The 41,800-nt window shown below is 71.1% G+C and carries 35 protein-coding genes; 17 read left to right on the top strand and 18 right to left on the bottom strand.

Features of this window, described 5'->3' with window-relative positions; translation table 11 throughout:
- Nucleotides 1–381: DUF952 domain-containing protein (locus MXD61_RS15495; RefSeq protein WP_248813919.1), on the bottom strand; the 381-nt coding region annotated here is incomplete at its 3' end.
- 147 nt (nt 382–528) lie between these two features.
- Between MXD61_RS15495 and MXD61_RS15490 the strand changes: the two genes are divergently transcribed.
- Nucleotides 529–1,221 (top strand): SDR family NAD(P)-dependent oxidoreductase, encoded by a 693-nt coding sequence (locus MXD61_RS15490; RefSeq protein WP_248813917.1) that lies wholly within the window; start codon nt 529–531, stop codon nt 1,219–1,221.
- Nucleotides 1,222–1,284: 63 nt separating this feature from the next.
- Here the strand turns inward: MXD61_RS15490 and ychF are convergent, their stop codons facing one another.
- Nucleotides 1,285–2,361: a redox-regulated ATPase YchF gene (gene ychF, locus MXD61_RS15485; RefSeq protein WP_248813915.1), complete on the bottom strand. Its 1,077-nt coding sequence runs from the start codon at nt 2,359–2,361 to the stop codon at nt 1,285–1,287.
- A 151-nt stretch (nt 2,362–2,512) separates the two neighbouring features.
- On the opposite strand from ychF, the gene MXD61_RS15480 reads away from it, so the two are divergent.
- The 3 genes from MXD61_RS15480 (at nt 2,513) to MXD61_RS15470 (ending at nt 6,190) form a co-directional block, all read left to right on the top strand.
- A complete protein-coding gene (locus tag MXD61_RS15480) occupies nt 2,513–3,967 on the top strand; it encodes a DNA recombination protein RmuC (protein WP_248813913.1) in 1,455 nt (484 codons plus the stop codon).
- Between the two features lie 93 nt (nt 3,968–4,060).
- On the top strand, nt 4,061–4,639 hold the full coding sequence (locus MXD61_RS15475; RefSeq protein ID WP_248813911.1) for a DUF6542 domain-containing protein: 579 nt from the start codon (nt 4,061–4,063) through the stop codon (nt 4,637–4,639).
- A 531-nt stretch (nt 4,640–5,170) separates the two neighbouring features.
- Entirely contained in the window at nt 5,171–6,190 is a 1,020-nt protein-coding gene (locus tag MXD61_RS15470; protein ID WP_248813910.1) for a polysaccharide deacetylase family protein, read from the top strand.
- Here the strand turns inward: MXD61_RS15470 and MXD61_RS15465 are convergent.
- Both MXD61_RS15465 and glpX read right to left on the bottom strand, forming a co-directional pair.
- Nucleotides 6,173–6,880: a sterol desaturase family protein gene (locus tag MXD61_RS15465; RefSeq protein ID WP_308222759.1), complete on the bottom strand. Its 708-nt coding sequence runs from the start codon at nt 6,878–6,880 to the stop codon at nt 6,173–6,175. The two genes, MXD61_RS15470 and MXD61_RS15465, sit on opposite strands and share 18 nt — an antisense overlap.
- A gap of 28 nt (nt 6,881–6,908) precedes the next feature.
- Nucleotides 6,909–7,895 carry a class II fructose-bisphosphatase gene (gene glpX / locus MXD61_RS15460; RefSeq protein WP_163548952.1) on the bottom strand — a complete coding sequence of 329 codons (987 nt, stop codon included), beginning with the start codon at nt 7,893–7,895 and terminating at the stop codon, nt 6,909–6,911.
- A 544-nt stretch (nt 7,896–8,439) separates the two neighbouring features.
- On the opposite strand from glpX, the gene MXD61_RS15455 reads away from it, so the two are divergent.
- Complete coding sequence (locus MXD61_RS15455) at nt 8,440–9,024, top strand: DUF4245 domain-containing protein (RefSeq protein ID WP_308222758.1); 585 nt, start codon at nt 8,440–8,442, stop codon at nt 9,022–9,024.
- 1,052 nt (nt 9,025–10,076) lie between these two features.
- Complete coding sequence (locus tag MXD61_RS28505; RefSeq protein ID WP_308222760.1) at nt 10,077–10,460, top strand: exodeoxyribonuclease VII small subunit; 384 nt, start codon at nt 10,077–10,079, stop codon at nt 10,458–10,460.
- Here MXD61_RS28505 and xseA read toward each other — a convergent pair.
- Nucleotides 10,434–11,648: an exodeoxyribonuclease VII large subunit gene (xseA, locus tag MXD61_RS15445; RefSeq protein WP_248813909.1), complete on the bottom strand. Its 1,215-nt coding sequence runs from the start codon at nt 11,646–11,648 to the stop codon at nt 10,434–10,436. The genes MXD61_RS28505 and xseA overlap by 27 nt on opposite strands.
- 166 nt (nt 11,649–11,814) lie before the next feature.
- Between xseA and MXD61_RS15440 the strand changes: the two genes are divergently transcribed.
- Nucleotides 11,815–12,786 (top strand): 4-hydroxy-3-methylbut-2-enyl diphosphate reductase, encoded by a 972-nt coding sequence (locus MXD61_RS15440; protein WP_163548945.1) that lies wholly within the window; start codon nt 11,815–11,817, stop codon nt 12,784–12,786.
- Nucleotides 12,787–12,977: 191 nt separating this feature from the next.
- Here the strand turns inward: MXD61_RS15440 and MXD61_RS15435 are convergent, their stop codons facing one another.
- Nucleotides 12,978–14,126 (bottom strand): Fic family protein, encoded by a 1,149-nt coding sequence (locus MXD61_RS15435; protein ID WP_248813908.1) that lies wholly within the window; start codon nt 14,124–14,126, stop codon nt 12,978–12,980.
- Nucleotides 14,127–14,233: 107 nt separating this feature from the next.
- On the opposite strand from MXD61_RS15435, the gene MXD61_RS15430 reads away from it, so the two are divergent.
- The 3 genes from MXD61_RS15430 to sthA all read left to right on the top strand — a co-directional run bounded on the left by MXD61_RS15430 (nt 14,234) and on the right by sthA (nt 20,390).
- Nucleotides 14,234–16,678 (top strand): TIR domain-containing protein, encoded by a 2,445-nt coding sequence (locus tag MXD61_RS15430; RefSeq protein WP_251080021.1) that lies wholly within the window; start codon nt 14,234–14,236, stop codon nt 16,676–16,678.
- A 338-nt stretch (nt 16,679–17,016) separates the two neighbouring features.
- Entirely contained in the window at nt 17,017–18,408 is a 1,392-nt protein-coding gene (locus MXD61_RS15425) for an aspartate ammonia-lyase (RefSeq protein WP_248813906.1), read from the top strand.
- 572 nt (nt 18,409–18,980) lie between these two features.
- Nucleotides 18,981–20,390 (top strand): Si-specific NAD(P)(+) transhydrogenase, encoded by a 1,410-nt coding sequence (gene sthA / locus MXD61_RS15420; RefSeq protein WP_248813921.1) that lies wholly within the window; start codon nt 18,981–18,983, stop codon nt 20,388–20,390.
- Between the two features lie 73 nt (nt 20,391–20,463).
- Here sthA and MXD61_RS15415 read toward each other — a convergent pair whose 3' ends face one another.
- Nucleotides 20,464–21,558, bottom strand: a complete 1,095-nt coding sequence (locus tag MXD61_RS15415; protein ID WP_374629004.1) for a serine hydrolase — start codon at nt 21,556–21,558, stop codon at nt 20,464–20,466.
- Between the two features lie 348 nt (nt 21,559–21,906).
- Here MXD61_RS15415 and MXD61_RS15410 point away from each other — a divergent pair, with 348 nt between their 5' ends.
- Entirely contained in the window at nt 21,907–22,929 is a 1,023-nt protein-coding gene (locus MXD61_RS15410; protein WP_248813901.1) for a PfkB family carbohydrate kinase, read from the top strand.
- Nucleotides 22,930–22,973: 44 nt separating this feature from the next.
- Here the strand turns inward: MXD61_RS15410 and MXD61_RS15405 are convergent, their stop codons facing one another.
- Nucleotides 22,974–23,531 carry an NUDIX hydrolase gene (locus tag MXD61_RS15405; RefSeq protein ID WP_248813899.1) on the bottom strand — a complete coding sequence of 186 codons (558 nt, stop codon included), beginning with the start codon at nt 23,529–23,531 and terminating at the stop codon, nt 22,974–22,976.
- 511 nt (nt 23,532–24,042) lie between these two features.
- Between MXD61_RS15405 and MXD61_RS15400 the strand changes: the two genes are divergently transcribed.
- Nucleotides 24,043–24,630 (top strand): hypothetical protein, encoded by a 588-nt coding sequence (locus MXD61_RS15400; protein ID WP_248813898.1) that lies wholly within the window; start codon nt 24,043–24,045, stop codon nt 24,628–24,630.
- 13 nt (nt 24,631–24,643) lie between these two features.
- Here MXD61_RS15400 and MXD61_RS15395 read toward each other — a convergent pair whose 3' ends face one another.
- Nucleotides 24,644–25,300: a nucleoside monophosphate kinase gene (locus MXD61_RS15395; RefSeq protein ID WP_163550031.1), complete on the bottom strand. Its 657-nt coding sequence runs from the start codon at nt 25,298–25,300 to the stop codon at nt 24,644–24,646.
- A gap of 431 nt (nt 25,301–25,731) precedes the next feature.
- On the opposite strand from MXD61_RS15395, the gene MXD61_RS15390 reads away from it, so the two are divergent.
- Entirely contained in the window at nt 25,732–27,240 is a 1,509-nt protein-coding gene (locus MXD61_RS15390) for a hypothetical protein (RefSeq protein ID WP_248813897.1), read from the top strand.
- A gap of 151 nt (nt 27,241–27,391) precedes the next feature.
- On the opposite strand, the gene MXD61_RS15385 is transcribed toward MXD61_RS15390, so the two are convergent.
- Nucleotides 27,392–28,114 carry a maleylpyruvate isomerase N-terminal domain-containing protein gene (locus MXD61_RS15385; protein ID WP_248813896.1) on the bottom strand — a complete coding sequence of 241 codons (723 nt, stop codon included), beginning with the start codon at nt 28,112–28,114 and terminating at the stop codon, nt 27,392–27,394.
- A gap of 40 nt (nt 28,115–28,154) precedes the next feature.
- Nucleotides 28,155–28,817, bottom strand: coding sequence for a hypothetical protein (locus tag MXD61_RS15380; RefSeq protein WP_248813895.1), 663 nt, complete (start codon nt 28,815–28,817; stop codon nt 28,155–28,157).
- A gap of 331 nt (nt 28,818–29,148) precedes the next feature.
- On the opposite strand from MXD61_RS15380, the gene MXD61_RS15375 reads away from it, so the two are divergent.
- Together MXD61_RS15375 and MXD61_RS15370 are read left to right on the top strand one after the other, a co-directional pair.
- On the top strand, nt 29,149–29,406 hold the full coding sequence (locus tag MXD61_RS15375; RefSeq protein ID WP_163550028.1) for a hypothetical protein: 258 nt from the start codon (nt 29,149–29,151) through the stop codon (nt 29,404–29,406).
- Between the two features lie 65 nt (nt 29,407–29,471).
- Nucleotides 29,472–30,293, top strand: coding sequence for an HAD-IIA family hydrolase (locus tag MXD61_RS15370; RefSeq protein WP_248813894.1), 822 nt, complete (start codon nt 29,472–29,474; stop codon nt 30,291–30,293).
- Here the strand turns inward: MXD61_RS15370 and msrA are convergent, their stop codons facing one another.
- The 3 genes from msrA to MXD61_RS15355 all read right to left on the bottom strand — a co-directional run bounded on the left by msrA (nt 30,294) and on the right by MXD61_RS15355 (nt 35,346).
- Nucleotides 30,294–30,959 carry a peptide-methionine (S)-S-oxide reductase MsrA gene (msrA, locus tag MXD61_RS15365; RefSeq protein WP_163550026.1) on the bottom strand — a complete coding sequence of 222 codons (666 nt, stop codon included), beginning with the start codon at nt 30,957–30,959 and terminating at the stop codon, nt 30,294–30,296.
- Between the two features lie 146 nt (nt 30,960–31,105).
- The gene (locus tag MXD61_RS28500) at nt 31,106–32,398 is read right to left on the bottom strand and encodes a PhoH family protein (RefSeq protein WP_248813892.1); all 1,293 of its coding nucleotides are present in this window, start codon (nt 32,396–32,398) and stop codon (nt 31,106–31,108) included.
- A gap of 1,124 nt (nt 32,399–33,522) precedes the next feature.
- Nucleotides 33,523–35,346, bottom strand: a complete 1,824-nt coding sequence (locus MXD61_RS15355) for a phosphoenolpyruvate carboxykinase (GTP) (RefSeq protein WP_248813890.1) — start codon at nt 35,344–35,346, stop codon at nt 33,523–33,525.
- A 363-nt stretch (nt 35,347–35,709) separates the two neighbouring features.
- Here MXD61_RS15355 and MXD61_RS15350 point away from each other — a divergent pair, with 363 nt between their 5' ends.
- Nucleotides 35,710–36,324 (top strand): hemolysin III family protein, encoded by a 615-nt coding sequence (locus tag MXD61_RS15350; RefSeq protein WP_251080025.1) that lies wholly within the window; start codon nt 35,710–35,712, stop codon nt 36,322–36,324.
- Here MXD61_RS15350 and MXD61_RS15345 read toward each other — a convergent pair.
- The 4 genes from MXD61_RS15345 to mca form a co-directional block, all read right to left on the bottom strand.
- Nucleotides 36,321–36,914: a hypothetical protein gene (locus MXD61_RS15345; RefSeq protein WP_248813888.1), complete on the bottom strand. Its 594-nt coding sequence runs from the start codon at nt 36,912–36,914 to the stop codon at nt 36,321–36,323. The two genes, MXD61_RS15350 and MXD61_RS15345, sit on opposite strands and share 4 nt — an antisense overlap.
- 99 nt (nt 36,915–37,013) lie before the next feature.
- Complete coding sequence (locus tag MXD61_RS15340) at nt 37,014–39,077, bottom strand: thioredoxin domain-containing protein (RefSeq protein WP_248813887.1); 2,064 nt, start codon at nt 39,075–39,077, stop codon at nt 37,014–37,016.
- 140 nt (nt 39,078–39,217) lie between these two features.
- Nucleotides 39,218–39,556, bottom strand: coding sequence for a hypothetical protein (locus MXD61_RS15335; protein ID WP_248813886.1), 339 nt, complete (start codon nt 39,554–39,556; stop codon nt 39,218–39,220).
- 121 nt (nt 39,557–39,677) lie between these two features.
- Nucleotides 39,678–40,571 (bottom strand): mycothiol conjugate amidase Mca, encoded by an 894-nt coding sequence (mca, locus tag MXD61_RS15330; protein WP_248813885.1) that lies wholly within the window; start codon nt 40,569–40,571, stop codon nt 39,678–39,680.
- 523 nt (nt 40,572–41,094) lie between these two features.
- Between mca and greA the strand changes: the two genes are divergently transcribed.
- Nucleotides 41,095–41,577: a transcription elongation factor GreA gene (greA, locus tag MXD61_RS15325; RefSeq protein WP_163547568.1), complete on the top strand. Its 483-nt coding sequence runs from the start codon at nt 41,095–41,097 to the stop codon at nt 41,575–41,577.
- The last annotated feature ends 223 nt before the right edge of the window (nt 41,578–41,800 follow it).

Raw genomic sequence — 41,800 nt, 5'->3', positions numbered from 1 at the left:
CGACGCACGACATGGCGCCGGGGAAGTGGACAGGGCCGTACCGGCGTACCGATCCGACCGGGACGCAAACGGCGCCCCCCCCGGGGCCCCGGCCGGCGCCGCGGCGGGCCCGGCGACGCTGGACGGCGGCGGCGCGGGCGGCTCCCAGCGCAACGGGGCGCTCAGCCGCCGCGGGTCGACCACGACGAGCAGCAGGTCGTCCCGTCCCCGGTAGTACCGGTTGGCGGTGGCGAGCACCTGCGCCGGGGTGGAGAAGTGGATGAACCCCTCGGCCCCGAGGCTCGCCGGCCGGTAGCCCGCCGCCCCCACCGACCAGGCCGAACGTTCGACCAGATGGCAGATCACCTGCTCGTCCGGTGCCGGTTTCTCGTCGACGGTCACCTGCACCAGCCTCCTGCCCGACTCCGCGCTCCTGCCTCGGGTTGTACCCCGCGCGGACCCCGCGCCCGACCGGTTCGCACCCAGGGGTGGAAAGGACGGTCGTGACGCCGGTGAGCATGGCGAGGCGAAGCGGGTGACGATGGACACATGACCATCACATTCATCACCGGAGCGAACAAGGGTCTTGGCCGCGAGACCACCCGCCGGCTCGTCGAGGCCGGGCACACCGTGGTGCTCGGGGCCCGCGACCAGGAGCGGGGCGCGGCGGCGGCGGCCGACCTCGGGGTGCGCTTCGTGCCCATCGACATCACCGACGACACGTCCGTCGCGACCGCCGCCGCCGACATCGAGCGGCACGAGGGCACCCTTGACGTTCTGATCAACAACGCCGGCATGCTCAGCCCGCAGGAGGACCCGAACAGCATCACCAGTGCCGACGCCCAGCGGCTCTTCGACGTCAACCTGTTCGGTGCGATCCGCACGACCTCGGCGTTCCTGCCGCTGCTGCGCCGCTCCCCGGACCCCGTGATCATCAACGTCACCAGCGGGCTGGGTTCACTCGCCCTCACCCATGATCCGTCGCGGGTGGAGTCGACGGTGAACGCCCCGCTCTACTGCGCGTCCAAGGCGGCGCTGACCATGCTCACCACCCAGTACGCGAAGGCCCTGCCCGGCGTGCGGATCAACGCCGTCGACCCCGGTTACACCGCGACCGATCTCAACGGCCACAACGGCACCCAGACGGTCACCGAGGGCACGGACGCCATCGTCGCCCTTGCCACCGAGGCGCCCGGCTCGCCCTCCGGCCGAGTCATCGACCGCGCCGGCGACCTGCCCTGATCCTGACGGGTCGGACGGGCCTGACAGGCCTGGTCCGGACGGTCGCAACCGGCCGGTGCCCGGTCAGACGTTGAAGCGGAACTCCACGACGTCGCCGTCGGCCATGACGTAGTCCTTGCCCTCCATGCGGACCTTGCCGGCGGCCCGGGCCGCGACCATGGAGCCGGCGGCCATCAGGTCGCCGTAGGAGACGATCTCGGCCTTGATGAAGCCACGCTGGAAGTCGGTGTGGATGACGCCGGCGGCCTCGGGGGCGGTGGAGCCGGCGGTGATCGTCCAGGCGCGGGCTTCCTTCGGGCCTGCGGTCAGGTAGGTCTGCAGGCCGAGGGTGTGAAAGCCGATCCGGGCCAGCTGGGCCAGGCCGCTCTCGCTCTGGCCGAGGGATTCCAGCAGCTCGACGGCGTCGGCGTCGTCCAGTTCGGCGAGCTCGGCCTCGACCTTGGCGCACAGCACGATCGCGTCGGCCGGAGCGACCGAATCCACGAGCTCCTTGTGCTTACCGGGGTCGGCGAGGACGTCCTCATCGACGTTGAACACGTAGAGGAACGGCTTGGCCGTCAGCAGGAACAGCTCCCGCAGCGCCTCCCGGTCGATCTTCGGTTCGGACGAGATCGTCCGCCCCGCGTCGAGGACCTCCCGGGCGGCCTGCACCGCGGCGAGCAGCGGCTGCTTGGACCTGTCGACGCGGGCTTCCTTCTCGAGCCTGGGCAGCCGTGTGTCGAGAGTCTGCAGATCGGCGAGGATGAGCTCGGTGTTGATCGTCTCGATGTCGCTGGGCGGGTCCACCTTGCCCTCGACGTGGACCACGTCGGGGTCGGAGAACACCCGCACGACCTGGCAGATCGCATCGGACTCGCGGATGTTCGCCAGGAACCGGTTGCCCAGGCCCTGCCCCTCGGACGCGCCCCGGACGAGACCGGCGATGTCGACGAAGCTCACCGTCGCCGCCACCACGCGGGCGCTGTTGTACAGCGTGGCGAGCTGGCTCAGCCGCGGATCGGGCACACCGACCACACCGACGTTCGGCTCGATCGTCGCGAACGGGTAGTTCGCCGCGAGCACGTCGTTGTGGGTCAGGGCATTGAACAACGTGGACTTGCCGACGTTGGGCAACCCCACGATTCCGATCGACAGACCCATGGCGGATCAGTCTACGGGCCGTCCAACCCGCTGGCCGCGCCGCCGTCACCGGCACCACCGCCACCGTCCGGCCGCCGCCCCCGGAGTCACCGCCGCCGCCACCGCCTGGACCGGAGGCGGACCTGTCGGACGCACGTGATTGCCTTGCGGTGTGGACACGACCAGCGCGCTGCTGACTCTCGTCGGGCTGGTGCTCGGTGCCGTCGGCGGCTTCCTCGCCGCCCGGGCGCTGGCCGATCCGCGCCACGCCGCTCTCTCCGGCGCCCACGCGACGGTGCTGCGTGAGCGGGACGAGGCCCGCGCGGCGAACGCCGCCGCCCTGGAGCGCGCACAGCTCGCCGAGGCCGACGTGTCGGGTCTGCGCACGGCGCTGGCGTACGAGAAACGGTCGGCGGGCGAGCGGGTCGCCCTGGTCGAACAGAGCCAGCAGCGGCTCGCGGAGAGCTTTCAGGCGCTGTCCGCCCAGGCCCTGGCCGGGGCGAGCCAGCAGCTCGTCGAACTCGCCACCGCCCGGTTCGACGAGGCCGGTGCCCGCGCCCGCGGCGATCTCGACGCCCGCCGCGCCGCCGTGGAGAGCATGGTGAGCCCGCTGGCCGACGCCCTCGGCCGGATGGAGGGGCGGCTGCGCGAGCTGGAGACCGCCCGCACCGAGGCGTACGCGTCGCTGGTGGAGCAGGTCCGGTTCGCCCGGGAGGCGTCGGAGAACCTGCGTACGCAGACCGCCGCGCTCGTCACCGTCCTGCGCCGCCCGCAGGCCCGGGGGGCGTGGGGGGAGATGCAGCTACGCCGGGTCGCCGAGGTCGCCGGGATGCTCAACCGCTGTGACTTCACCGAGCAGCTCACCGTCCAGGGTGATGACGGGCCGTTGCGGCCCGACATGGTGGTGCACCTGGCCGGTGGGCGCAATGTCGTCGTCGACGCGAAGGTTCCGCTGGCGGCCTTCCTCGACGCCGCCGAAAGCACCGACGAGCGGTTCCGTACCGAGCGGATGGCCGCGCACGCCCGCCACCTGCGCACTCATGTCGACGGGCTCTCCGCCAAGTCGTACTGGCGGGCGCTGGCGTCCTCACCGGAGTTCGTCGTGCTGTTCGTGCCGGCGGAGGCGTTCCTCGCCCCCGCGCTCGACCACGACCCCGGGCTGCTGGAGCACGCCGCCGCCCGCAAGGTGATCATCGCGACGCCGACCACGCTGATCGCGATGCTGCGCACGATCGCGTACGCCTGGACCCAGGAGGCGCTCACCGCTCGCACCCGGGAGATCTTCGAGCTCGGCCGCGATCTCTATACCCGACTCGGCACGCTCGGTGAGCACCTCGACCGGCTCGGCCGCTCCCTGGGCCGCGCGGTCGGGGAGTTCAACGCCACCGTCGGCTCGCTGGAAAGCCGCGTCCTGACCCCCGCCCGCCGGCTGGCCGCGATGAACGTGGTCGAGGGCGCACTGCCCAGCCCCGGTCCGGTCGAGACGGGGGTACGCCCGCTGTCAGCCGCCGAGCTGCTTCCCGACGGCCAGCGGATACCAGAGACCGGCCGGCTGGCGGATACCCGACAGGCGAACATCGAGGACAAAAGCTCAGAAAAGCTACCCAATCATAACACAAAGCAGTGATTCGAACACGGATTGCTCCAACGCGGGCGGGGGGAACGCCGTCGGATCCATCGTCCTGACGCACAGGAAATCCGCGGGCGGTACCTTGCGTTCGTGAGTGTGCCGCCACATCGGCAGTCAGCCAGGCCGCCGGGCAGATCCCCGCGCGCCGACCGGTTCGACGATCCGTATGTCCGCGGTTCGCGCGGCCGCCCGGGCGGAGCGCCGTCCACCCTGGTCACGGGGAGCCGGCGCGGTCTGACGGCGCTGGGCACCGCACTGGTGGTTCTGGTCCTCGGCGGGATCGGCGCCGCGATCGACACCGCGATCTTCGGCTCGTTGAAGTACGCCTTCGGCCTCCTGTTCATCGGCGCCTGCGTCCTGGTCGCCCTGCGGGTCCACACCGACGACCTGCTCGGCGTGGTGATCATGCCGCCGCTGGTGTTCGCGCTCATCACCATCGGGGTGGGCTACCTGCACCCCTCGACCGGTAGCGGCAGTTCGGGCCTTCGGGACAAAGTGATCGACATCGCCTCGGAGCTGATCCTGCACGCGCCGATCCTGCTGGCGGCGTTCCTCCTGGTCCTGCTGATCGCCCTGTTTCGCGGCCGCCGGGCGCAGATCGCTCGCCGGGAACGCCTCCGGGCGTCCGCCACCCACCCGAACGAGCGCCGAGGCCGTCCGCAGCACTGATGGAGGGACATCCATCCATGCGCTCATCCTGGTGGGACAGGTGTCGCTGCGGCCACAGCCGCACCGATCACCAGCACTACCGCAAGGGCAATGACTGCGCGCTGTGCGCCTGCCCGGGCTTCTCCCACCTTCGGCCGCGCCACCGGCACTCCGAGCCGCCCGCCCCGCCCGCCCCGTCCGGAGAGGCCCCCGCGCCTCGCTGACGGCGCGATGCCAGCCCCACGCTCGGCCACCCAGCACCCTATGGAAGTGGCACAAAGATAGCCAGAAAAAATCGTAATACGTTTAAATGACACCCGGACGGCGGGGTGGCGACGGTCGGCCGGATGCCCGCCGCTGGCACATCACTCGCCTTTGCAGCCGCCCGTGCTACATTCCATCCCCACCACGGTATGACCATCTCGGATCCACCCCTCGGACGCACTTCGGTGTCGTTCACCCGTGCCGCACCCACAGCCGCGGCACCCGCAGGGAGGTCTCCTTGTCGTTCGCACCGAGGACATCCGCCGGGGCGATAGCGGCCGGTCTGCGATGTCGTGTCACCCGTCCATGGTGACGGCCGGGCAGTATCCGTCCGACCATCGGCAGCTGGTACCTATTCTGCGGTACCGCTCCTTTGATCCGCAGCCGTCCCGTGGTTCCCGGCGTCGTCCGATGATGCTGACCGCCTTCGCCCGGCACTGCCAGCTGATCGCGGCGTCCGGTCGGCAGACGATGAGCCTCTCGGGCTACATGAGCACGGCCGGTTCGTCCGCGGCTCCACCTCGGCCGCTCGTCATCACGATTGATGACGGCGGCGGGATGACAATGACCGCGCTGCGCCTGCTCGTCGAGTTCGGACTGACCGCGACCGTGTTCGTCACCAGTTCCCGGGTGGACGATCCGGGCTATTTCCACCGGACGGACCTGCACCGCATCCGCGGCCTGGGAATCGAGATCGGCGGTTCCGGACATACCGGCCGGCCACTCAATGAACTGGCCCGCACCGATGTCATCACCGAGCTGACCCTTTCCCGGCGGCGACTCGCCGGTTCGGTCGGTGACGAGCCACGGACCTTCGCCTACCCAGGCGGCGGATACGACCTTTCCGTCCGAAAACTGGTGATCTCCGCCGGTTACAGTTCGGCCTGCGCGGTCCGCGAGGTCCTGTCCCATCCGCACGACGACCGGTTCGCCCTGGCTCGGCTGACGGTCGACGCCACCACCGCCGACAGCCGGCTGGTGGCCTGGCTCGGCGGTTTCGGACGCTGCGAGCCACATCCCGTGCCCGGCACCGACCGGCTGCCGCGCCTGCGCCGCATCGGCCGGACCGTCGGCCCGTTCCGCCCCCGCCTGGGTCGCACGGACCTGCGCCCCGGCGGCCTCGCTCCGGCTCGGCTCGACCCGGTCGACCTCGCGGCCGCGTGCCCTGGCCCGGTGGACGACGGCGACCCGGCCGGTCTCGACCCAGCCAGCCTCGAGACGGCCGGCCTCGAGACAGTGGGTTGTGGCCTCACAGCGCTGTCGTCCTCGGTCGAGGCCGCGCAGGCCGGATCAGCCGCTGGCGGGTGACCGGGCCACGGCGTCCCGGTGGGGGGCTGTCCGCAGGACGAGATCCCCGAGTGGGCTGGTGACGCCGAGCCAGTACCGCTCGTTGCGGTAGTGGTGCAGTCGGTGCCCGCGCCACAGGGCGTGGTGGTAGCGCGAGCGCGGCGGGACGCGGGTGTGCAGCAGGAAGTGCGTCCAGTCGTAGGCGAGGACGCCGACGGCGGCGCACAACGTGCCGGTGGACAGCCAGACCGGGCCGAAGGCGGCCGGGGCGAGCCCCAGCGCGGTGCCGGTCAGCACCTCGCGGGGGCGCAGGAACATCGTGTCCAGGTTCGTCGGGTCCTGATGATGCTGTTCGTGGCCATGCCCGGCCAGCTGGTAACCGACCGAACCGAACCTGGTCCCGGGGCTCGCGTGCAACAGCAGGCGGTGCACACCCCACTCGACGAACGGCTGGGCGAGCACGGCACCGCAGACGATGGCGCCGTCACGCCGCAGCCGCCAGGACCCGCGGCTGAACCGGACCGCGGCGAGCGTGCCGACACAGCCAAGCAGCACCGGTGGCCGGGGATGACGCAGAAACCGGCGGGCGGCCGCCCCCAGGGTGCGGACCTCCGCCGCGCTGCCATGCGGACCCGGCCGATCCAGCCGATCCAACAGACGGGGGCGGTGGCGCGGGCCGGCGCCGGGAGAACTGGGTGAGGGTACCGTCACGCTTCGTATGCCTCCCCGCCGCTGCCGCCTAGAACGGGACGGTGGAGTACGCCTGCAGCTTGGTGAGCTGGTGCTGGCTGTCCACCCGCCGGATGGTGCCCGAGCGCGACCGCATGACCAGCGAGGACGTGCTGGCGCCACCTGGCCGGTACCGTACCCCGGCGAGCAGCTCGCCATCGGTGATTCCGGTGGCGACGAAGAAGACGTTGTCGCTGGCCACGAGATCCCGGGTGGACAGCACCCGGCTGGGGTCCTGTCCGGTCTCGAGGAGCCTCTGACGCTCGGCGTCGTCGCGCGGCCACAGCCGTCCCTGGATCACACCACCGAGGCAGGTCACCGCGCAGGCCGTGATGATCCCCTCGGGGGTGCCACCGATACCCAGCAGCAGGTCGACGCCAGTGCCGGCGCTGGCGGCCATCACGGCGCCGGCGACGTCACCATCCGAGATCAGTTTGACCCGGGCGCCGGAGGCGCGGATCTCGGCGACCAGTTCGGTGTGCCGCGGCCGGTCGAGCACGACGACCGTGACATCGCGCGGATGGATCGCCTTCGCCTTGGCCACGGCCCGCACGTTGTCCTCGACGGAGGCGGTGATGTCCACCACGTCGGCCGCTTCCGGACCGGTGACCAGCTTCTCCATGTAGAAGCAGGCGGTCGCGTCGTACATCGAGCCACGTTCACTGACGGCCATGACCGACACCGCGTTGTTCATGCCCTTGGCGGTCAGGGTCGTGCCGTCCACCGGGTCGACGGCGACATCGCAGTCGGGGCCCTCGCCCGAGCCGACCTGCTCGCCGTTGAACAGCATGGGGGCTTCGTCCTTCTCCCCCTCGCCGATGACGACCACGCCGCGCATCGACACGGTGCCCACGAGCCGGCGCATCGCGTCGACCGCGGCGCCGTCGGCCCCGTTCTTGTCGCCCCGGCCGACCCAGCGTGCGGCGGCGAGCGCCGCGGCCTCGGTGACCCGGACGAGTTCGAGCGCGAGGTTACGGTCCGGTGCCTGCCCCTGCACGGCCAGCGTGTCGGGAACGGCGTTGGGATCGGACCCGGCCGCGGCAGCCGACCCCGCGTCGGGGCCGGCGGTGGGGCTGGCGGCGGTGGCGTGAGCGTCGGAAGGCACGGCGCTGAGCCTAGTTCGACTACCCCTTGGACGCCCGAGATAGCCGTCCGCGGGGCGGAGCTGGCATCCGATCAGCCTACTGCGCAGGACCCGGCAGACCCGGCCGCAGCGGCCATCCGGGCTGTCATCCGAACGACATTCACATCGCCGAGAACTGCGGCGCAACCTTCGGGCCCCACTCGGCGTCAAACGCTGCGATCGGGCGGGCGTCACGCGGAGGGGGCGTGACGGCCGCCCGAGTACGTTCTCGGCCCAGGCGTCGCGCCGCAGGTCAGGCCATACGTCCCACACGGGTGCGCGACCACCCGCCGTGCCGTCGGCGGCGGGCCGGTGGCGGCGGCTGGCGACCGGGTGGTGACCGGTCGATGGCCCGGATGTGGCCTGTGCGGTCGGTCCCGGCGCCCCGTTCGGCGGCCGGTACCTGGAAGATGGGGTCGTGGCACAACGACAGCGGCGCGGCCAGGAAACTGTCCGCGACATGGTTCTCTCCCTCGGCGTGGTCATGGCCGGCGTCGCGATCTTCGTCATCTTCGTGATGCCCCGCGGCAACAACGAACAGGCGATCAAGGTCGTCGCGACGGCCCAGCCCATGGCGGCCTTCGCCCGGCAGTCCCCCTTCACGCCCGTGCTGCCCGTCGGCCTGCCGGCGGATGTGTGGAAGCCCACGTCGCTGCGGGTGCAGCTGCCGGTGAGCAGCTCCTCGAGCAGCCAGACCGCGCAGGCCTCGATCGGTTACGTCATCGACCGCTCCGGTCACCGCACGTTCGCCCGTCTGCGCGAGACCAACGCGCCGGACGCCGTGCAGACCCTGCTCGGCGACCGCCCGAGCAGCGGCACGGTGGACGTCAACGGGGAGTCCTGGCAGGCCCGCCCCGACCATCACGGCCATGTGGCGATCACGCACACCCAGGGCGGCGTCACGATCGTCCTCGACGACGGTGACGGCAAGGGCGGCGGCGCCACCCAGGCGGACCTGATCACCCTCGCCCGCGCCCTGCGCCCCGTCGAACCCACCACCTGACCGCTCGTCGCCACCAGAACCCCGCCTGGCCCGGCGACGCCTAATGACGGGTCCTGGCCTATTGACAGTCGGATGGAGTTGACAGTCGGATGGCGCCTTGACGGGCGAATGGCGCCGAAATCCTTCACCTGATTCTGTGCGCGGGTCCGCCGCCGCGGCTCGTATGGGTGGTGGCCGACTGTGCAGTGGACGGAGCGCAATTGCGCGCTTGCGCGTGAGGTCAGCCGCCGGGGTGACGGCCAGACCGTTATGTCAAAGATGTGCGCCGATATCGGCGGCGCGCCCGTCCGGCCGGACCGACCCAACGGGGAACCCCGTCGCCTCCCCGCCCAGGACCGGCGAGGGCGGGTGTCGTCAGCGCTCGGCGATGCCCGCGGCGACCGACGGCGGGCCGCCCGGATGCCCGTCCTGCCCGTCGCCCAGCGCCGTGGCCACGGGAATCAGCACCGCCAGGCCGAGTACCAGGCCCGCCGCCCGCCGGACCAGCGGCCGCGCGGATCGCAGTGACCGAAGGGAATCACCGGGCCGCGAGGGCCACCGGCGACTCAGGGGCGCGGCGGACCGGGGCCGCCGGCTGGCGGGAGCACCCACAGCCGGGCGTTGGGGTGTCGGACGTGCGCCGGGCATGCGTGTTACCTCCGGACCACCCGCGGCGGAGCGGTCAGCCAGACGGAGCCGGCGCGAGCCGGACACCGTGAATCGGAAACGTCTCGCGGTGACCTCGAACGTCGGTGACCTCGCACCTCAGCGACCTCGCACCTCAGCGACCTTGCGCTCCGGTCATCCCGCACACCGGTGACCTTGTACTATAGATCTTTCCCGGACCATCCCACTACGACCATTATTGTCCACGGATTGGTACCACGTTGCGTGAAGTGCGGGTGGGATTTCATCGGCGGACACACCACCGAGGTGCGGCGGATCGCGTCCGCAATACTGGTGGATGGGCTGGCGGGAATGCGTCTGGACGCGCCGGAGGCGCCGCGGCGGCGCGGTCGGCCCGGGGGTCCACATTGACAAAGAATTGATCGCACGACGGCCCGGAGGTGGCAATGCCGGAAAGTTCCCGGACCACGACACGTAGTGACAAAGCTGGCACTCGACCCACCGACCGCGCGCCCCAGGGCGACGACGGCGAGCACGACGCATCGTCACCAGCCGGTGCTCCCACCTCGGGTGTCCCGGATGCGCCGCGGTCACCGGCCAGCTATGAGCAGGCCCGGGCGGAGCTGGAGGAGGTCGTCCACCAGCTGGAGGCCGGTGGTGTGACGCTGGAGCAGTCGCTCGCGCTGTGGGAACGCGGCGAACAGCTCGCGCACGCCTGCCAGGCGTTCCTCGACGGCGCCCGCGCCCGCCTGGCCGCCGCCGACCCCGCACGACCCGCTGGCGCCGGGGCCGGGGCCGGGGCGTCAGGCGTCCGCGACGACGGCGTGTAGCTGGCCGCCGGCTACCCGCACGGCGAGGCCGTCGCCCACCGTCACCTCGCCGGGCTGCCGCAGGACCGCCCCGTCGGACGCCCGTTGGACCACGGCATAGCCGCGTTCGAGCGTGGCCGCCGGCGAGAGCGCCCGCATCCGTGCCCGGCTCGCCACGACATCACGCTCGGCGACCTCGAGGGCGTGGCCGACGCAGCGGCGGGCGCGGGCCCGCAACGCCGTGACGTCCTGCTGGCGGCGATCCAGCTCGCCCCAGGGGGCGGCGAGGACGGGCCGGCGGCGCAGGTCTGCGAGCCGACGTTCCTCCCGCTCGAGCCGGTGGCCGAGGGCTCGCCGCCCGCGGGTGCGCAGCTGGCTGACCGCCGCCGCCTGTTCGCCGACGTCGGGCACGACCCGTTTGGCCGCGTCGGTCGGCGTGGAGGCCCGCAGATCCGCCACGAAGTCGAGCAGCGGGGCGTCCTGCTCATGTCCGATGGCCGACACGACCGGGGTTCGCGCCGCCACGACCGCCCGCAGCAACGCCTCGTCCGAGAAGGGCAGCAGGTCTTCCAGTGAGCCGCCGCCGCGCGCGATGACGATCACCTCCACCTCGGGACGCGCGTCGAGATCGCGCAGCGCCTCGATCACCTGGCCGACGGCCAGCGGGCCCTGCACCGCCACCTCACGCAGCTCGATGCGCACCGCCGGCCAGCGCCGACGCGCGTTCTCCACGACATCGCGCTCGGCGGCGCTCGCCCGCCCCGTGATCAGCCCGACGACCGCCGGCAGGAACGGCGGGCGGCGTTTGCGGGACGCCGCGAACAGCCCTTCGGCGGCGAGCGTGGCCCGCAGCTGCTCGAGCCGGGCCAGCAGCGCCCCGACGCCGAGCGGGCGAATCTCCGTCACCGCCAGGGAAAGCGTGCCGCGCCCCGGGTGGAACGACGGCTTGCCCCACACCACCACCCGCGCCCCGTCGACCAGCGCGGGACCCACCGCGTCGCACACAGCACGTGGGCAGGTGACCCGCAAGGAGATATCCGCCACGGGGTCCCGAAGGGTGAGGAAAACAGTGCCCATTCCGGGCCGCCGCACCAGCTGCGTCACCTGCCCCTCGACCCACACCCGGCCGAGCCGGTGAATCCACTCCCCGACCGCGCGCGAGACGGTGCGCACCGGCAAGGGCTGCTCGGGTGTCGAGGTCAAGGCCATGTGGGGCACCGTAGCGGGGACGTCCGACAACTTTTCGGACGGCCGTGAAGCCACCCCGAACGCCACCGAACGGCCCTTGCCCGGACCGGTGAGGACGGGTTCACCAGAGGGTGATGCATCCCCCGAGCCTCTTGGCGAACGGCCCTGACCGCGTAGACTGCCCTGCATGGGCCGGGTCCTTCTTGCCAAGCCGCGCGGCTACTGCGCCGGTGTCGATCGAGCTGTCGTGACCGTGGAGAAGGCGCTGGAGCTCTACGGCTCACCTGTCTATGTGCGCAAGCAGATTGTGCACAACCTGCACGTCGTCAGGACGTTGGAAGCCAAGGGCGCAATCTTCGTCGATGAGACGGACGAAGTGCCCGAAGGTGCCACCGTCGTGTTCTCCGCGCACGGTGTGGCGCCGACAGTGCACGAGGAGGCCGCCACGCGTCAGCTGCGCACCATCGACGCGACGTGCCCCCTGGTCACCAAGGTCCACTCCGAGGCGCGCCGTTTCGCTCGGGAGGATTACGACATCCTCCTGATCGGCCACGAGGGTCACGAGGAAGTCGTGGGTACCACCGGGCAGGCGCCCGAGCGTATTCACCTGGTCGACGGTCCGGAGGACGCCGCGCACGTCGTCGTCCGCAACCCCGAGCACGTCGCCTTCCTCTCCCAGACCACCCTGTCCGTCGACGAGACGATGACCACGGTGAACGCTCTGCGGGAGCGGTTCCCGCTGCTGCAGGGTCCGCCGAACTCGGACATCTGCTACGCCACCCAGAACCGCCAGGTCGCCGTCAAGGACATCGCCGACAAGGTCGAGCTCCTGATCGTCGTCGGCTCGGCCAACTCCTCGAACTCCGTCCGCCTCGTCGAGGTCGCCCTCGACGCCGGCGCCCCGGCCTCCTACCTGGTGGACGACTCCACCGAGGTTCAGGACAGCTGGCTCGACGGGGTCGAGACCGTCGGCGTCACCTCCGGCGCCTCCGTCCCCGAGGAACTCGTCACCGGCGTCATGGCCTGGCTCGCCGAGCGCGGCTTCGCTGACGTCGAGGAGATCACCTCCGCCGACGAGCACCTCCTGTTCGCGCTGCCCCCGGAGCTCCGCCGCGACATGCGGGCCCGCGAGCGGGAGCGCGAGACCGCCGCTTCCTAGCGGCCTAGCTTCACCAGCGTCCACCCGACCGACCTTCCACGCCGCGGCGTCCACCGGGCCTGGCACCGATCTCCCGCAGATCGGTATCCAGCCCTCGGGCGCCGCGGCGTCGTCGTTCCCGCCCGACCCCACCTGACCCGTCGGATGGCCCCCGCGCCCTGCCCGCGCCACCTCCGGGTGACGAAGCGGGTTCAGGCGTCGCCGTAAGGATCACGCAGCGGCTGGCTGGTGATCGCGACACGGGCGGCCCGTTCGGCCTGGGCGGCCGGGCCGGCGGCGAGGTAGCGCTGGGTGCGGCCATGCCCGGCTTCCTCGATCAGCCCCGCGGCCCGGAGCGCCTGAAGGTCACGGATCGCCTGGTCACGGGTGAGCCCCTCGTCGCGCATGTAGGTGGTGCGGCGCACGCCATCCGGCCGGGCGGCGGCGTACACAGCCGCGATCGTGCGCTCACCGAGCCCGGCCATCGCGACCCGCTCCGCCAGGACCCGCCAGACCTCGGCCGCCATGTCCAGACGTCGCTGCACCACCTGGGCCTGCAGATGGTGCGCCCGCAGGCAGAACCGCACCCAGTCATGCGCATCCCGCTCAGGCTGGAAGCGGCCGCCCTGTGCCGCGCCAAGCGCCGCGTAGTACATCGCCGTGTTGTGCGGAGATGACCCGAGCCATTCCTCGATGCTGGCGAACTCCGGTGCCAGCACCAGCTGGCGGGCGAGCACCAGGGTGTGCAGGCAGCGGGCCATCCGTCCATTGCCGTCACGCCAGGGGTGAACGCTGACAAGGTTCAGGTGCGCCATCGCCGCCCGCACATATCCGGGGGCATCCGGATCGCCGTCCTGAAGCCAGCCGCACAGCTCGACCATGAGGGACGGGACATCCTCCGCCGGCGGTCCGGTGTAGACGGGTGGATTGTCCGGTGCGCCGGAGACCCAGATCGGCCCCAGCCGGTAACGGCCGGGCGAGCGGTCCAACTCCCCGCGCAGCATCATGAAATGCAGCGCCGAGAGCAGCATCGGGTCATAGCCGAACACCTCGAACCGCGCGGCCTGCAGCACGTAGGTCAGTGCGTCGTTGTAGCCGGCGACCGCGGCCCGGGTCCGCGCGTCGTGCTCGGTCAGCATCTCCTCGCCGGCGACGATCGCCTCGGCATCCGCCTGTCCGACCGTATGGCCCTCGATCGTGTTGGAGCCCCGGACAGCCCCCGCGATCATGCTGCGCCGCAGCTGCCCCAACCACCGGCGCGGCTCGGCGACGTGATGGCGAAGTGTTCCGCGGAGCGCCTCGAGCTCGCCCAGCACCCGCTCATCGGCCGCATCCATCGCCGGGACCTCGAACAGCGCCATGCGATGATGCTACAAGCCTCGTAGCATCATCGCACAGTCGCCATAGCGTTCCTTCGGCGAAACCCAGCACTCGCACCTCACGGAGTACGTACCAACACCGTCTCCTGATGCGTTGGGCAACGACCTGTGGGCGTAACGTGTCAGGAATCGTCCCGGCTGTGACGGGGGTGGCGGTGTCGGACGAAACGGGAACACATAACGCTGACAGGAGTTTTGCCGGCTTCATCTCGTATGGGCGTCCCGACCAGCCGTGGGTGCGCACGCTCGCGGAGAACCTGGAGCGCGCCGGGCTGCGCATGTGGTTCGACGAGTGGGAAGTTCAGTTCGGGCAGAACATCGTGCACAGGATGGATGCCGGCATCCGGGATTCGCGCCTGGGCATCGTCGTGGTCAGCCCGCACTCGATGGCGGGAGGCTGGGTCGGCGAGGAGTACGCGGCGATGCTCAACCGGACGGTCAAGGGCGATTTCCGCCTGATCCCGGTGCTGCTCGCGGACGCGGAGATGCCGCCGATGCTGGCGACCCGTTCCTGGGTCGATTTCCGCCAGACGGCCGATCCGGCCAGTTACAAGGCCGCGGTACGCCAGCTCATCGCGGCTCTGCGCGGCGAGCGGCCCCTGCGGCCCGCCGTCGACGGCACGATCCGTCCGCCGGCCGGGCAGGCGTTCGTGGCGGAGGGACCGCGGAACGCGACCCTGCGGTTCCGCGGAACCGCCGTCACCCTGACCGCCCCGGACGGCAAGACCGTCACCGGCACCGCCGCGGGGCTCGACTGGTCCGCCCAGCAGGTCCTCTGGCGGATGCAACGAGCCAGGGCCCGCCGGCCGGGTGGCGAAGCGGCGCCCCTGCGAGCCGCGGCGACGGCGACCGCCACCGCGGAACCGCTGGCCCAGGCGCTGCGCGCGGCGGGTCGCATGCTGGGCGAGCGGCTGCTCCCCCACGAGATCGCGACCCGCCTGGCCACCGAGGTCGATGCCGCGGTACGCGCCGGCGTCTCCCTGCGCCTGGCCCTCGACCTCGCCGAAGACCCCACCGACGCGACCCCGGAGACATCCGCCGAGACCGCGGCGCTGGCCAGCGAGTACGCGGAGCTGCCGTGGGAGACCCTCACGCTGCCGGGCGAGGACCGTCCGCTGGTGCTGCATCCCTCGGTCGAGCTGCACCGCACCGTCAGCGGCCTCGGGCCCACCTCGGCGATGGGCATCCCCGGGCCGTTGCGCATCCTCGCGGTGATCGCGAGCCCGGAGCACGGCGGCGGCGAACTGCTCGACTACGAGGCCGAACTCGCCCGCATCCTGGACGCCGTCGAACCGGCCCGCCGCCAGGGCCGGGGCCGGGCGTATGTGCGCATCCTGAACTGGGGCAGCCGCGAGGCCATCCACGCCGCGTTGAAGCAGGAACGGTTCCACATCCTGCACATCTCCTGCCACGCCCGCCCGGGTGAGCTGATCCTCGAGACGGCCACCGGCGAGGCTGACCCCGTGGACGCGTCCACGTTCGCCACGAAGATCCTGATCCGCGACCGGGGCGTCCCCCTGGTCGTGCTCGCCGGCTGCTCCACCGCCCTGGCCGCGCGCGGCACGCCATCCCCCGCCGGCGAAGGCGACGGTGAGGGCTCGGGTGAAGGCGAAGCTCAGCTACCCGCGCTGGCCCGCGGGCTGCTCGCGCACGGTGTGCCCGCGGTGCTCGCGATGACCACGTCGGTCAGCGACCTGTACGCGACCGAACTGACCAGCCGCCTGTACGCCGAGCTCGCGGGACGTGAGGTGGTCGACCCGCTGGCCGCCCTGTCGGATGCCCGCCGGGCCGTCGAGGCGCAGCGGGCGGCGCTGCCCGAGTCGGAGCTGCGGGCCCTGCTACGTTCGCTGCGCGGCGCGCGGACCGGTGTCGTCATCCACGGTCTCGGCGGTGTCGGCAAGTCCACCCTCGCCGCGCAGCTGGTGACCACCGCCGGCGGCGACGACGACCCGGGCCTGCTGGTCTCCCTGACCGGCCTGGTCGCCGTCGACCAGATCCTGCTCACCGTCGCCGACCGCCTGCACTCCTGGTGCCTGGCCCGCGAACTCCCCGAACGGGACGTGCTCCGCGCCCTGGTCGGCGAGCTCCGCTCCGGCCAGACAGCATGGCGGCGGCGACTTGATCTGCTCGCCGAGCATCTCCTACCCCGGGCAAGCGTGACGCTGCTGCTGGACAACGCCGAGGACGTCCTCACCCGGACGGCCCCGGCTGCCGAAGAACGCTACCGCCAAGCCCTCACCCTCAACGAGGAACTCGGCAACCGCGCCGGCATCGCCAGGTCCACCTCCCAGATCGGCATCCTGTATACCGAGCAGAAACGAGCAGCTGAGGCCGTTCCCTACAATCTTGCAAGCCTTTCCATCCGCCTTGAGATCGAATCTCCAGAGGCAGGGATAAATCTGCACTGGCTGCGACGACAGCGGGAGATGATCGGCGAGAAGGAATTTCGAGTGATTCTCGGTGAGCATGTTGATCCCGGGATCGTTTCAGCCCTTCTCGGCCTCCCTGACAGGCCTGCGGACCAGGCCGAGTAGGCAGGTCCTGGGCCGGGGGTCGGTGAGGAGGGTGGCGCGGGATCGCCGAGCGGTGGCCGCCGGGGGGCGGGGCTGTGGCAGGTGTTGCGGGGGCGGCGCGGGGGGCGGTAGTCGCCGCCGGGTGGGGTGGTGCTCGGCGCGGTGGGGGTGTTGTGAGAGGGCCCATGCGCGCGGTCGTGGGGGGACCGTACGCGTCAGATGTCCTAGGGTCGGCGGTGGGGTCGGCGTATGCGCTCGCGGGCCGTGCGCTGGGCCTGAGCTCCGCGCGGGCGGTTAGACGCCGGTCGCGGGGCTGGTCGGTCGGGTCGATGGCGACGGAACATCGGGAGAACGGGCGCATGAGCGAGCAGGAATACCGCATCGAGCACGACAGCATGGGGGATGTCCGGGTGCCGGCGTCGGCCCGGTGGCGGGCGCAGACGCAGCGGGCGGTGGAGAACTTCCCCGTTTCGGGCCAGCGGATCTCCCGCGCGCACATCCAGGCGCTGGCGAGGATCAAGGCGGCCGCGGCGACGGTGAACGCCAAGCTCGGGGTGCTCGACGGCGACATCGCCGAGGCGATCCGGGACTCGGCCGCCGAGGTGGCGCGCGGCGACTGGGACGAGCACTTCCCGCTGGACGTGTTCCAGACCGGCAGCGGCACCTCGTCGAACATGAACACCAACGAGGTGCTGGCGTCGCTGGCGTCCGAGCGTCTGGGCCGTCCGGTGCATCCGAACGACCATGTCAACGCGTCGCAGTCGTCCAACGACGTGTTCCCGTCGTCCATTCACGTGGCGGCGACGCAGGGGATCGTGCAGGAGCTGATCCCGGCGCTGGAGCATCTGGCGGCGTCGCTGGGTCGTAAGGAGACCGAGTTCGCCGAGGTGGTCAAGTCGGGGCGGACCCACCTGATGGACGCGACCCCGGTCACCCTCGGTCAGGAGTTCGGCGGGTACGCGGCGGCGGTGCGCCTGGGAGTGGAACGCCTGAACGTGGCGCTGCCGCGGATCGGGGAGCTGCCGCTTGGTGGTACCGCGGTGGGCACCGGGATCAACACGCCGCCCGGGTTCTCCGCCGCCGTCATCGAGGAACTGGCCGCGAACACCGGGCTGCCGCTGACCGAGGCCCGTAACCACTTCGAGGCGCAGGCCTCGCGGGACGGGCTGGTCGAGGCGTCCGGGGTGCTGCGGGTCATCGCGGTCTCGCTCTACAAGATCTCCAATGACCTGCGGTGGGCGTCGTCGGGGCCGCGGGCGGGGCTCGGCGAGATCAGCCTGCCGGACCTGCAGCCGGGCTCGTCGATCATGCCGGGCAAGGTCAACCCGGTCATCCCGGAGGCGGTCTGCCAGGTGGTGGCGCAGGTCATCGGGAACGACGCGGCGGTCGCCTTCGGCGGGTCGGCCGGCAACTTCGAGCTCAACGTGATGCTGCCGGTGATCGCGCGCAACCTGCTCGAGTCGATCCACATCCTGTCGACGATCAGCGTCCTGCTGGCGGACAGGTGCGTGGACGGGATCAAGGCGAACGTCGAGAAGTGCCGGCGGTTCGCGGAGTCGTCGCCGTCCATCGTGACGCCGCTGAACAAGTACATCGGTTACGAGGAGGCGGCGAAGGTCGCCAAGCTCTCCCTCGCCGAGGAGAAGACGATCCGCGAGGTCGTGCTCGAACGCGGCTACGTCGAGGCCGGCAAGCTCACCGAGGCCCAGCTGGACGCGGCCCTCGACGTCCTGTCCATGACCCACCCGTAACCGCTGACTTACCCGTAACCGCTGACTTACCCGTAACCACAGCCCCACCCGTAATCACCGTGGCGGGGCAGCGGGGCTCAGGCTGGGCCGGCTCCGGAGTTCTTACGCTCCGGAGCCGGCAGCCGGCCGTCGCGTCCCCTGGCCCGCCATCCCTCCCGTACGCCGGCCGGTGTGGCCCGGCGCCCGTCCCGACAGTGATGGCTGGCCTCGACGGCGGCGGGAGTCGTGGAAGACCCCCCAGACAGCCTCCACGACCCCCGCGACCTGTCTAACGAGACCGCCGGCCATCCGTTACGGGTCGCCGGCAGGAATTTTTGCGCGGTCGCGCGCGGCGGCGGCATCGCCCGAAGGGGCGGCTCGACTTCGCGAAGCGGGCGCCGAAAACCACCCATCCCGGGTATGACGGAGAGATCCGAATTGCCTACTTTATGTGATATCGCATGGCTGAAACGCCCCCGGGAAAGCATCCAGAAGAAATAAACGTAACAAGCCGGTGCAACATCGCTTCGAGCGGCGCCGCGGCAGATAGCCTCAGGTTCACCGGGAGCCGGAAAGAATGCGGGGAGGTGTCGGTGTTCGACTATGACGTCCTCGTCATCGGGTCCGGGCCCGGCGGGCAGAAGGCTGCGATCGCGGCAGCCAAGCTTGGCCGGCGCGTCGCGATCGTGGACAAGCGGGAGATGATCGGCGGGGTCAGTATCAACACTGGCACGATCCCGTCGAAGACCCTGCGTGAAGCTGTTATCTACCTCACGGGCATGTCGCAACGTGAGCTCTACGGTTCGAGCTATCGAGTCAAGGACGACATCACTGTCGGTGACCTGTCGGCCCGTACTCGACATGTCATCAGCCGCGAGATCGACGTCATCCGCAACCAGCTCAGCCGCAACCACGTCACCCTGCTGACGGGCCTGGCGAGCTTCATCGACCCGCACACGGTCAGCGTGCGGGCCGCGGGTGACATCGAGGACCGCCGCGTACACGCCGAGCGGATCATCATCGCCACCGGCACCAGGCCCGCGCGGCCGGACACGGTCGACTTCGACGGCCGCACGGTCGTCGACAGCGACCAGATCCTCGCGCTGGAGAAACTGCCACGGTCGATGGTCGTCGTCGGCGCGGGGGTGATCGGCATCGAGTACGCCTCGATGTTCGCCGCCCTCGGCTCGAAGGTCACGGTCGTCGAGCGGCGCGACCGCATGCTCGACTTCTGCGACGTCGAGATCGTCGAGGCGTTGAAGTACCAGCTGCGGGATCTCGCGGTGACGTTCCGGTTCCGCGAGTCGGTCGTCTCGGTGGAACGGCACAACGGCGGCACGCTCACCCTGCTCGAAAGCGGCAAGAAGCTTCCGGCGGACACGGTGATGTACTCCGCCGGGCGGCAGGGTCTCACCGACATTCTCAACCTGCCGGCGGCGGGCCTGTCCGCGGACAGCCGCGGGCGGATCAAGGTCGGCTCGGACTTCCGCACGGAAGTCGACCACATCTACGCGGTCGGTGACGTCATCGGCTTCCCGGCGCTGGCCGCGACGTCGATGGAACAGGGCCGCCTGGCCGCCTACGCCGCGTGCGGCGAGGATGTCAACGCCCTGCGTGCCGAGCTGATGCCGATCGGGATCTACACCATCCCGGAGATCTCCTACGTCGGGCGCACCGAGGACGAGCTGACCGAACAGGCCATCCCGTTCGAGGTCGGTATCGCCCGCTACCGGGAACTCGCCCGCGGCGCGATCCTCGGCGACTCCTACGGCATGCTGAAGCTGCTGGTCAGCCCGGAGGACCGGCGCCTGCTCGGCGTGCACGTGTTCGGTACGGGCGCCACCGAACTGGTCCACATCGGGCAGACCGTGATGGGCTGCGGCGGCACGATCGACTACCTCGTCGACAGCGTCTTCAACTACCCGACGCTGGCCGAGTCGTACAAGGTCGCCGCCCTCGACGCCATGAACAAGATGCGCGCCGTCGCCCGCTTCAGCGGCTGACGAACGCCTGGTCCGAGGTGGCGCGGTCAACAACCACGTCACCTCGGACGAGCGCGTCCCGCGGGACGCGGCCTCAGCCCGGCGTCGGTGAGACAGCCGCGGCGTTCCAGGCCAGGGCGGACAGTCCCTGCACGGTCGCGATGCCAGCGGCTCTGCTCGGGCCGTCCTTGGTGTAGACCGCCATCACGTAGTCCCGGCCGGCACCGTGGACGTGCGCCAGACTGGTGATCACCCAGCCGCCGTCGCCGCGTCGCAGCCAGCCGTTCTTCAGCTCCACCGCCACACCGGACGGCACCCCGCCGGTCAGACCCCAGCGCTGGCTGAGGATCACCGTGCGCAGCAGGCCGGCGATCACCTCACGTTGCCCGGCGAGCAGCACCCCCGGGTAGGCGACCGCCCGCAACACCGCGAGCTGGTCGGCCGCGGTCGTCCGGGTCAGCCCCCAGTGCCCCCCGGTATCGGCCTGGGTCGCGACCATGCCCAGCTGGGCGAAGAAGACACTCATCCCGGCGGCGGCACCGGCGTCGCGCCACAGGGCGTTGGCGGCGTCGTTGTCACTCACCGAGATCATCTTGCGGGCCAGGGTCCGCTGCCGGGCCGTGAGCGTGCCCGTCGGCCCGGCGTCGCGCACCAGCGCGGTCAGGATGTCGAGCTTCACCGAACTCGCCATCTCGTACCCGACCGCCGCCGGATCGGTCACCGCGACCGTCGTCCCCGCGACCGCGTCGAACACGGCCACGCTGACATGCCCTGGCCGCCCCGCCAGATACAACCGCACCAGCCCCTCAAGCCCCACCGAGCCCGGCACTGGAACCGCGGGCGATGGAGGCACCAGCGCTGGAAGCGCGGGGGCCGAACTCGTCGGTGTGGGAGTCAGCGGCCGCGCGGTCACCGGCACCGACCTGGCGGACCTGGCGGACCTGGCCTCGGCGACGGGCATGATCCGCGGTGCCGCCCCGGCCCGCAGGACGGCCGGCGCCACGGCCAGCGTCGGCGCGACACCCGCCGTCCCCACCACATCGCCGGATGGTGATCCCGCCGTCGCCGCCGACGTCCGCGTCGGGACGGTGGCCATCGCGGCACCCATCCGGTCGGTGCCCGTGGTGCCGCCTGATCCGCCCTCGGCGCCCGGACGGGGCGTCAGGCCGCCACACAGTCCGGTGGCCACCAAGGCCATTCCCGCGCCCCACCGGAGCGTCGACCGCTGCCACACAGAATCTGTGTAGCTATTTTGAACATCAATAAGAAGAGTACGGATCACCTTGGTTCCCAGCTTTTACCACGTCGACCAGAGAACCGTGAAGTAACACGGGCATGTTTCCGTCCCGATGTTCCGGATACCCACGAACGAGGGTGCCGGCGGCCGTCAGCAGCCTGCCGCATCGGCACTATCCGGCAGCGAAGGAAACGCACTCGGAGGCATGACCCCCGGGAATATCCCGCAGCGCGGGTGCCGTGGGACTCCGGCACGATCCGCTGCCGGAGTCAGCACCCGGCCGGCGCCGAGAATGGACGGGTGAGCGCACACCCACCGCCCCCGACCGACAGGCCGCCGCCCCTGGGGTTGTTCATCGGCCTGACCACGTTCGACACCGTCTATCAGGTGCGGCGACCACCGCACGCCGACGAGAAGATCGTGGCCGAACAGTTCATGACCGCCGCCGGCGGACCGGCGACCGGAGCCGCGGTGACCTTCGCGCACCTGGGTGGCCAGGCGGTTCTGTTGAGCGCCATCGGCACCGGCCCACTCGCCCAGGCCGTGCGGGCGGATCTCGCCGCGACCGGCGTCACCACGCTCGATCTTCGTCCGCACGCGGCCACCCTGCCCATCTCGGCCATCATGGTCAGCGCCTCGACCGGCCAGCGAGCGGTGGTCTCCGCCCACGGCCAGCCGCCGCCCGCACCACCGGACGCCACACCACCGGACCGCACACCACCGGACGGCATGCCACCGGAGGCGGCCATGGCGAGGGCCTGCGCCGAGGCGAGCGCCCTGCTCCCGCGGGCGTCCGTCGTCCTGCTGGATGGTCATCAGCCCGCGGCCGCACTCGAGATCCTGACCGCGCTGGCCGCCGTCCGGCCCAGGTCCGGGATCGAGCGCCGACCGCTGGTGATCCTCGACGCCGGCTCCTGGAAGCCCGGCACCGACCGGCTGCTCCCCCACCTCGACATCGTGATCAGCGGCGCCGCCTTCCGCCCACCGACCCGCACCGACAGCGGGGATGCGGTCACGCGGACGTTGCGGTATCTGCTGGCGCACGGGCCGTCGTTCGCGGCGGTCACCGCCGGCCCCGGTCCGATCCGCTGGGCGGACGCCACGGGTCACGGGACGGTCACGCCGCCCGCCGTCCACGCGGTGGACACCCTGGGCGCCGGCGATGTGCTGCACGGTGCCTTCGCCTGGGCGGTCGCCCAGGGCACCGGCGCCCGCCGTGCCGATCTGGTCGCCGCGCTCACCTCGGCGTCCGGGGTCGCCAGCAGGTCAGTCGGGAGCTTCGGCAGCAGGGCCTGGCTGGGCCCCGCGCCGACGTCCGACTGACCCCGGCCACCGTCGGGGACGGCCAGGCGGCCCCGACATCCGCCTCAGCGCACCAGGCGGGCCTCGCGTGACATCCGCACGAGTCTGGTGCCCAGCTGGCCAGGGATCGTGGCCGGGTCGACCCAGCGCACGGCGTGCGCGCGGGCGTCGGAGACGGCCAGGTCCCGATCCTCGACGTGGAACAGGTAGGTCACGTTGTAGTGGACGTGTTCGGGTTCGCCGAGCACGGGCACGGCCGGGGCGATCGTCGCGTCCACGTCGACGGGGACGATGCCGTCGGGGATCACCATGTTCGGGTCGACGCCGCCGCGGCGGGACGCCAGGCCCAGCGCGGCGCCCAGCAGAGACGCGTCGTCCACCTCCAGATGGCCGGTCGGCAACTGCCAGCCGGACGACGGCGCGTCGCGGACCTCCAGGACGCGCCAGTCCGGCGACACGATGGCGGCACGGCAGGTGACATGCGCAGGAGTGGTATCACGGGCGATGATCGACGGACCATGCAGCGCCAGGACGATGAGGGACCGGACGAGGTCCACGTCATCCGGGTTCGCCTCGACGTAGCCGAGGGCCACGCTGATGACCGCGTTGTTGGTGACCGTCACGTTCAGAGAGCGAGCTGAGACCGGGTGCCCGGAACAGGGCACCGACGTCCAGACGCGTCGCACCTCGAACTGTACATGCAACCTCACTTTACGTGTCGATGATGCTAATCTCACCGTAGGTACACGGCCAGGTCACAACCGTCACGGACATCATCGTCCCACCGCGCTCGACACACCGCCCGGCGCCCGCGAGGTCTCGCACGCCAGGAGCGCAGCCGAAGCAACCGTCAGAATGAGCGGTTACCCTGGCCCTATCATGGCTAAACCTAACTAGTACCGCAAATCCGAACTTTTGGTCCCCCTTGGGACGGCCACGCCGTCGTCCCTGGTCAGCGGCGTGACCAGGGACGACGGCGCCATCGGACGGGTGACCACGCCCAGGCCAGTGATCGTGACGTCCTGCCGACAGCCGTGGCCCTGGCACCCCCCGACCGGGCTAGGGTCTCGACGGCGGGCACCAGACCGGACACCGGCGCCCAGAACCGACCCGGATCTCCACGGAGGACGCAGCATGCCGGACACCCAGCAGGCACCGCCCGCGCACCCGGCCCGCCCGGCCCGCCCGGCGCGGGGCGCGGCCACCCGGGCGGGCACCATCGTCGCGGGCCTCGCCCTCGTCGGCCTGGCCGGGCTGACCAGCGCCTGCGGCCCGGACGGCTCCTCCGGCTCGGAGGCCACCACCACCCCGTCGGTCGGCGCGACACCCACGCTGCGACTGCCCTCGGGCCTGCCGACCTCGCTGCCCACCTCGGTCGGGGCCTCGGTTCCCGGGATCGGTCGCCTCGGTGCCGTCACCGGTGCGGACGCCCTGCGTGGCACCAACGTGCCAGCCGACTTCCCCGTCCCCCCGGGCGCGAAGGCCCGGGTCGGGACGACCACCGGCGACATGTCCACCGTGACCCTGACCGGAGTGGCCAGCGACTCGATGGTCACGTTCTACCGCGGCGCCCTGCCCGCCGCCGGCTACACCATCACCTCGGACGTCGGTCTCGGCGTCGCGCACTCGATCAGCTTCACCGGCCACGGCATCCGAGGCGGGCTGGGCAGCGTCGGGGCCGGCGGGGCGGGCGCCCTGGAACTCGTCTTCTCGAAGGCCTGAGCGCCGGGTCGCCTCAGACGGTGGCGGGGGCGAGTTCCGGAAGGTCGAAGTAGCCCCGGATCTCGCCCTGCACCGCCCGCGGCTCGCGGCGGGCGTCGACGACGGCGACGAACTCCTTGCGCTGGAAGATCTCCATCACCGGCTTGGTCTTCTCGTGGTAGTCCCGCAGCCGCACCGCGAGCGCCTGGGGGTTGTCGTCCGGGCGGCTGCGCAGCGCCGCGCCGCAGACATCGCAGGTGTCGGGAACGATCGGCCGACTGGCGATCAGGTTGTAGTCCAGACCGCAGCGGGAGCACAGCCGGCGGGCGAGCACCCGCCGGTAGACCTCCTCGTCGGGCAGGTCCAGGTAGATGACGCCGTCGATGTCGTAGCTCTCCAGGAAGAACTCGGCCTGCCGGGCGTTACGCGGGAAACCGTCGATGATGAAACCGTAGTTCCAGTCATGCTGGTCGAGCCGCGTGCGCACGACCGCCTCGACCAGGTCGTCGCCCACCAGCCGGCCGGCGGCGACCGTCCGCTTCACCTGGGCGCCGAGCTTCGTGTGGTTCGTGACATTCCAGCGGAACACGTCACCGACACTGATGTGGACCAGGTCGAAATCCCGCGCCAGCATCGTCGCCTGGGTTCCCTTACCGCTGCCCTGCACTCCCATGATGACGAACTTGCGCACGAATCCCGCTCCCGCTCCGTCTCGAGTCACCGGCCCACGGTGTGTCGGCCAACCCGTGGTTGTCCGGACGTTCTCCGCCGGTACCAGGTCCGTCCGACGACCGTATCCGGCAATCGACGGGCGACACCGGCACCGACCCTGGTCGGCTGGCGCGTGGGGAACACCACGTCCCGTCCGCGGGACGTCCGTCCCTTGCCAGCCAGGGCCACCCACACCGAACGGCCAGCCGGCGAGACCCGTCTCACGCCGTGGCACTGGCACCCCCGCGCCCGGCGCCGCCACCCGCGGTCACCCCACGCCGACCCGTTCGCCGTCCGCGCCATACCGCTGCCGGCCGGCGAGGGGGACCGAGGCAGGATGGAACCGGGACCGGTGGGGTGGGGACGGCCACGCGGGTGGCGAGCTCGCCGGCCCCGAGAGGGGAAAACGCGGTGTCGAGGGGAGTGCGGCGGGTACTCGCGGCGGTGGCGGCGGCCGCCACCATGACAGTGGGTCTCGTGGCCTGTAGTTCACACGACAGGACGGTCGATCCACCGGCCGAGATCGTGGTGAACCGCGGGCAGAGCTCGGCCACCCCCTTCCGCACCGCCGCCGACGGTGAGGTCCTGCTGGACGTGACCACCGCCGCGCCCGGCGTCTCCTGGGGCTCCCCTGGCAGCGAGTCGGCCGTGGTGTCGCTGTTCGTCGACAACACCTACGCCACCGACATCGTCATCCCCGCCTCGTTCCCCATCCGGCGCAGCCTCGCTCTCGGCCGGCTGGCCAGGGGCGAGCACACCCTGCGGGTCGCGTTCGCCGACGACCGCTCCGCCCAGGCCGCCACCTCGGCCCGCCTGACCAGCCTCACCTACCGCACCGTCGCCGCGCAGGACGCCTCCTACCAGGCCCTCGCCCACGCACCCGTCGTCTACGGTCGCACCGGCACCATGACTCCCGACGCCGCCGCGGCCACCCAGGGCAGCACCACCGGGGGCACCGGGGGCACCGCGGCCACCGGCACGGCCGCCGCCGGGGGAGCGTTCCAGAACGCTGTGGACGACACGCCGCTGCTCGCCTTCCACTCCGAGGCGCCGACCGCCGTCGCCGGGCACCGGCTGCTCACCTACTCGATGGTGTGGAGCAACGAGGACGGTGGCAGCACCACACCCGAACTCATGGCCCAGTGGGGTCGCACCACCGACATCGAGTGGATCTACCAGGTGGAGATCGACGCCACCGGCGCCGCGGTTCCCGGTAGCGCGCTCATCCAGGGTCCGGAGCACACCACGGTGCCGTTCACCGGACGCTACGAGGGCACCCATCCCGTGCTCGGCACCTGCACCTCGAACAACACCATGTGCCCGAACCCGGACGCCCGGATGCGCTTCGCGCTGTCCACCGCCGACACCCTCGACCCCGCCGCCGAGGCCCGCGAACGCGAGCTGGACGCGAACCCGTGGACCTACTGGGTGATGGCCCAGGAGGTGCAGCGCGAGGGCAAGGTCGACAACGACAAGACGCCGAACTCGACGACCAGGATCAGCGACCCGCGCAACTACGTGTATCTGATCCTTCGTAAGACGACGGTGGGCCCGCCGAACACCGACGACAACTGGGTCGGTGTGTCCGTGGGCGTGCGGCTCTCCGGCAGCGCCCAGACCTACCGCAGCGCCAAGGTGTATCCGATCTGGGCGCTGCGCCGCGATGGTCCGGCCGCGACCGCCATCGAGCTGCCCGCCGGCACCGTCGCCGAGGACATCGCCTCCATCGAGGCGACCCGCGTCGTCGGCGCCGGACGCGACCTCGGCGCCCGCGTCCAGGTCGAGTCGATCGAGCGGGCCTTCCTGCTCGGCCCGAACGGTCAGCCCCAGCAGTCGTTCCTGTTCACCCCGTCCAGGGCGACCCTCACCCCGGCCGCGCCCACCGCGGTCCTGTTCCGTCGTCCCACCGGCCCCTCCTGACGGCCTGAGCCACCCCGCGGCCGCCGGGGGCCACCCGAAGGTGCTACGGACGCGGTCACCGCGCCCGTAGCGGAGGCGGATAGCGCCGGGACCGGGGGGCATCCCCCGCGCGCCCGCGCACGGGGGCACGGGAGATGGCGTCCCGTGGTGCTCAGAGGCCGGTGCTGAGCTCGGCGAGCAGGCCGTGGTCGCCGAGCACGGCGAGGTCGGGATGGTCGAAGGGCACCCGGCCCCACAGGGCGAGCAGCACCGGTCCCGCGGGACCGCGCAGCGCCGCGTCGCCCCGGGCATGCTCGCGGTGGACCTCGAACACTCCGTCGGCCCACCGCACCAGCCACTCCCCGCCCGGCGCGGTGTCGGTGAGATGGACGTGCACGCTCGCCGCGTCCCGCGGGACGCGCGCCCGGGCGATCCCCGGCAGCAGGACGGTGAGCAGTTCGTCCACGCCGTCGGCGGCGACCGCGGCGGCGGGCAGCTGGGTCCGCCCGGTGGCGGTGTCGGCGTCCCATCGGTGCACGACGAGCTCATGGGCGAGCCGGCGCGACCAGAAACCGGCGACGGCCGGGGCACCGACGTGGTTCCAGGCGGGCAGATCCGGGTCGGTGTCCCGCAGGGCGGCCAGCACCTCGGTGAGGGCCTGCCAGCCGAAGGCGATCAGCTGCGCGTCCTCGGTCGGCGCGGGCGGGTTGCGCGGCGGCGGGTCGGTCGTCCCGCGCGGCACGGCGACACCGACCCCGTGCAGCAGGCGTGCCACATGGCGTAGCAGTCGGCGGGAACTCCAGCCCGGACAGGACGGGACCTCGGCGTCCAGGTTCGTCGACGTCGACCTCAGCAGCGCCGCGCCCTCGGTTTCGATGATCGCGAAGTAGTCCACCGCCCGAGTCTGGCAGCACCGCCCCCTCTGGCGCTTCGGCTCAGCGGGCCGGGAGCTGGCCGTTCGCCGGGATGATCTGCGCGGGCGCGCCGATCTGCGCGGCGAGCCGGGCCCAGTGGCCGTCGGCGGTGTTGAGCGCCTCGGTCGTGCGCGCCAACAGCACCGTGGGCGGGAGCGGGGTGCCGTCGAAGAGGTTCCCGCAGGTCGACACCGCCTGGGCGTAGGCCGCGGCGCCCGCGTTCCAGGTCTGCCCCGCCGTGCTGGTCACCGGCGGTGCGCCGGCGCCGGGAACGCCGTCGATGATCATACCCAGCCGCTGGCAGGCCGGCCTGAGCTCGAGGCCGTTGGCGGCCTGGATGTCCGCGCGGACCACGCCCACCGCCGTCACGACCTCGCCGCGCAGCTGCGCGGTGCCGGCGTACCAGGCGTCCAACTGGCCCTGATCGGTCGGCGACCGGGGCTGCGGTGGCTGCGCCGCGGCCTGCGACTGGCTGGCCGTGGCACCGGAACCGGCACCGGCGAGGGCGAGGGCGACGCGGGGCGGGCTCGGGGCACCGGCGGCGGCCTGCGGGTCACCGCCACCCACGACGAGGTAGACCGTGGTGACAGCGGCGACGCCGACGACGGCGAGGATCGCCAGCCCTCGGCGGCGTTCCGGCCCGGAGAGTTCCTCCCAGGTGCGGTACTGATGGCGGCGGCGCACGGATCCCCCCGTGGTGAGAAGTAACGACTGAACAGACGCGCGGCCCGGCGACGACGTTGCGCCGCCTGCCGTTGTGATCGCGCCCAGCCGCCGGCCACCCCGATCCGGGGGCTGCCCTCCCCCATCCGGGCCAGACCTGGCGGGTCTGGTCACGGCCCGGCCGAACGGGTGCCCACGCCTGCCCCGTCCGACCAGCTCACACTTTCCGGCCGGGCCGGCGGCCACACTCACGCGTATATCCGATGAACAACCTCAAAACTATCTCCCACGTCAAATACCAATTATTAAGCACAATGCGGACGAAAAGTCGCACTAAATGTGGGGGGAACGCATGATCGACGTGGCACCGGTCTGGTGGGAGTCCCCCGCGCTGCCGAACACGGCCGACGACACCTCGGCCGAAGCCTGGTCGGTGGTGGTGCTCGGCGGCTCCGGCGAGCGGATCCGGGGCGTCGTGGGGCCGTTTCGGGCCCCGGAACACGCCCACCGCTACGCCCGTGACGAGGGGCTGCGCCGCTGGCTCGTGGTCCCGGCGCTGTGCCTGACGATGCCGGCCGGCCAGGCGGCCGCGGGAGTCGCCGTGCTGTGAGCCACCGACCCCTTCGGACCGCCCGAGGCCGACGAACGGCCGACCACAGGGCAGAATCAGCGTCCATGTCGGAACGACGCATCGAGAACTATCTCATCGACATGGACGGCGTTCTCGTCCACGAGGAACATCCCATTCCCGGCGCCGACGCGTTCATCGCCGGCATTACCGCCGCGGGCCTGGGTTTTCTCGTACTGACGAACAACTCGATCTTCACCGCGCGGGATCTGTCGGCCCGGCTCGCCCGCTCGGGCCTGATCATCCCCGCCGAACGCATCTGGACGTCGGCGCTGGCCACAGCCCTGTTCCTGCACACCCAGCGGCCCGGCGGGTCCGCCTACGTCGTCGGCGAGGCGGGTCTGACCACCGCCCTGCACGAGGTCGGCTACGTTTTGAGCGACCGCTCGCCGGACTACGTCGTCCTCGGGGAGACCCGCACCTACAGCTTCGAGGCGATCACCCGGGCGATTCGGCTGGTCCGCGGCGGGGCCCGCTTCATCGCGACCAACCCCGACCCGACCGGGCCGTCCGTCGAGGGCCTGCTCCCGGCCACCGGCGCCGTCGCGGCGATGATCACCAAGGCGACCGGGATCACCCCGTACTTCGTCGGCAAACCCAACCCGCTGATGATGCGCAGCGCCCTGAACACCCTGTCCGCGCACAGCGAGACCACGGTCGTCATCGGCGACCGGATGGACACCGACGTCGTCGCCGGCCTCGAGGCCGGGATGGACACCGTCCTGGTGCTGTCCGGCATCACCGGCCGGGCCGACATCGAACGCTTCCCCTACCGCCCGACCGCGGTCGTCGACAGCGTCGCGAAGCTGCCCGTCGGCCGGGACGTCCGCACCATCGACGGTGCCCTCACCCCGGCCGACAAGGCCTGATCAGCCGCCGGTGGCCGCCACACCCACCGGACAGGAGACCCCGGTGCCACCGAGACCGCAGTAGCCGTGCGGGTTCTTGGCATCGGAGAGGTACTGCTGGTGGTACTCCTCGGCGTAGTAGAACGTGCCGGCCGGGGCGAGCTCGGTGGTGATCGCGCCGAACCCGGCCGCGGCGAGGACCTCGGCGAAGGCGTCCCGGCTGGCGGCGGCGGTCCTCGCCTGCGCGTCGGAGGTGGTGTGGATCGCCGAGCGGTACTGGGTGCCGACGTCGTTGCCCTGACGCATGCCCTGGGTCGGGTCGTGGCCCTCCCAGAACACCTTGAGCAGCTGCTCGTAGGTGACCTTCGCCGGGTCGAACACGACGAGCACGGCCTCGGTGTGCCCGGTCAGCCCGGAGCAGGTCTCCTCGTAGGTGGGGTTCGGCGTCGACCCGCCGGCGTAGCCGACGGCCGTCGTGTACACGCCGGGCACCCGCCAGAACATCCGCTCGGCGCCCCAGAAGCAGCCCAGCCCGAACACGGCCGTCTCCAGACCGGCGGGGAACGGACCGGTGATCGACGTGCCGAGCACCGTGTGCGGCACGTCACCGACGAGGATGGGACTGTCCCGCCCGGGCAGCGCCTGCTCCGGGGTGGGAAGAGCGGTCTTGTGGCGACCGAAGATCATGCGGTGACACCTCCCATGAAGGTCACCTGTGACAACCACTCGCCCGGCCCGAACGTTCCCGCGGTCCGGTGTCCCGCGGGACGTCGGCGTTGGGACGCACGACGTCCCGCGGGACGGCAGGACCGTCGGGCTACAGGACCGTCGGGCTACAGGACCAGATCCTCGAGCATCGTCGTCACCAGCGCGGCGATCGGCGACCGCTCGGACCGCGTCAGCGTGACGTGGGCGAACAGCGGGTGACCCTTGAGCGTCTCGATGACCGAGGCGACACCGTCATGCCGGCCGACCCGCAGGTTGTCCCGCTGGGCCACGTCGTGGGTGAGCACCACCCGCGAGCCCTGCCCCAGCCGGGACAGCACGGTGAGCAGCACCCCACGTTCCAGCGACTGCGCCTCGTCCACGATCACGAACGCGTCGTGCAGGGAGCGACCCCGGATGTGGGTCAGCGGCAGCACCTCGAGCATGCCCCGGTCGACGATCTCCTCGATCACCTCCGGGGAGACCAGCGCCCCGAGCGTGTCGAACACCGCCTGCGCCCACGGGGCCATCTTCTCGTTCTCGCTGCCGGGCAGGTAGCCGAGTTCCTGCCCACCCACCGCGTACAGCGGACGGAAGACGACGACCTTGCGGTGCGCCCGCCGTTCCATCACCGCCTCGAGCCCCGCGCACAGCGCCAGCGCCGACTTGCCGGTGCCGGCCCGGCCACCGAGCGAGACGATCCCGACGTCCGGGTCGAGCAGCAGGTCGAGGGCCACCCGCTGCTCGGCGGAGCGACCGTGCAGGCCGAAGGCGTCCCGATCACCACGGACCAGGCGGACCTGCTTGTCCGCGGTGACCCGGGCGAGCGCCGAGGCGCTGCCCCCCGAGGTGGTGAGCACCAGCCCGGTGTGACACGGCAGATCGGCCGCGGCCAGGATCTCGGTGTACTCCCGGGAGTAGAGCCGGTCGAGGTCCTCCTGGTCGACAATGAGCTCCGCCATCCCGGAGAATCCGGTGTCCACCGGCGACAGGGCCTGGTACTCCTCTGCCGGCAGGCCCAGGACCGAGGCCTTCACCCGCAGCGGAAGGTCCTTGGTGACCAGCACGACCTCGTGGCCCTCGGCGGCCAGGTTCATGGCCACACAGAGGATCCGCGAGTCGTTCGTGTCGACCCGGAACCCCGGTGGAAGCACGGCAGCATCGGTGTGGTTGAGTTCCACCCAAAGCGTTCCCCCGTCCGCCAGTGGGATGGGCTGGTCGAGGCGACCATGCCGGATGCGCAGGTCGTCCAGGAGACGCAGGGCCTCCCGGGCGAACCAGCCCAGTTCCGGATGGTTACGCTTCCCCTCCAGCTCACCTATGACGACGAGGGGGAGCACGACATTGTGCTCCGCGAACCGCAGCAGCGCGCCCGGATCAGAAAGCAGCACGCTTGTGTCGACGACATGCGTTCGTGGCACACGCCCACCCGCTTACTCGGAGGTAGTCCGGGACCAGCCCCAACAGGGACCGGGCACCGGCCTCCTGGTGTAGTCGCACCTGCGGCACCGAGGGGCCTCCCGAGAGGTCCGGCACTATGCCGGACCTCGGCTTAGACGCTAGGGGTCTCACGGTAGCCGCCGCCTCGGACGATGGCGACCCACTTTCCGCAACACGTTGCGTTAAGAACTGGAAACGTTTTACCCACCCGCCCACTCACCGCAGCCCCGCGGGTGCGACCGTGCACGGATCATGACGGCCAGCGCTGACCGCGCCGCCTCGGCCCGCCCCGCCCGCGCACCGGGCCCCGCGGGACGCAGCCATCGCCACGCCACGTCCCGCCGGACGCGACCATCGCCGCACCTCGTCCCGGCCGGACGCCAGCCACCCGTCGCCCGCCACCGCGGGACAGCACCCCCATGATCCCGTGACCCCAGCGCCGCCCCCGGCCACCGCTGGCACCGATCGGCCGAGCCGCGCCGGATCGGGCCCCGCACCACCCACACCACCCACACCACCAAGCCCCAGCCGATGACGACCGCGTCTCGCGAGACGACGTATTCCTGGCATCCAGGACGAAGGTAAGGCGAACCTGAGAACATCGTTCACTGGAAGGCGCACGTCCGGGCAGGGCCAACCACGGGCATCAGGAAGGCCACGCGAGCGGCCCGCGGGAGCGGCGGACGGTCCCGGAAGCGACGGACGAGCGGACGCTCCGGTCGGGCCGTCCGACTCCCCGACAAGGGAAACCTGTATGGAACACTCGGAACGCGCGGCAACCTGCGGCCGGTGGCGGCGACAACGGCGATTTCCGCTGACCGGGCGCGCTTTCGCATCAAGTTTCCACGATGTCTGCCGGGCGACCTGACATCCGACGGAAATCAGTTAGAAGATCGAGAGATTTCTCGGGTTCGCGTCTTCATCCGGACGTGTTGCTTTGCACATACGCGGCGGCTCCGCCGCACCCCGAGAATCGCGCACGCGGACGGCGGGACGCCGGCGAGGCAATCACCGGGCCATCCGAGACCGATCACACATGGTGACCACGAACGCGGCCCGGGCCGGGAGGGTGCGTGTCCGCGCGCGATCGGGGCGCGCGGGGAGATCAGCCGTTCAGGCGCTTGACCAGGGCCTCGTGCTCAGCCCAGAGGGCGGCCGGCAGCCGGTCACCGAACGACTGGTAGTGCTCGGGGATCAGGCTTGCCTCCTGCTTCCAGACGTCGATGTCCAGCGTGAGCAGGGTGTCGAGGTCTGCATCGGAGATGTCGAGGCCCTCGGTGGGCAGCGCCTCGCGGGTCGGCTGCACACCGAGAGGGGTCTCCACGCCGTCGGCGTGGCCCTCGAGCCGGCCGACGATCCAGGCCAGGACGCGGCTGTTGTCACCGAAGCCGGGCCACAGGAAGGAGCCCTCGGGGCTCTTGCGGAACCAGTTGACGTAGTAGATCTTCGGCAGCTTCTCCGGGTCGGCCTTCTGACCGACCTCGAGCCAGTGGGCGAAGTAGTCGGCCATGTTGTAGCCGCAGAACGGCAACATGGCGAACGGGTCACGACGCAGCTTGCCGATCGCGCCGGCCTGGGCGGCGGTCGTCTCGGAGGCGACGATCGAGCCGAAGAACACGCCACGCCGCCAGTCGGGGGCCTCGGTGACCAGCGGAACCGCGGTCGCCCGGCGGCCGCCGAACAGGATCGCCGAGATCGGCACGCCCCGCGGGTCCTGCCACTCGTCGGCGATGGTCGGGCACTGGCCGGCGGGGACGGTGAAGCGGGCGTTCGGGTGGGCGGCGGGGTCGGTCGACTCCGGCGTCCAGTCCCGGCCCTTCCAGTCGATCAGGTGCGCCGGCGGCTCCTTGGTCAGACCCTCCCACCACACGTCGCCGTCGTCGGTGCGGGCGACGTTGGTGAACACGGTGTTGCCCCACAGCGTCGTGATCGCGTTGGGGTTGGTCTGCTCACCGGTGCCGGGGGCGACGCCGAAGAAGCCCGCCTCGGGGTTGGCGGCGTAGAGCCGGCCGTCCTCGCCGAACCGCATCCAGGCGATGTCGTCACCGACAGTCTCCGCCTTCCACCCGGGAAGGGTGGGGATGAGCATGGCGAGATTGGTCTTGCCACAGGCCGACGGGAATGCCGCCGCAATGTAGTGGACCTTGCCCGCGGGCGAGGTGAGTTTCAGAATCAGCATGTGCTCGGCGAGCCAGCCCTCATCCCGCGCCATGACCGACGCGATACGCAGGGCGTAGCACTTCTTGCCGAGCAGGGCGTTACCGCCGTAACCCGATCCATAGGACCAGATCTCACGCGTTTCCGGGAAATGGCTGATGTACTTGGTCGTGTTGCACGGCCACGGCACATCGGCCTCATCGGGGGCGAGCGGCGCGCCCAGTGAATGAACCGCCGGGACGAAGAAACCATCTTCGCCGAGCTGTTCCAGGGCGGGTGCACCCATACGCGTCATCGTACGCATCGAGATGACGACGTACGGCGAGTCGGTGATTTCGACTCCGAGCGCGGAGATATGCGAACCGAGCGGCCCCATGCAGAACGGGACGACATACAGCGTGCGACCCCGCATGGAGCCGGTGAACAGGCCGCGGAGCTTCGCCCGCATCTCGGCCGGTTCCATCCAGTTGTTCGTCGGACCGGCCGCGTCGGCCGTCTCGGAACAGATGTAGGTCCGGTCCTCGACCCGCGCCACGTCATTGGGGTCGGACGCGGCGTAAAAGCTGTTGGGACGCTTGTCGTCGCTGAGCCTGGAGAGCGTCCCCTTCTCGATCAGGAGGCTGGTCAGACGATCGAACTCGGCATCCGAGCCGTCGCACCACTCAACCCGATCCGGCTGGGTGAGTTCGGCGATCTCGCGCACCCAGGCGACCAGCCTGGCGTGCTTCGTAGGGGCTTCATCAAGCCCCGGAATCTGTGCCGCGGTCGTCACAGCTCACACCTCCGGTCGAGTCGAAACCTGCCACGTTCTCGCCCTGTAAGGGTGTGCCCACTTCAGCCCTTGAACTTACTCGTCAACGAGCCGACAAAAAGCGCCATACAGGGTGCCGCGAGGCCGCGTTCAGGATCATTAGACTCTACCGCGCGTTCCGCCCGCAGTCGCGCGATAGCGAGCGGACAGAAGGGTCGGATCCATCACGCAGCGGTACGGACGTAGCGGCGCGCGGCGACTCCGCCTCGTGGCTGCCGTAAGCCGCGGGTTATCGTCCTGCACGTGGCTTCCCTCACGCAGCAGCCTTCCGTGGCTCCGCAGGCGGACCGCTCAACCCACCCACGTGACCTGGTGCGACCACGCATGCGGGGATGGCTACATGCCGGCGCATTCCCTGTCTCCCTTGCGCTGGGCCTCCTTGCCGTCGCCCTGGCCACCACGCTCCGTGCTCGACTCGGCATCGCAGTTTATGCACTGAGCATTGCCGCACTGTTCGGCACCAGCGCGCTCTACCACCGCACGATGTGGTCGACGTCACGTGCCCGCGCGCGGATGAAACGCCTCGACCATTCAATGATCTTTGTATTCATTGCGGGCACCTACACCCCATTTGCCCTTATTGCCATGCCGGCGTCGACGGCACGGATCGTGCTGGCCGTGGTGTGGAGCGGCGCCGCGCTGGGCGTGACGATGCGGATGCTGTGGCTGCACTCGCCGCGCTATCTGATCGTGCCGCTCTACATCGCGCTCGGCTGGGTGGCCGTCTTCGTCATCCCCCAGCTCGCCCACCGCGCCGGAATCGCGTCCATGGTGCTGCTGCTGGTCGGCGGGGTCTGCTACAGCCTTGGCGCCGTCGTCTACGCCACCCGTCGACCCAACCCCGCCCCCGCGACCTTCGGCTACCACGAGGTGTTCCACGCGTTCACGCTCGTGGCCGCGCTGTGCCACTACCTCGCGTTGATGTTCGCCATCTTCTAGTCACGCCCCGGCTGGCGACCCGGGCCCTCGGCGCGGATCTTCTCGACGTGTTCCATCGCGTCACGCAGCTGCCGCAGCCAGGTGTCGGCGTTGTCCCCGACCAGCCGGACGCACCAGGCCAGCGCCTCGCTGCGGCTACGGGCCACACCCGAGTCGACCAGGGTGTCGAGCACCTGGCGCTCCGGCTGGCGCAACCGGGTCATCACCGGCACGGACAGCACGGTGAACAGCTCGCTGGCCTGGCCGCTGGTCGCCCCCCAGGCCACCTTGCGCCCGTACCGTCGCTCGGCCTCGCCGGCGATCACGACCCGCTCGTCCCGGGTGCTCTCGCGAAACCGCCGAATCCGGCCGGCACCCGCCTCGCCCGGTGCGCTCGTCCCGGACCCGCCCGCTGAGCCGGACCCGTCAGCTGACCCGGCCGCGAGCTCGCCGACGACGGTGATCTCGTCCCGGTCGACGACGACCTCCGGGGGGCCGGTGAACCAGTCCGCGGGGACGCGGGCGGCGAACCAGTCCGACGCGTCCTGCCCGGGCCGGCCGTCGAGACGGTCCCCCGATCTGCCGTACACCCGACCACGCGCACCGGACATGTCGCGTCTCCTCGTCGTCCCCCGATCGGATCCCCCACGCACGGGCCGACCTTCGAGGATTACACGCTTACCCGGAAAGCAAGGAAAGCCCGTCGGCCCTCAGGTGGCGACCTTCACGCCCAGTTCCCGGCGCACCTCGTCCACGGTGTGCACCGGCAGTCCGCACACGAAGTCACGGCACACGTACACACCGGGTGCGGTCCGGCCGGCCAGCAGCGGACCGCTGGTCACCACGACCGCCCCGGGAGCGGTGCCGAGCCGGGCCACCCGCTCCAGCGCGGGGCTGTCCACCACCGCCACCTCGGCCGGCCCCGCCAGCATCGCCTCGGCGACCGCCCCGGCCCAGCCGGCGAACCGGGCGTCACGGGAGAGCAACGGGACGAAACGGGTCAGCGTCCGTTCGGCGGCCTCCCGGTGTGGCGTGGAACCGGTCAGCGCGGCGTGGGTCAGCAGCGCGCCGGCCACCGCCGCCTGACCGGACGGGGTCGCCGAGTCCGAGTCGTCCCGCGGCCGGCGCAGCAGGACCTCCGCGTCGTCGGCGGTGTCGAAGAAGCCGCCGTCCGGCGCGGCGAAGTGGGTGCGGACGACCTCGAGCAGCCGCCCGGCAAGGTCCAGCCACTGTGGGTCGCCGGTCACCTGATGCAGGGTGAGCAGCCCCTCGGCGACGTCGCCGTAGTCCTCCAGCACACCGACGTTCGATCCGACCCGACCGTCGCGGCTGGTGCGTCGCAGCCGTCCGTCCACCAGATGCACATCGCGCAGCAGTTCGGCGGCGCGGCAGGCGGCCCGCACCCACCGCGGCTCGGCGAACAGGGCACCGGCCTCGGCGAGGGCCGCGATCGCCAGCCCGTTCCACGCCGCGACCACCTTGTCGTCGCGTGCCGGCTGCGGGCGGGTCGCCCGGGCAGCGGCGAGCACCGTCCGGATTCGGGCGAAACGTTCCTGGTCCGCGCGCTCCACCGGATCGACCGGCAGCCGCAGGACGGACGTCCCGTGCTCGAAGGTTCCGTCCTCGGTGACCCCGAGGATCTCGGCGGCGAACGCCGCGTCCGCCTCGCCGAGCACCGCGCGCAGCCCCGCCGGCGTCCAGGCGTAGCTGGCCCCTTCCTGCGCCAGAGCCGGATGCCCTGCGGCCTCATCACCAGCGGGTACGGCATCACCAGCGGGTACGGCGTCGGCGTCCAGCGCGGAGGCGAAGCCTCCCTGATCGGTCAGCAGGTCGGCGAGCAGGAAGGTGGCGGTCTCGGTGACCACGCGCCGGGCGAGCGGGGATTCGGTGGCCCGCCACAGGTGCAGGTAGACCCGCAGCAGCTGGGCGTTGTCGTAGAGCATCTTCTCGAAATGCGGGACGGTCCAGGTCGCGTCGACGCTGTAGCGGGCGAAGCCACCGGCCAGCTGGTCGTAGATGCCGCCCCGGGCCATCCGCTCGCAGGTGACCGACACCATCTCGAGGCTGCGCGGATCGCCGGTGCGCGCATGATGGCGCAGCAGCATCTCGGCCACCATGGCCGGCGGGAACTTCGGCGCCCCGCCGAACCCGCCGTGGCGTGCGTCGAACCGGGCCGACAGCCCGGCCACCGCGCTGTCCAGCAGGTGCGCGGTCACCCCTGGCGACTCGGCGAACGCGTCGGGTATGCCCGCGGCGGCGATGATCGTGCCGTCGGCCGCCTCGGCGATCCGGCGGGCGATGTCGGCGCCCGATTCCTCCAGCTCCGCGCGCCGGACCCGCCAGGCGTCCGCGACCGCCGCCATCACCTGGCGAAACGAACCCATTCCCGGTCGGGGTTTGGGCGGAAAGTAGGTGCCGGCGAAGAAGGGTTCGGCCGTCGGGGTGAGGAACACCGTCATCGGCCAGCCGCCGTGGCCGGTGAGGGCGACCGTGACGTCCATGTAGACCGCGTCGACGTCGGGTCGTTCCTCCCGGTCGACCTTGATGTTGACGAAGTTGTCGTTCATGTAGGCGGCGGTGTCCGCGTCCTCGAACGACTCGTGCGCCATGACATGACACCAGTGGCACGCGGCGTAGCCGATGGACAGCAGTACGGGAACGCCCCGCTCCTTCGCCTCGGCGAAGGCCTCCGGGCACCACGGCCACCAGTCGACCGGGTTGTCGGCGTGCTGCAGCAGGTACGGAGATGTCTGTTCCGCAAGCTTGTTCCGCACCGGGCGACTCCTCGCGATCCACGTGTTGTCAGCCTGCGCCACCGGACGGCCAGGAACGCTGATGATCAGAAACGCTGACGGCCAGGGGGCGCCGACGGCCGGAGAAGACCCGAGGGCCGGGAACCCCGAGGGCCAGGATGTCAGTGCCCGGCGGGCGGACCAGGCTGGCTGGGCAGCGCGGCCGGGCCCTCACCACTGGTGACGACCTCACCGTCGATCACGGGCGCCCGCCCCCGCATGATCGGTGAGCGTCGACGCAGGGCCTGGCGGGGATCGACGGTGTCATCGGCGGCCCGCTCCGAATCGACACCGCGGAACGCACCACTGGCCACGTTCGCCCGCATCCGCCGCAGGCTGCGCGACAACATGACGAACAGACCCACGGACACCGCGAGCAGAACCACGACGACGAGCAGCCCGAGACCGCCGGCGTTGCGCTCCTGCGCGGCCAGCACGGAACCGGCGAAGATGTGTTTCACGCCTCACGTCCTCACAGCACGCGACTTCACGCCAACAACAGCAGGGCATCCGCGTCCGACCTTACGCCGCCGCTGGCGCGCCCTGACCGGTTCGGCGGCCCGGGCAGGGCCGCCGAACCGGTCAGATTCCGTTGAAGAGGTCGTCCTCGGGTAGCTGCCCGACCTCGATCAGCGAACGGGCCAGCTGGTAGTCCTCCGTCGGCCAGGCCTCACGCTGGATGCCCATCGGGATGCGGAACCACCAGCCGGTCGGGTCGATCTGGGTGGCGTGGGCGATCAGGGCCCGGTCGCGGGTCTCGAACCAGTCGGCGCAGGGCACCCGGGTGGTCAGCCGTCCGGCGTCCTCGGCACGGTCGACCCATTCCGAGAGGCGCTCGCCGTAGGGGGACTCCAGGCCTCGGGCGAGCATCGTCTCGTGCAGCGCGAGGATGCGTTCCTTGTGGAAGGACAGGTGGTAGTAGAGCTTCAACGGCTGCCAGGCGTCGAGGCCCGCCTCGGTGCCGACCTCGGGGTAGCGCGCCGGATCACCGGCCGCCTCGAAGGCCTCGACGCTGATGCGGTGGGTCATGATGTGATCGGGATGGGGGTAGCCGCCGGCCTCGTCGTAGGTCGTGATGACCTGCGGCCGAAAGGTGCGGATCAGCCGGACCAGCGGGCGGGACGCCTCCACCAGGTCGATGGTGGCGAAGCGCCCGGGCGGCAGGGGCGGCGGCGGGTCACCTTCGGGCAGACCGGAGTCCCGGAAGCCCAGCCATTCCTGCCGGACGCCAAGGATGCGCCGGGCGTTGTCCATCTCCTCGCGACGGATCTCGGCGATCCGTTCGGCGACTCCCGGCGTGTCCATCGCCGGATTGAGGATGCTGCCTTCCTCTCCCCCCGTACAGGTGACGACCAGGACGTCAACGCCCTCGCTCACGTAACGCGCCATAGTCGCCGCGCCCTTGCTGGACTCGTCATCGGGATGTGCGTGGATGGCCATGAGACGCAGGCCATGCCGCTCGTCGACCGCAGCCATGCGACCATTGTGCTTGACGAACCGCGGTATCCGGCGATCTGGCAGCAGGTACCGTGCCCGTACCTCGACAGCACCGCGGGCGCATCACACCGCCGCGGGCGCATCAGTGGTCACCACGGCGTTCGACAGGGTGGTCGGCGGAGCGGAAACCTCCAGGGTCCGTCCGACGTTTGATCTGGAAGAGTCACCCAACGCCGTGGCACAATACACCGTCCGCACACGCGGCGGCGGGTGCGGCACGTCGCCGGCCGGCGCACCGACAGTGGCGTCGGTCTGGCCTCGGCGCGGGCGGGCTCGGCGGTTCTGGCGGCGGCGGCCGTGGCCGTGCCGCCAGTGGCAGTACCGCCAGTGGCGGTACTCGTGATCAGCGGCCCGCTCCGGGGCTCCCCGGGCGGGTGTTCGTGCTGGTCCGGAGGCCGCCGCCGGCCCAGGCAAGCCGCGGCGGGCAGCGGGCTCACCCTGAGTTCCTTGATCGATGTTGCTACCATGACCCTTTTGATGTTCACCGAGGAGCGTGACCCGCGTGACGCAGCAGACTTGGCTCACCCAGGAGGCCTACGACCGGCTCCGCTCCGAGCTCGACTACCTGACCGGCCCCTGGCGCACCGAGATCGCCGCCAAGATCGAGGCCGCCCGGGAGGAGGGTGACCTGCGCGAGAACGGTGGGTACCACGCGGCGAAGGAGGAGCAGGGCAAGCAGGAGGCCCGGATCCGCCAGCTCGCCGATCTGCTGCGCGATGCCCAGGTCGGCGAGGCGCCGGCGGTCAGCGGCCAGGCCGGGCCGGGCACCATCGTCGAGGTCAGGTTCCCGGGCGAGCGGGAGACCGAGAAGTTCCTCATCGGGTCACGCGAGGATCACAGCACCGCGATCGACGTCTTCTCCCCCGCATCACCCCTTGGTGGTGCCGTCACCGGACGCAAGGCGGGCGAGACGGTGAGCTACACGCTGCCCAGCGGCCGCTCGGCCAAGGTCGAGATCGTCTCGGTCGTGCCGTACGCCAGCTGAGCCGCGCCCGTGCCCCGGTGACCGGGCGGGCGGTTGCTCCGATAGTCCGACCGGCGCGGCCAACACGGCGACAGTCGCAGGTCGCGGGCCGTGGGGGGGGGGGGGGGGGGGGGGGGCGCGCGGCGGGGGGGGGGGGGGGGCCGGGTGGGGAGGGCCGGTGGGAGACGGTCACACCGTCGCAGTTCCCGCATGAGCGGGAGGCGCTGGAGCAGGTCAGGGCGCT

Origin of the sequence: Frankia sp. AgPm24 (assembly GCF_023243055.1) — a bacterium.
GTDB classification, from domain to species: domain Bacteria; phylum Actinomycetota; class Actinomycetes; order Frankiales; family Frankiaceae; genus Frankia; species Frankia umida.
This window is presented reverse-complemented; position numbering and strand designations above follow the sequence as displayed.

Coding starts and splice junctions, on each gene's coding strand:
- MXD61_RS15490 (WP_248813917.1), top strand. CDS start 529: ATGACCATCACATTCATCACCGGAGCGAACAAGGGTCTTGGCCGCGAG.
- ychF (WP_248813915.1), bottom strand. CDS start 2,361: ATGGGTCTGTCGATCGGAATCGTGGGGTTGCCCAACGTCGGCAAGTCC.
- MXD61_RS15470 (WP_248813910.1), top strand. CDS start 5,171: ATGTCGTGTCACCCGTCCATGGTGACGGCCGGGCAGTATCCGTCCGAC.
- MXD61_RS28505 (WP_308222760.1), top strand. CDS start 10,077: ATGCCGGAAAGTTCCCGGACCACGACACGTAGTGACAAAGCTGGCACT.
- xseA (WP_248813909.1), bottom strand. CDS start 11,648: ATGGCCTTGACCTCGACACCCGAGCAGCCCTTGCCGGTGCGCACCGTC.
- MXD61_RS15440 (WP_163548945.1), top strand. CDS start 11,815: ATGGGCCGGGTCCTTCTTGCCAAGCCGCGCGGCTACTGCGCCGGTGTC.
- MXD61_RS15435 (WP_248813908.1), bottom strand. CDS start 14,126: ATGGCGCTGTTCGAGGTCCCGGCGATGGATGCGGCCGATGAGCGGGTG.
- MXD61_RS15430 (WP_251080021.1), top strand. CDS start 14,234: ATGCGTTGGGCAACGACCTGTGGGCGTAACGTGTCAGGAATCGTCCCG.
- MXD61_RS15425 (WP_248813906.1), top strand. CDS start 17,017: ATGAGCGAGCAGGAATACCGCATCGAGCACGACAGCATGGGGGATGTC.
- MXD61_RS15400 (WP_248813898.1), top strand. CDS start 24,043: ATGCCGGACACCCAGCAGGCACCGCCCGCGCACCCGGCCCGCCCGGCC.
- MXD61_RS15375 (WP_163550028.1), top strand. CDS start 29,149: ATGATCGACGTGGCACCGGTCTGGTGGGAGTCCCCCGCGCTGCCGAAC.
- MXD61_RS15370 (WP_248813894.1), top strand. CDS start 29,472: ATGTCGGAACGACGCATCGAGAACTATCTCATCGACATGGACGGCGTT.
- msrA (WP_163550026.1), bottom strand. CDS start 30,959: ATGATCTTCGGTCGCCACAAGACCGCTCTTCCCACCCCGGAGCAGGCG.
- MXD61_RS15350 (WP_251080025.1), top strand. CDS start 35,710: ATGCGGGGATGGCTACATGCCGGCGCATTCCCTGTCTCCCTTGCGCTG.
- MXD61_RS15345 (WP_248813888.1), bottom strand. CDS start 36,914: ATGTCCGGTGCGCGTGGTCGGGTGTACGGCAGATCGGGGGACCGTCTC.
- mca (WP_248813885.1), bottom strand. CDS start 40,571: ATGGCTGCGGTCGACGAGCGGCATGGCCTGCGTCTCATGGCCATCCAC.